The sequence below is a fragment of the Pseudoalteromonas sp. Of7M-16 genome, assembly GCF_022347805.1.
GTDB lineage: Bacteria > Pseudomonadota > Gammaproteobacteria > Enterobacterales > Alteromonadaceae > Pseudoalteromonas > Pseudoalteromonas luteoviolacea_F.
In genome coordinates, this window is record NZ_JAKRFY010000001.1 from 115,344 (window position 1) to 173,014 (window position 57,671).

General features: G+C 43.4%; 52 protein-coding genes (2 of these 52 cut by a window edge). 27 read left to right on the forward strand and 25 right to left on the reverse strand.

The features are described 5' to 3' along the window. Both MHN81_RS00520 and MHN81_RS00525 read right to left on the reverse strand, forming a co-directional pair. Positions 1-2,518 carry the 5' portion of a TonB-dependent receptor gene (locus MHN81_RS00520; RefSeq protein ID WP_023399835.1) on the reverse strand. Its footprint begins 320 nt before the window's first position, so 2,518 of the gene's 2,838 nt are visible here — the first part of the coding sequence; its start codon is at positions 2,516-2,518; its stop codon lies beyond the left edge, outside the window. A 323-nt stretch (positions 2,519-2,841) separates the two neighbouring features. Then, complete coding sequence (locus MHN81_RS00525; protein WP_239424774.1) at positions 2,842-3,396, reverse strand: TetR/AcrR family transcriptional regulator; 555 nt, start codon at positions 3,394-3,396, stop codon at positions 2,842-2,844. Between the two features lie 154 nt (positions 3,397-3,550). Here MHN81_RS00525 and MHN81_RS00530 point away from each other — a divergent pair, with 154 nt between their 5' ends. The 6 genes from MHN81_RS00530 (at position 3,551) to MHN81_RS00555 (ending at position 9,577) form a co-directional block, all read left to right on the forward strand. After that, positions 3,551-3,967: a 4-oxalocrotonate tautomerase gene (locus MHN81_RS00530; protein ID WP_239424775.1), complete on the forward strand. Its 417-nt coding sequence runs from the start codon at positions 3,551-3,553 to the stop codon at positions 3,965-3,967. 420 nt (positions 3,968-4,387) lie between these two features. Continuing rightward, positions 4,388-4,558, forward strand: a complete 171-nt coding sequence (locus MHN81_RS00535; protein ID WP_023399832.1) for a hypothetical protein — start codon at positions 4,388-4,390, stop codon at positions 4,556-4,558. A gap of 18 nt (positions 4,559-4,576) precedes the next feature. After that, the gene (locus tag MHN81_RS00540; RefSeq protein WP_023399831.1) at positions 4,577-4,732 is read left to right on the forward strand and encodes a hypothetical protein; all 156 of its coding nucleotides are present in this window, start codon (positions 4,577-4,579) and stop codon (positions 4,730-4,732) included. Positions 4,733-5,079: 347 nt separating this feature from the next. Further along, on the forward strand, positions 5,080-6,222 hold the full coding sequence (locus MHN81_RS00545) for a fibrinogen-like YCDxxxxGGGW domain-containing protein (protein ID WP_239424776.1): 1,143 nt from the start codon (positions 5,080-5,082) through the stop codon (positions 6,220-6,222). Between the two features lie 488 nt (positions 6,223-6,710). Next, a complete protein-coding gene (locus MHN81_RS00550; protein WP_239424777.1) occupies positions 6,711-7,541 on the forward strand; it encodes a GNAT family N-acetyltransferase in 831 nt (276 codons plus the stop codon). A gap of 83 nt (positions 7,542-7,624) precedes the next feature. Further along, on the forward strand, positions 7,625-9,577 hold the full coding sequence (locus MHN81_RS00555) for a BCCT family transporter (protein ID WP_023399828.1): 1,953 nt from the start codon (positions 7,625-7,627) through the stop codon (positions 9,575-9,577). Positions 9,578-9,586: 9 nt separating this feature from the next. Here the strand turns inward: MHN81_RS00555 and MHN81_RS00560 are convergent, their stop codons facing one another. Then, positions 9,587-10,072, reverse strand: coding sequence for a MarR family transcriptional regulator (locus tag MHN81_RS00560; RefSeq protein WP_023399827.1), 486 nt, complete (start codon positions 10,070-10,072; stop codon positions 9,587-9,589). An 89-nt stretch (positions 10,073-10,161) separates the two neighbouring features. Beyond that, positions 10,162-10,878, reverse strand: a complete 717-nt coding sequence (locus tag MHN81_RS00565; protein WP_239424778.1) for a glutamine amidotransferase — start codon at positions 10,876-10,878, stop codon at positions 10,162-10,164. A 100-nt stretch (positions 10,879-10,978) separates the two neighbouring features. Between MHN81_RS00565 and MHN81_RS00570 the strand changes: the two genes are divergently transcribed. Continuing rightward, positions 10,979-11,758, forward strand: coding sequence for a helix-turn-helix transcriptional regulator (locus tag MHN81_RS00570; protein ID WP_239424779.1), 780 nt, complete (start codon positions 10,979-10,981; stop codon positions 11,756-11,758). 10 nt (positions 11,759-11,768) lie between these two features. On the opposite strand, the gene MHN81_RS00575 is transcribed toward MHN81_RS00570, so the two are convergent. After that, positions 11,769-12,410 carry an NAD(P)H-binding protein gene (locus tag MHN81_RS00575; RefSeq protein ID WP_239424780.1) on the reverse strand — a complete coding sequence of 214 codons (642 nt, stop codon included), beginning with the start codon at positions 12,408-12,410 and terminating at the stop codon, positions 11,769-11,771. 199 nt (positions 12,411-12,609) lie between these two features. Here MHN81_RS00575 and MHN81_RS00580 point away from each other — a divergent pair, with 199 nt between their 5' ends. The 4 genes from MHN81_RS00580 to purU all read left to right on the forward strand — a co-directional run bounded on the left by MHN81_RS00580 (position 12,610) and on the right by purU (position 15,924). Then, the gene (locus tag MHN81_RS00580) at positions 12,610-13,428 is read left to right on the forward strand and encodes an arylamine N-acetyltransferase (RefSeq protein ID WP_239424781.1); all 819 of its coding nucleotides are present in this window, start codon (positions 12,610-12,612) and stop codon (positions 13,426-13,428) included. 23 nt (positions 13,429-13,451) lie between these two features. Beyond that, the gene (locus MHN81_RS00585; RefSeq protein WP_239424782.1) at positions 13,452-14,318 is read left to right on the forward strand and encodes a DMT family transporter; all 867 of its coding nucleotides are present in this window, start codon (positions 13,452-13,454) and stop codon (positions 14,316-14,318) included. 37 nt (positions 14,319-14,355) lie between these two features. Beyond that, positions 14,356-14,949: a Crp/Fnr family transcriptional regulator gene (locus tag MHN81_RS00590; RefSeq protein ID WP_239424783.1), complete on the forward strand. Its 594-nt coding sequence runs from the start codon at positions 14,356-14,358 to the stop codon at positions 14,947-14,949. A gap of 144 nt (positions 14,950-15,093) precedes the next feature. Further along, positions 15,094-15,924 carry a formyltetrahydrofolate deformylase gene (purU, locus tag MHN81_RS00595; protein WP_239424784.1) on the forward strand — a complete coding sequence of 277 codons (831 nt, stop codon included), beginning with the start codon at positions 15,094-15,096 and terminating at the stop codon, positions 15,922-15,924. Between the two features lie 38 nt (positions 15,925-15,962). Here the strand turns inward: purU and MHN81_RS00600 are convergent, their stop codons facing one another. After that, complete coding sequence (locus MHN81_RS00600) at positions 15,963-16,616, reverse strand: response regulator transcription factor (protein WP_023399819.1); 654 nt, start codon at positions 16,614-16,616, stop codon at positions 15,963-15,965. A 92-nt stretch (positions 16,617-16,708) separates the two neighbouring features. After that, positions 16,709-18,649 carry an acetate--CoA ligase gene (gene acs, locus MHN81_RS00605; RefSeq protein ID WP_023399818.1) on the reverse strand — a complete coding sequence of 647 codons (1,941 nt, stop codon included), beginning with the start codon at positions 18,647-18,649 and terminating at the stop codon, positions 16,709-16,711. A gap of 368 nt (positions 18,650-19,017) precedes the next feature. On the opposite strand from acs, the gene MHN81_RS00610 reads away from it, so the two are divergent. Continuing rightward, positions 19,018-20,181, forward strand: a complete 1,164-nt coding sequence (locus MHN81_RS00610) for a DcaP family trimeric outer membrane transporter (RefSeq protein WP_023399817.1) — start codon at positions 19,018-19,020, stop codon at positions 20,179-20,181. A gap of 53 nt (positions 20,182-20,234) precedes the next feature. Here the strand turns inward: MHN81_RS00610 and gpsA are convergent, their stop codons facing one another. From gpsA to MHN81_RS00630, 4 genes are all read right to left on the reverse strand, one after another. Continuing rightward, positions 20,235-21,242: an NAD(P)H-dependent glycerol-3-phosphate dehydrogenase gene (gene gpsA / locus MHN81_RS00615; protein ID WP_239424785.1), complete on the reverse strand. Its 1,008-nt coding sequence runs from the start codon at positions 21,240-21,242 to the stop codon at positions 20,235-20,237. A gap of 3 nt (positions 21,243-21,245) precedes the next feature. Beyond that, positions 21,246-21,728, reverse strand: coding sequence for a protein-export chaperone SecB (gene secB / locus MHN81_RS00620; RefSeq protein WP_023399815.1), 483 nt, complete (start codon positions 21,726-21,728; stop codon positions 21,246-21,248). 76 nt (positions 21,729-21,804) lie between these two features. Then, positions 21,805-22,062, reverse strand: coding sequence for a glutaredoxin 3 (gene grxC, locus MHN81_RS00625; protein WP_023399814.1), 258 nt, complete (start codon positions 22,060-22,062; stop codon positions 21,805-21,807). Positions 22,063-22,074: 12 nt separating this feature from the next. Beyond that, positions 22,075-22,506 carry a rhodanese-like domain-containing protein gene (locus MHN81_RS00630; protein ID WP_023399813.1) on the reverse strand — a complete coding sequence of 144 codons (432 nt, stop codon included), beginning with the start codon at positions 22,504-22,506 and terminating at the stop codon, positions 22,075-22,077. Between the two features lie 272 nt (positions 22,507-22,778). On the opposite strand from MHN81_RS00630, the gene gpmM reads away from it, so the two are divergent. From gpmM to MHN81_RS00655, 5 genes are all read left to right on the forward strand, one after another. After that, entirely contained in the window at positions 22,779-24,323 is a 1,545-nt protein-coding gene (gpmM, locus tag MHN81_RS00635; protein ID WP_023399812.1) for a 2,3-bisphosphoglycerate-independent phosphoglycerate mutase, read from the forward strand. Between the two features lie 2 nt (positions 24,324-24,325). Further along, entirely contained in the window at positions 24,326-25,471 is a 1,146-nt protein-coding gene (locus tag MHN81_RS00640) for a peptidoglycan DD-metalloendopeptidase family protein (RefSeq protein ID WP_023399811.1), read from the forward strand. A gap of 38 nt (positions 25,472-25,509) precedes the next feature. After that, positions 25,510-26,733 (forward strand): S41 family peptidase, encoded by a 1,224-nt coding sequence (locus MHN81_RS00645; protein ID WP_023399810.1) that lies wholly within the window; start codon positions 25,510-25,512, stop codon positions 26,731-26,733. A gap of 115 nt (positions 26,734-26,848) precedes the next feature. Continuing rightward, the gene (locus MHN81_RS00650) at positions 26,849-27,610 is read left to right on the forward strand and encodes a divergent polysaccharide deacetylase family protein (protein WP_023399809.1); all 762 of its coding nucleotides are present in this window, start codon (positions 26,849-26,851) and stop codon (positions 27,608-27,610) included. 98 nt (positions 27,611-27,708) lie between these two features. Further along, on the forward strand, positions 27,709-28,128 hold the full coding sequence (locus MHN81_RS00655) for a CBS domain-containing protein (protein ID WP_023399808.1): 420 nt from the start codon (positions 27,709-27,711) through the stop codon (positions 28,126-28,128). Positions 28,129-28,180: 52 nt separating this feature from the next. Here MHN81_RS00655 and pepB read toward each other — a convergent pair whose 3' ends face one another. Further along, a complete protein-coding gene (gene pepB, locus MHN81_RS00660) occupies positions 28,181-29,476 on the reverse strand; it encodes an aminopeptidase PepB (RefSeq protein WP_023399807.1) in 1,296 nt (431 codons plus the stop codon). Positions 29,477-29,558: 82 nt separating this feature from the next. Here pepB and sfsA point away from each other — a divergent pair, with 82 nt between their 5' ends. From sfsA to MHN81_RS00700, 8 genes are all read left to right on the forward strand, one after another. Beyond that, positions 29,559-30,266, forward strand: a complete 708-nt coding sequence (sfsA, locus tag MHN81_RS00665; RefSeq protein ID WP_023399806.1) for a DNA/RNA nuclease SfsA — start codon at positions 29,559-29,561, stop codon at positions 30,264-30,266. Between the two features lie 163 nt (positions 30,267-30,429). Beyond that, positions 30,430-30,873, forward strand: coding sequence for an RNA polymerase-binding protein DksA (dksA, locus tag MHN81_RS00670; protein ID WP_023399805.1), 444 nt, complete (start codon positions 30,430-30,432; stop codon positions 30,871-30,873). A 45-nt stretch (positions 30,874-30,918) separates the two neighbouring features. Continuing rightward, positions 30,919-31,884 (forward strand): tRNA glutamyl-Q(34) synthetase GluQRS, encoded by a 966-nt coding sequence (gluQRS, locus tag MHN81_RS00675; RefSeq protein ID WP_023399804.1) that lies wholly within the window; start codon positions 30,919-30,921, stop codon positions 31,882-31,884. A gap of 277 nt (positions 31,885-32,161) precedes the next feature. Continuing rightward, a complete protein-coding gene (pcnB, locus tag MHN81_RS00680; RefSeq protein ID WP_239424916.1) occupies positions 32,162-33,583 on the forward strand; it encodes a polynucleotide adenylyltransferase PcnB in 1,422 nt (473 codons plus the stop codon). Then, positions 33,580-34,086 (forward strand): 2-amino-4-hydroxy-6-hydroxymethyldihydropteridine diphosphokinase, encoded by a 507-nt coding sequence (gene folK, locus MHN81_RS00685; protein ID WP_239424786.1) that lies wholly within the window; start codon positions 33,580-33,582, stop codon positions 34,084-34,086. Before pcnB ends, folK begins: the two co-directional genes overlap by 4 nt. Continuing rightward, entirely contained in the window at positions 34,086-34,880 is a 795-nt protein-coding gene (gene panB / locus MHN81_RS00690) for a 3-methyl-2-oxobutanoate hydroxymethyltransferase (protein ID WP_023399801.1), read from the forward strand. The genes folK and panB overlap by 1 nt, the downstream gene beginning before the upstream one ends. Continuing rightward, positions 34,880-35,728 (forward strand): pantoate--beta-alanine ligase, encoded by an 849-nt coding sequence (gene panC / locus MHN81_RS00695; RefSeq protein WP_239424787.1) that lies wholly within the window; start codon positions 34,880-34,882, stop codon positions 35,726-35,728. The genes panB and panC overlap by 1 nt, the downstream gene beginning before the upstream one ends. A gap of 199 nt (positions 35,729-35,927) precedes the next feature. Next, complete coding sequence (locus MHN81_RS00700; protein ID WP_343224722.1) at positions 35,928-36,164, forward strand: hypothetical protein; 237 nt, start codon at positions 35,928-35,930, stop codon at positions 36,162-36,164. 89 nt (positions 36,165-36,253) lie between these two features. Here MHN81_RS00700 and MHN81_RS00705 read toward each other — a convergent pair whose 3' ends face one another. The 10 genes from MHN81_RS00705 to MHN81_RS00750 all read right to left on the reverse strand — a co-directional run bounded on the left by MHN81_RS00705 (position 36,254) and on the right by MHN81_RS00750 (position 48,150). Continuing rightward, the gene (locus tag MHN81_RS00705; protein ID WP_036976419.1) at positions 36,254-37,222 is read right to left on the reverse strand and encodes a phosphate ABC transporter substrate-binding protein PstS family protein; all 969 of its coding nucleotides are present in this window, start codon (positions 37,220-37,222) and stop codon (positions 36,254-36,256) included. A 77-nt stretch (positions 37,223-37,299) separates the two neighbouring features. Then, entirely contained in the window at positions 37,300-38,628 is a 1,329-nt protein-coding gene (phoR, locus tag MHN81_RS00710) for a phosphate regulon sensor histidine kinase PhoR (protein WP_023399797.1), read from the reverse strand. Between the two features lie 61 nt (positions 38,629-38,689). Next, positions 38,690-39,379 (reverse strand): phosphate regulon transcriptional regulator PhoB, encoded by a 690-nt coding sequence (phoB, locus tag MHN81_RS00715; protein ID WP_023399796.1) that lies wholly within the window; start codon positions 39,377-39,379, stop codon positions 38,690-38,692. Between the two features lie 636 nt (positions 39,380-40,015). After that, on the reverse strand, positions 40,016-41,080 hold the full coding sequence (gene fba / locus MHN81_RS00720) for a class II fructose-bisphosphate aldolase (protein WP_239424789.1): 1,065 nt from the start codon (positions 41,078-41,080) through the stop codon (positions 40,016-40,018). Positions 41,081-41,228: 148 nt separating this feature from the next. Further along, positions 41,229-42,407, reverse strand: coding sequence for a phosphoglycerate kinase (locus MHN81_RS00725; RefSeq protein ID WP_023399794.1), 1,179 nt, complete (start codon positions 42,405-42,407; stop codon positions 41,229-41,231). A 30-nt stretch (positions 42,408-42,437) separates the two neighbouring features. Further along, positions 42,438-43,451, reverse strand: a complete 1,014-nt coding sequence (gene epd / locus MHN81_RS00730) for an erythrose-4-phosphate dehydrogenase (protein ID WP_023399793.1) — start codon at positions 43,449-43,451, stop codon at positions 42,438-42,440. A gap of 159 nt (positions 43,452-43,610) precedes the next feature. After that, entirely contained in the window at positions 43,611-44,231 is a 621-nt protein-coding gene (locus MHN81_RS00735) for a 3'-5' exonuclease (protein WP_036976477.1), read from the reverse strand. A 4-nt stretch (positions 44,232-44,235) separates the two neighbouring features. Further along, the gene (locus MHN81_RS00740; protein ID WP_239424790.1) at positions 44,236-46,089 is read right to left on the reverse strand and encodes a DUF294 nucleotidyltransferase-like domain-containing protein; all 1,854 of its coding nucleotides are present in this window, start codon (positions 46,087-46,089) and stop codon (positions 44,236-44,238) included. Between the two features lie 61 nt (positions 46,090-46,150). Then, the gene (locus MHN81_RS00745) at positions 46,151-47,875 is read right to left on the reverse strand and encodes a sodium:solute symporter family protein (protein ID WP_023399790.1); all 1,725 of its coding nucleotides are present in this window, start codon (positions 47,873-47,875) and stop codon (positions 46,151-46,153) included. Positions 47,876-47,886: 11 nt separating this feature from the next. Further along, complete coding sequence (locus MHN81_RS00750; RefSeq protein WP_023399789.1) at positions 47,887-48,150, reverse strand: DUF4212 domain-containing protein; 264 nt, start codon at positions 48,148-48,150, stop codon at positions 47,887-47,889. 401 nt (positions 48,151-48,551) lie between these two features. Here MHN81_RS00750 and MHN81_RS00755 point away from each other — a divergent pair, with 401 nt between their 5' ends. Further along, positions 48,552-51,971: a PAS-domain containing protein gene (locus tag MHN81_RS00755; protein ID WP_023399788.1), complete on the forward strand. Its 3,420-nt coding sequence runs from the start codon at positions 48,552-48,554 to the stop codon at positions 51,969-51,971. Positions 51,972-51,976: 5 nt separating this feature from the next. Here MHN81_RS00755 and MHN81_RS00760 read toward each other — a convergent pair whose 3' ends face one another. Both MHN81_RS00760 and panP read right to left on the reverse strand, forming a co-directional pair. Then, entirely contained in the window at positions 51,977-53,062 is a 1,086-nt protein-coding gene (locus MHN81_RS00760) for a sensor domain-containing diguanylate cyclase (RefSeq protein ID WP_231105466.1), read from the reverse strand. Positions 53,063-53,391: 329 nt separating this feature from the next. Further along, on the reverse strand, positions 53,392-55,020 hold the full coding sequence (gene panP / locus MHN81_RS00765) for a pyridoxal-dependent aspartate 1-decarboxylase PanP (RefSeq protein WP_023399786.1): 1,629 nt from the start codon (positions 55,018-55,020) through the stop codon (positions 53,392-53,394). A 295-nt stretch (positions 55,021-55,315) separates the two neighbouring features. On the opposite strand from panP, the gene MHN81_RS00770 reads away from it, so the two are divergent. Further along, positions 55,316-57,205, forward strand: coding sequence for an EAL domain-containing protein (locus MHN81_RS00770; protein WP_023399785.1), 1,890 nt, complete (start codon positions 55,316-55,318; stop codon positions 57,203-57,205). Positions 57,206-57,220: 15 nt separating this feature from the next. Here the strand turns inward: MHN81_RS00770 and MHN81_RS00775 are convergent, their stop codons facing one another. Then, on the reverse strand, positions 57,221-57,671 hold the 3' portion of the coding sequence (locus tag MHN81_RS00775) for a tRNA (guanine-N(7)-)-methyltransferase (protein ID WP_239424791.1). It continues 224 nt past the right edge of the window; the window shows 451 of its 675 coding nt (coding positions 225-675); the start codon falls outside the window, past its right edge; its stop codon occupies positions 57,221-57,223.

Sequence of the window (57,671 nt, forward strand, 5' to 3'; positions counted from 1 at the left end):
AGATCTTCACTTTGTCGCTGCGATTTGGGATCTCCATCTCAGAGTCCATCAAAGTAAAGTTAAAGCTCATACCAAAGTCATCGAGTGACTCATTGATAAATGCCAAGCTTGAGTTGGCGGTAAACTCAACACCATGTAGCCAAGCATCATCACCATTTAACGGGCTTTTTACCGTTACCGAGTTACCGCGGTAACTGCCTTGATAACTCTGAGAAAAAACCGGGTCAATGATCTGTTTGTAGAAGTAACCAACAGCAATTACCCCGGCATCATCAAAGTAGTGCTCGTACATCAAGTCGACATTATTTGAATAGGTTGGGTCTAACTCAGGATTACCTGCGCGTAACTGGTTTTCCATTTCCAAGTAGGTTGCGCCGGGTGATAATTGACCAAAGTCAGGGCGTGCAAAGGTACGCGTTAATGCGAATCGCACATTAGTCATATCATCTTGATGGTAGGTAACGTGAACCGATGGCAACACAGACCAATAATCTTTGCCACCTTGTTCAGGTTCCACGCTAGTACCTTGATCATTCTCCACCGCGACATAACCATATACATCGGTTTTGGTTTGTGTCGCGCGCACACCGCCTACAACAGTCCAGTATTCAGACGGCTTATAAGTCGACATACCATATAAGGATAAATGGCTTTCTTCTAAGTCAAAGTTCCGACTCAAACCGCCACCATTTGCCACGACCTCAGAGTCACCATCTAAGAAATTCAACTTGTGTTTATTATCACCCCACCAGCGCTTTAAATCGTTTACTGGGATCACTTGTGAAAAGTGCTTTTGATAATCATGGGAAAAGTTATCGAGAAATTCACCGCGACCTGGCTGGTCAACCAAGCTCACACCTAAGTCTTTGGCCACTTGAGAGAGTGTCGGAGTGGGACCAAACTGCTCTTCATTCCAGCCATAAAACTTGTCGTAAAAATTGGCGTTACGCTCTTTATCACGGTATTTAAAACCGGTTTTTAGCTCAAGTTGATCTGAATATGTGTGAATAAGATCTAGTTGAGCAACGATCTTATCCCTTTCTTGAATATCAATACCGTACAGTTCAACATCCGCTAACACGGCTTTGTCAGGATCCATCACCCAGTCACTCGGCAAGTGCATGCCAATACCACGGGCGGGATCAGTACCGCCATCAATGGTGTTGTATACTAAATTGCTTCCTACATCTTGGCCATTTCGCACACCAACTTGATTATCAAATTCAACACCTTGCTTAAACTTTACGACGTAGTAAGCATTGTCTTCACCATTTGGAATATCGCCATATTCAAACTGATTGTCATAGGTGCTTAACTTCCACTCTACTCGGGTGTTGAAATCAATATCGTATTCACCACCAAGCTCAAATCCTTTCATTTCGGTGATCAATTCATCGTATATATGCTGAAGCTCTACGCGGTTTTTGTTATAGCGAACACGGTGTTTGTAGTGAGTTTCTTCATCTGACAAGGTGCCATACATGGCCGACGCATACACTAAGCCATTGTCCAGTAGATACTCACCCGACATATTTAAACCGTAGGTTTTACGTGTTCCAGTGTAGTCGCGCAGCTCTAGACGATGCACACCTGCAATGCCGTCATCATCGATTGCTCTGCGAGGTTCATAATTATCGGTTGCCCAATCACGCTCCCACGCCGTGGCGTTGATCAAAAAGCCAAATTTATCGTCCTCAGAGCGGTCGCCATATAGCATGTTAAATGAATAACTGCCCCCTTCTGCTTTTTCAGCACCACCAACTCCCACGTTCACCGATAACATGCGCTCATCTGGTGCACGGCGCGTAACGAAGTTGATGTTACCGCCAATTGCGTCCCCTTCCATATCGGGCGTGATCGCTTTTGAGACCTCAACCAACTCAATCATATCAGTAGGGAAAAAATCAAAAGCCACAGCACGACTTGTGGTTTCTTCTTCTGCGGTAGGCAGGCGGTCGCCGTTCATTGAGGTCGAATTCCACTGAGAAGGTAGGCCGCGTATCGCAACAAAACGCCCTTCGCCTTGGTCGCGCTCAATCGACACACCCGGCATACGCTGAACAGCTTCGGCGGCATTACGGTCTGGCAGTTTTCCGATGCCATCAGCAGACATCACATTTTTAATGTTGTCCGACTCTTTTTGCATGTTAGTTGCCATCATGGCACCGCGACGCATGTGACCAACTGCCACCACTTCCTCCATGGTGGCTTCATTGATATTTAAACTTAAACTACCTAAATCCAACATTTCGCCATCAACGACTGTAATATCAAAATCAGATGACGGATAACCTAAATACTCAACACGCAATGTGTGCTTACCAGCAGGCAAACGAGATAAGTTAAATTGCCCTTGATGATCTGTCGACGTTTTTGATTTTGTGCCGACAACTGAAATTTTTGCTCCTGATAAAATGCCTGACGCATCAGTCACTAAACCTGTTATCGAACCATCAGCTAGCGCAGAAAAACTGCTCATCGCCAATACACCCGCCGCAATAGATGTTAGTTTGTTCATGTTTACCCCGAGAAAGTGAGTTTAATATTTATTGGTCTAGACCAGATTTTTAGGAACAGTGTATGGGGCATGTGTGACATTAATATGTCGCATTTTTTAAACTGTGATTAATCGGGACATATTACCCAAGCTAATTTGGGTATGTTTATTTGCAGGAGAGGATTAAAAATATCATCGGAGTCTGTACTGAATTGACATGTTATCTATTGTCCATATGGGATTAAACAGCGGCCTACGGCGACTTTGTAAAGAGCTATTCACTCATTGAGACTAATATTTTGAGTGCGTGATCGACGCACTCAACTAACAAGCAGCGAGTTTAATTATACTTTTTTAACTGCTTGTTGAACTGCATCGGCGATTTCATCTGCAAGCGCTGGGTCCTTTACGGCTCTAGCCAAAGTCACGCCACCTATCAACATGGCAAGTGTTGCCCAAGCATTCGTGTCATTATCACCATCCAGCATATCTTTACCTTGATTAAAGGTCTCCACAACTTTTGTTAATTCATTTTGAAACACTTCCCGTGTTTCTTCACCAGAACGTACCACCTCAGGGGTCAGGCTTTGCAGTGCGCAGCTGTCACTCAGCTCACTGCATCTTTTTTCCCCTAAATAAAATGCTACAAACTCATCAAGCCACTGCTGTGCGTGTATATCTTGAAAGTGTTGAATTGCCAGCTCTGTTTGACGAACCCCACCAGTGACCACTTCGCGAAATGCTTTGGGCTTAGAACCAAAGTGTGCATAAAAAGCACCAGACGTGACACCTGCACCGCTTGCAAGCCCGTTGACACCCGCACCATCGTAGCCATATTGGCGAAAAGTTTTATGCATTGACTCCAAAATACGCTGGTGCGTTTGCTCTTTTTTACTCATCACGTAATTCCCCTCTACTTAGCGTAATCATCATTATATCAATTGAAATATAACGGTCACTATAAAATCGTTTGACAATATAGCGATCGCTATATTATGGTTTATATAGTGATCACTATATTTTAAACTAACCCTAATCAATTGGAGAAAATATATGCCACTTACACTGACACTCACAGAAGGCGCTTTGCCTGAAGGAACACTCAAACTGGCTGTTGCCAAAATTACAGATTCAATGCTGAAATGGCATGAACTCACGGATAACAAAGTGATGAAGCCCAATATCACGGCCATTGTGCAAACACTGCCGAAAAACTCAACGTTTTCAGGTGCAGAAGAGTTTTTAGGCGTATGGGTCGAGTGGAAAGTGCCCTCATTTGCATTCACCGAACGGGCAGTTCAAATCGGCTTTGGCAAAGAAGTAACCGAGATCATTCATCAACTTTCTGGGTATAGGCAGCCCAAAGAAAACATCTACATCAATGTCGTACATGCCGTGGATGGTTCATGGAACTTCAATGGCACCGCGATGACCAACGAGCAAATAGGACAAGCATTAGCCCTAGGTTGATTGGCCTAATACTGTGTCTATCAGTTTGATGTAAATAGATAGATTAGCGCCTTAACAGCCAAATTATATGCACTCGAATGGATGCTAGGTTTAAAGAAGTCCACCACAATTCGCAATGTTCATAATGTTGCAGGTTCGCGCTATTTGAAGTTGTGCAGATGAGCGAAATAAATGAACTTAAAAGCGGGCTCTGACAATAGCTTTGCGATATTTAACTTTGAGTCAGAGCCCCAGATAAACCTTGAATGTCATACCTATATTGGCAATTAACCACCTTGACATAATGTCACTGGTATTTTTCCTCCAAGTTGACATTTGACTAATTTAAAATCATCGGGTACAAATTTCATACAGAGCCATAACAAAACCGCACATGGTTCAATTTTTCACAGTGAAACATAAAATAAGGAAAGTTCTACAATGAAACTCACAATTAAGAAAAACAAACTCAAAGATCTGACGAAAAACGATGTGGTTATTTCTGACAAAGTAACACCGCAGATCGGTGGTGCTCTGCCGCCAGCAAGCCACTTTTGTGATACTAAAGGTCAATGCAACACCCATACTTGGGTGACTTTTTACTGCCATTAATGAAACAAGGAAATGAAAATGAAAATTCAATTAATCAAAAAAGATCTAAAACGCCTTACTAATGATGCCCAGTTTTTACCTGCAGAATTTACCCCAGAAGTAGCAGGCGGAAAACCAAGAGATTCGGCCTACACACACTTTTGTACTGTGTTAAGTGTGTGCCGCACACGCTAAAAACATGGTCGATAACCAAGCTGAAATAGGTTATCGACCTATCGACAATTCTTGTCTCGTATTAAGCATGTCAAAGCCTCACTTTTGATTTAAAGCTATCACTGTTTATTTCAGTAAAGACACATACAGATTTTGGCCTAAACCCCGCAAGCACTTCATAACAAACGTTGCTCGCAATCGCGTTATTATGGCCTTTATAAGCAAACCTAACTATTTAATGTTATTATCTTTTTCATAAAATCCGTTGCTATCTCGAATATCCAACCATCTACTGATACTGTATTACGAAGTATTTCTGTATCCTCCATAAAAAATTACATAATCCCATAAATCTCAAAGGACACACTATGAATGTAAAATCGCTTGTTGCCGCGCTCACCTGCACTTTCGTTTCCTACAGCAGTTACGCTGCCACCAATATTGCACAATTCATCGACAATCAAGGTAATACCAATATCAACACGCCATCTGCGACCCCTTATGTGTTTAACCATACAGATATTGGCTCCGTCAAAATTACCCAGCAAGGGAGTAAGTTTTTTGTAGAAGACGCCGGGATTTATCGTGTCAATTATTCGCTCAGTTGGCGCACGTCAGGTGTGGGCGCATCTGCAAGACGCCAAGTTAAAACTTACATACTGACCAATGGTACAGATATCTCCGCCACCTCTTACGAGTACGCACGAATTGAAAACTACGCTGAAAACGCCACCAACCAAGGTAATTTTTTACTTGAGTTAAATGCCGGCGATTACATTGAGCTTATCCACACTGCGTCATCAGACAACCTCAATGAAGCACTCTCAAATCCGGGCGAAAGCTGGATTGCTTTAGAGTTTGTCAGTACCAGAGAAGAAAACGGCCAGTATCCAAAATCGTGTTTAGAGATAAAACAAAATAAACCGTCAAGCAAAAGTGGCACCTATACCATAGATCCAGATGGCACTGACGGTGAAGCACACTTTGATGTGTACTGTGATATGGCCACAGAAGGTGGCGGTTGGACCTTGATCTCAAAGTATTCAGGTATTGGCGGTCAATGTAGCTATCCAGATTTTAACGCCTGTAATCTTGAAGGCATGTCACATGCAGGACTAACCCAAAGTGCCAAGTTAAACCACAATGCCATTATTGCGCTCGTAGATGGACGAAGCGACGTCCTGTTTAGAGCGAAAAGCACCTTTGACGATACAGTGATCAAAAGAGTGGATGGCGGTGACCCATTTGCCACAGTAAAAGTTGGCGACAAATTTGCCTGTCGAGATATCGCGCAATCAAATTGGCATAATTATTCAATTGACGGTCTAGTTCAATACCCGACACGTTTGACAACTTGGACCACGAACCTCACTTATGTTGGCAAAAGTGATCAAGTAACCCAGTGTGGCAACGGGATCACATTTGAAAGTGAGCGCTTTCCTGCACTGCATGCCATTGATGCGGGCTCTACCAGCGCGCCGACTGTACAGGGTGCCTTTTATATAAAATAAAACGGGCGCTCGCTTTGCTTTATGGTCAGCCTTAATTCTAGGCTGACCTGCTTATACCTCTGTTTTATCTCAATAAAACTACAGCTGCAATCAAGAAATAACGGGCTTTTATTTCCTTAGAGCAAATCTAGGGAAGTAAAAGTAGCCCGAACATCAGAATGATTTTTCCACAATTAAACACACTAATGCGCCGCCGTTTTCAAGCCTACTCCCCTTATCAGGTATACTTTTTATTGGCCCCATATTAATTACAACTAAAAATAAAAAGTAAGTTTTATAAAGGTAAATAAATTAACGAACGAGATATTAAGCGCAATTATCAATTACTTTGAAAAAGTAAAAATACAGAAAAATAGGGCCCTTCAAGCCTGTCACACGTAATGAAGTTTAATACATCTTTAATTGTGAACACTAAAAAGTTACAATACAAATTATTAGAACTCTAATTAAAAGAGTTTCTACCTACTAAAACAGGCAATGAGGGTCACATGAACACTTGCAAAGCAATGCCACTATTGCCGAATGACAATCAACATAAATTGTTGGCATTAGAGGTACTCGCCCAACATATTTGTGACAAAACACTTAGCCACATAGATCACACGGCCAGTGAACACGGCGCAACTAAGATTCTACTGAAAGTTCAAGAATCCAACTCTCTGCCTTTATTGTCTAATGGTTATCAAATAGAAGCGACAATCCCCAAGTTCTATAACAAAGAAGATGCCATATACGTCGCAAAATTCTTAGAAAACCAGCGTCAAATTGAACCTCAAGGGGAAGTATATGATGACGTATTGGATCACGTGATTGCTAGCACTGAAAGCTGGGGTAACGAGGAGCAAAATATCTCCTTGGCACGCCAAGCTCATAGCGCGGATGCTCGAAACATCGCAAAGTTATTCGCCAACAATAGAGCTGCATATTCGAATAAACAACATGATGAAGCCGCTGTGGTGGCAAATATCAGAGCAAAACATATCTACTTTGTGATCGAGTATTTAAACAATATAGTTGCAGTCGTGCACATCAAGCTCGATAAATCGACACACAGTGCCTTCATTCAAGAACTGGTTGTAGCAAACTTTGTAAAAAACCAAAGAATGGCCACAACACTCGTGGACTTTGCGCTCATGCAATTGCGCCACACAAACACTACAAAAATACACTGTCACTGCCTTTCAGGAGATTACGCCATGAATAAAGTGATGGCTCGCCACGACTTTAATTTTGGTGGGCGCTTAGCAAATCAACTTGTTATCAAAGACCAATTTCAATCTGTGAATATTTGGTCAAAACATCTAAATGCAGCCAATTGAACGCATTTAGTCCACTGCTTACATAGTTATTTTCACCTTTAAACTAGCAAAATAATTTGTAGTCTAATTAATAGAGTTTCACTATGAAAAAAGACAACTCCTTGCTCAATCTCCCCGTTTTTTACACCTCCTCAGCAGTTGTACTAGCGCTGGTGATTTTTGCCGTTTTAAGCCCATCTGCGGCTTCCTCATTATTTTCCATCACTCAGTCAGCTATTACCCAAAATGGCAGTTGGTTTTACGTTTTAACTGTCGCCATCATTTTAGGCTTGGTCGCGTATTTAAGTATGTCTCGATTTGGTGAGATTAAGCTCGGGCCAGACCATTCAGATCCTGACTACAGCTTCTCAACTTGGCTGGCTATGTTATTTGCCGCCGGTATGGGGATAGGGCTGATGTTTTTTGGTGTCGCTGAACCTGTTATGCACTTTGTTTCGCCACCAACGCAAGAGAGTGGTTCGCTAGAAGCCATTAAAGAGGCCATGAAAATAACCTTTTTCCATTGGGGTTTTCACGCTTGGGCCATCTATGCCATTGTTGCGATGATTTTGGCTTACTTTAGCTACCGTCACAAATTGCCACTGACGCTGCGTTCAGCGTTGTACCCTATCATTGGAGATAGGATCCATGGCGGAATTGGTCACGCAGTAGATATTTTTGCTGTGGTCGGTACCGTGTTTGGTGTTGCTACTTCACTGGGTCTAGGGGCGGCACAAGTCAATGCTGGACTCGCCTACTTATTCTCATTTGATGTCTCTGTACAAAATCAAGTCATCATCATGATCACCATCACTGCACTGGCGTCCGTATCTGTTGCAACAGGGTTAGATAAAGGAATAAAAATTTTATCGCAAACCAATATGATATTGGCCGTGGTATTGCTGGCACTTATTTTCTTTATCGGCCCAAGTGTATTTCTACTCCAAGCTTACGTGCAAAATGTAGGAGAGTATTTATCCGATATTGTGTCTACCACCTTTAACCTGTATGCCTATGAAAAGAAAGATTGGATAGGCGGTTGGACTATTTTCTACTGGGGTTGGTGGCTAGCGTGGGCACCTTTTGTCGGGTTGTTTATCGCTCGTATCTCCAAAGGCCGAACCATTCGTGAGTTTGTCATTGGCGTAACCTGTATTCCAACCGCTTTTACCCTGTTGTGGATGACCATTTTTGGCAATTCAGCATTGGCGATGATTTATGAGCAGAGTAAAACGAGCATATCAGACATGGTGAGTAACAACTCCGCTGTGGCGCTGTTTGTATTTTTAGAAAACTTCCCAATGTCGGAGTTTTTGATCGGTCTATCTATCATTATGATTGTGGTATTTTTTGTTACTTCATGTGATTCTGGGGCTATGGTTATTGATATGCTGTGTTCAAACGGTAATAACAATACACCGCTGTGGCAACGCCTGTTCTGGTCCATCGGTGTTGGTGTTGTTGCAGCTTCGCTAAGCCTTGCAGGCGGTTTAGATGCGCTACAAACGTTGACGATTGTCAGTGCCCTCCCCTTTTCATTGGTATTACTGGTCGCTTGTTATGGGCTGATCCGTGCACTGCGTATTGATGACGCCAAACGCAGTACACATACTATGCCCATGACTTTTGATAACCAGGTAAACGATGAACAAACTTGGCAAGAAAGCTTAGCGCTACTCATCGCGACACCAGCTAAAGGCAAGGTCGACAAGTTTATTCTAAAAGACGTGAAACCTGCACTAAAAAAAGTCCGTGATGAATTTGATAATAACCAAGTGGATGCTGAGGTTAAGGTGAACAATGCCGCGGTGATCTTGACCGTGCATCATGGCGATGAACATGACTTTGTCTATGGCGTATACAAAAGTGAGGCTCTGCAACCGGACTTTACCCAAAATGATATCACTGATAGCGACTCATACTATCGGGCTGAAGTGTATTTAAGTGAAGGCGGCCAAAACTATGACATTATGGGCTGGTCAGAAAGTGCAATTATCAATGATGTGCTAGCACAGTACCAAAAGCACCTCCACTTTTTGAATGTGCTACGAGAGTAGCACTTCTATTTATTTTCCCGATTCGGTTTGGCTCATCGGTGCGATTTCAAGCACCGGTGCAGCATCAAGCTCATTGGCATCCATCATGGTTGCGATACGCTGCATGGAAGACAACAACAAAGATTGCTCCCACTCTTCTAGTTCACAAAAATTCTGAATAAAGTGCTCTTGCAATGGTTGCGGTGCATCAATTAGTAAACTTTTTCCCTGCTGGGATAAAAATAAACTCACACGACGCTTATCCAAAGAACTACGCACTCGCTCCACGATATTTCGACTCTCTAGGCGGTCAAGTATATTCGTCACGGTCGCGGCACTGAGGTTAACATTTTTGGCAATTTGGCTTGCCGTCACACCTTTAACTCGCGCTATTTCTTGCATAATAAGTAGTTGAGGACCCGTTAACCCCGATGACTTATTGAGCTGTTTAGAGTGCAAGTCAATGGCACGGATCACTTTTCTTATTGAGACTAATAGTTCTTCGTACTTTTCCATTTAATAACGCTACCGATAAATACCAACAACCGCAGTATAATCCGATTAAACCCGTTGAACCACAATAATTAAGCACTACAAACTCGGGATCATGAAGTGCTTAAATAACGCGCCACTAGCTTGTCTAAGAACAATGCTAGCATCTTGTTCATATGCGTGTAGTCATGAGCGATGATGTGCTCAGGTGGCTCGACAAAACGGTCACTACCTGCATCACTGAAATCCTCATTCTCTATCAACATACCAACCACTTCAGTGGTTAACTCCAAGTGACACTGAAATCCATATACCAACGGTTGATACTCAACAATTTGCCTTGGGCACCCACTACTGCTTGCTAGCACCTTTGCGGATGCCGTTAAGCCAGGCATATCATTGTGCCAATGCCCCACCTCCATACTTGGCGAAAAATGATTGAACAAGGGATGGCCGCAGCCTTCATCGCTCAGGACTATGGGAAATTTACCAATCTCTCGCTCTGGGCTAGGTTCAAATTTTGCGCCTAGCGCTTCACCAATCAATTGCGCGCCTAAGCAAACACCGATGACCATTTTGTTTTCTTTGATAGCGCGTGCAATGACCGCCTGCTCTGCTTGGGCATTAAAATGAGGGCAATCCAAAGCGCTGGTTGCTGGGCTTTGCGGCCCTCCCATAACCACCAACATGTCTATATCATCATTACACTGTGGCAGCGCTTGCCCCTCATAGAGACGAGAGTAACTGATCTTCGCGCCTATTGAATTACCCCAATCTTCAAATGCGCCGGGCGCTTCAAAATGTTCGTGTACAATAAAGTGGATCCGCATCACTTTGCTCCTGTCATTGCTTGATGCGATTATCCTATAACAATTTGCCCTGGCTTAATTTAAACTAAAAGACATAAAACATCGAAAAACCGCCAACAGTATGGATGCCAATCAGCTCATAGCACAACACCCTGACCAAGCAGCTTTCTCAAAGCACCTTATCATGCCAGCGGGTTTCGTCGATAAATGGCATCAGCATCCATGGCATCAGGTGATATTTCCGCGCTCGGGGTTAATACAATCACAAAGCGATGGCAACCAGGTGGTACTGCCCCATAACGCGTTACTTTTTGTGCCTGCCAACACTTGGCACGCCTCTGAGGCTATTTGTGATACCCAATTCTTAGCTGTGTATATCAATCCTAGTATAGAAGTCGGGTTTCCTGCACATGCTCAAACTTGTTTAGTAACCCCTTTTTTAAAAGCCCTTATTTTGGAAATAATTGGTCAGATTGAAAATGCAAAAGCGCAGATAATACATCATCTTTTGCAAGTACTGGGCGACCAGCTAGCCACAGCACAAGCGTATACTATCCCCCTGCTTACGCCAAAGGATAGACGTTTGAATGCACTCTTCACGACGCTAATCGATGCACCAGATACACCTTATACCCTCGCACAGTGGGCTCAACAAGTCGGCGCATCAGAGCGAACATTAAGCAGGTTAATTGCAAAGGAATTTAAGCAATCATTTAGCGCTTGGCGTCAACATATCCGCCTCGTTTTGTCACTGCGCCTGCTGCAAAGTGAGCGCAGTGTACATGACATCGCACTGACATTAGGCTATACATCTGACTCAGCCTATATATGCGCATTCAAAAAACTATTTAGACAAACACCGAATCAATATCGAAAGCTAACCCTTACCTCAAACCAATGAATCCTTATTCCTAGTACCCAGCTGTAAACACTTTACCAACATATTGAGCAGTCTCAGCCTCATCGATTAATGCACACGCAAAGTCTTGCCAAGAAATATGTGATTTACCTGTTTTGTCCACCACCAGCTCACCTTCACTCACTCTATACTGCCCCGTGCGCTCACCAACTCCTATCAAAGCTGAAGGGCTGGCGTAGCTCCAATTTTGATTGTGGTGGGCGACACAAAGCTGATATTGCTCAAAACAGGCTTGTGCTATGTCTTTCCAACCTGCGGGGACTAAGGATTCATCATTCAGTACCAGCTTGCCATCAGAATTAGGAACCGTTAAACAGGCCGCCCCTCCGACCAATAATAGTCGTGTATGTGTTTCTCTTAGCCCGGTTAACAAGGCTTCAGCAATATTGATAAGCTGTTTCTCTTGCCCTGCTGTTGGGCGCGTTGCACTGATCACTAAATCTTGCCCCTCACTGAGGCGGATCACATCGCCAATATTGTTCACATCACCTACTTGCGCAAACGCCTGCGCAGGTAGCTCTGCGACTTTACGTGGATCCCTTGTTACCGCGGTTACTTGGTGACCACGAAGGATAGCCTCGGCCACGACCGCTTGACCCACATTACCTGTTGCACCGAATACTGTGATACGCATTTGCTTCTCCTTTGAGTTATTTTGCGTTAACAACACACTCAATTTAACCTCTGGTGAGCGTTAAGAAATTAACCTAGGTTTAGTGCAAACAGAATTGAGTAAAAAAATAAAAATAATCTCAAAATAAACCTAGGTTCATTACAGCATGCTCCACCGCGATTAAGCTGGGTACTCTTCTGAATGACAAGGAATAAAAGCGATGACTGATCTGCAAATTGTGAACGAATATCTAACCGATTTGGCGCTTTCTAACCACCCGCTTGACGAAACTTTTTTAGCACAGCTGCAAAGTAGACATGTTGCCAAGCACACCTTCAACAGCGTATCTGCGGTGTTAAAACAGCCTTTACCTTTAGATATTGCACATCTATTTACTAAGATCACCAAAAAGCAATTTGGTGGATACTGCTTTGAACACAACAAGCTGGCCTTCCACGTCTTAGAACATCTAGGTTTTGACGTAAAGCTGCTGCTTGCTAAAGTTGTTTACAACAGAGATGTAGAGGTGCCAAGGACACACAGAGCCACGTTAGTCACCTATCAAGGTGAACAGTATTTATTTGATGTTGGATTTGGCCCCCAAGGAGCTATATACCCACTCAAGTTGAAGTTAGATGTGCCACAACCACAAGGTCATATGACTTACCGGATCACTCAGAATCAGGCGCAAGATTACTGTTTTCAGGTATTGAAGAATGGCGAATTTTTTACGCTGTATACATTTGATCTCAACTATTACAGCGAAGCTGACTGCGAACTGAGCCACTTCTATTCACATAAGCACCCCAATGCTGCGTTTGTGAATAACCTAGTTGTCAGCCGAAAGACGCTAGATGAAACCCACTCTTTGAGAAATGGCGAATACCACCATATTACGTCCTCACATACAGAAATCACAAAAATAGAGAGTGCTGCGCAGTTACACCAATTACTCCAAGTGCAGTTTTCGTTAAATTTGGACGAAGCCGTCTGTGCTTATTTATTTAGTAAGTTTTCGCAGCAAGCACAGGCAAGCTAACCAATTACCTAGGTGAGAAAATCATGAATCATTCTGTCGCGCAGCCCGTACTGATGCTAGTATGGGTCGGTTTGTTATCTTCTTCTTTTGTCGTCTCAGGCAAGTTATTACCTTACGCAAGCCCCATTACGGCCACGTGCCTGCGATTTATTCTGACAAGTATTTGCCTCGCGCCACTGATCTGGCGCTCAGGGTTCGCCCGTTTAACCATAAAACAAGTTGTACAATATGCGCTGATAAGCTGCTTTTTAGTGGCGTTCTTTGTCGGTTTATTTGAATCATTAAAAACCACCACAGCGGAAAAAACCGCGGTCATTTATACCTTATTGCCACTAATGAGTGTGCTATTGAGCTTTGTTTTTATTGGTATAAAAACCCGTATAAGTCAACTGTTCGGCTTTGTAATTGGCACGGCGAGTGCTATTTGGATGCTGGTAAACGGCCCAAAAGACCTAACGATTTTAAGCGCTTGGCAATATGGTGACAGCATATTTTTAGTTGCTTGTTTTTGCCTTGCGATGCATGTGTTACTGATAAAAAAGTGGGCGACAGCACTGCCTGCACTCACCAGCACATTTTACATTGTAACGCTTGGCAGTGTATTACTAGTGCCAGTAATGCTGCTCTATGGTGACCTGACAAACTTGGTGTGGCAAAGCTATACATTTTGGACGTGGCTTATCTATTTAACCTTGTTTACAACTCTTGGGACTTTCTTTTTACAACAAAAGCTATTAAAACAAGTCAGCCCAAATACCTTTTTAGCCATGACTTATTTGGTGCCCGCATTTGTGTTATTTTTTCAAGGCGGATTATCTCAGCTTTTACTCAGTATACCCGCATTATTAGTTGCATCTTTTGCACTTTACTTGATATCACGATCGCCATAACATGTTCCTATAAAGTCGAATTATCAAGGAATGCCGTTTGAACATACAACACAAACTCGCTGATTTCGTCTCTTTTTTCAGTACCGAGGACAAACCGCTTTGCGCAGATGATTTTCAAAAATTTGGATTACAGGGCAAACTCAAACACTATCCTAAAAATGCTTTACTGATGAGCCAAGGCAGCCCCGCCCCCAACTTATTTTTTATCACGCAAGGAGACGTACGCTATTTTAACGTCTCTGCTGAGGGGAAAGAGTTTACCCAAGCTTTCGCCTGTGCGCCTTGTATTGCGGGCTCTACACGTGCCATGACACAAAATACACCAGCACTGTTTAGCATTGAAGCCCTTGATGATGTACTTTGTCTCGAATTTGAATGGCACAACTTTTTCAATACCATGAAGCTGCATCCCGGCTTTTTAGAAGCCTATACTCGCCTACTTGAAAACCTATTTATCAAAAAAGAAGAACGCGAGTACGCATTTGTTCACCACAGTGCAGAGCAAAGGTACTTAAACTTTATTGATAGAAACCCTGAACTCAGTGAACGCGTTCCATTAAAAATGGTGGCATCACACATAGGTATTACGCCAATTGCGCTAAGCCGTATCCGTCGGAAGCTGGCAATGTAACAGGTAAAATAAATATAGCCGAGGATAGCATAATTTTTTGCGCGTGAAATTTACTCATTTTTGAATAAACAATTCATTTAGAAGATTACAATTTTTTTTCACTACGGTAATCTGAACAACCGCTTAGTAAATGGAATGAGGACCATGAGTTATATACTAACAACACAATGTAGTGATGAAATTGGATTAATAGCAAAAATCACCAGTTTATGTCATGAGCATAATTTAAATATTGTTCGCAACAATGAGTTTGTAGACACAGACAACAAGCGCTTTTTTATGCGCACGGAGTTAACGGGCTCGCCAACAAACCTATTTCTTTCTCAGCTACAAATGAATTTGCCTGATGATGCACAAATCAAATTGCACAGTCCAACCAAAGTAAAAGTCGTTTTACTCGCGACGAAAGAAGCACACTGCCTAGGTGGTGCATTGCTCAAACAATATGAAAATGCGCTCAATATTGAAATACAAGCTGTCATTGCCAATTACCCTGATTTAAAACCACTCGCTGAGGCATTCAATGTCCCATTCCACTGCATATCTCATGAAGGGGTAAGCCGTACAGAACATGATCAGCAAGTCGGTGACTTAATCGCTAACTATCAGCCTGATTTGATCGGGCTTGCCAAATATATGCGAATTTTGAGCCCTGAATTTGTTGCTCGGTTCGAGAACAAAATCATCAATATCCACCATTCATTTTTACCCGCTTTTATCGGTGCTAAACCTTACCACCAAGCGTTTGCACGCGGCGTCAAAATAATTGGTGCGACTGCGCACTTCGTTAACAATGAGCTTGATGAAGGTCCAATTATTGTTCAGGATGTAACTCAAATAACCCATGCCGACAATGCAGAGGCCATGGCCAAAATAGGTCGAGATATTGAAAAAGCGGTATTTTGTAACGCGCTTCAATTAGCATCAGAGCGCAAGCTCTTTATCAATGGAACAAAAACGGTGGTATTTAAATAAGCGCTCAGTTTTTAGCAAGGTGCAAAAGTAGCGATGTGCTACTTTGCCGCCTCGATGGGTTCTAATTGTAGTTTTGAAGCGATTAAGACTGCTTGTGTACGGTTATAAACACCCAGTTTACGAAAGATTGCCGTAATATGTGCTTTGACCGTTGCCTCTGAGATATTTAACTCATAAGCGATTTGTTTGTTTAACAAGCCTTCGTGCAGGTACTGCAATACTTTATACTGCTGCGGTGTCAATGAAGCAATTTGCTGCGCAAGCTCTCGGTCTTCGCCGTCAAGATCATTTATTTTTTCTTTGATATCCGCCGGTAGCCAGTTTTCACCATCTAGCACCTGCTGTAGCGCACTGACAATATCCTGAGATGAAGATGCTTTCGGAATAAATCCCATCGCACCATAACCCATTACTTTAGAAATAACATTGAGATCTTCACTGCCAGACACCACAACAATAGGCAGTGATGGATGGTCCTCGCGGATCCGGATCAGGCCGTATAAGTCGCCATTGCCCGGCATATGCAAATCCAAAAGTAACAAGTCTAAGTCATCATACTGCGACAACCGCTCTAATGTTTGCTCAAAGTTTTCTGATTCAATTACTTCAAGGCCTTCAAACTGATTTTGCAAAGCCCCCTTTAATGCTTCTCTAAATAGGGGGTGATCATCCGCAATTAAAAACTGATTCATGCATAGCTCCTAAAAAATCGGCTGTCTTTGGTATTAAGACAGCCGATATAGTACGTTTAGAATTCGCTAAATTTCAAGTTTTTAACGCTCAATTAACGGTTTAAACGATTTTCAATTAATTCATCGACTACACTTGGGTCTGCAAGCGTCGATGTATCACCCAGCTGCTGGTACTCGTTGGCAGCGATTTTACGCAAGATACGACGCATAATCTTACCCGAACGTGTTTTAGGCAAGCCTGGTGACCACTGGATCATATCTGGTGATGCAATTGGGCTCAGCTCTTTACGGACCCAACTTCTGACTTCTTTAGTCAAGTCGTCTGTAACCACAACACCTTCGTTTGGTGTCACGTATACATAAATCCCTTGACCTTTGATATCATGCGGGTAACCAACAACCGCGGCTTCTGCAACCGCTTCGTGGGCAACCAGCGCACTTTCAATTTCAGCCGTGCCCAGTCTATGGCCAGATACATTCAATACGTCATCAACACGGCCAGTAATCCAGTAATAGTCATCTTCGTCGCGACGACAACCATCACCGGTGAAGTACACACCAGGGTAAGCAGAGAAGTAAGTTTGCTCGAAACGCTCATGATCGCCATAAACTGTACGAGCTTGTGATGGCCAACTATCAAGAATCACCAAGTTACCTTCGGTTGCACCCTCGAGTGTATTACCTTCTGCATCAAACAATGCTGGCGCAATGCCAAAGAATGGACGAGTCGCCGAGCCTGGTTTCATATCTATGGCGCCTGGTAAAGGCGTGATCATGATGCCACCAGTTTCGGTTTGCCACCAAGTATCGACAATTGGACATTCACTATTACCAATTTGCTCGTAGTACCACGCCCACGCTTCAGGGTTAATTGGCTCACCTACAGAACCCATAATGCGCAGACTTGTACGCTTAGAACTGGCTGTTGGCTCATCGCCTTTTGCCATTAGCGCACGAATCGCAGTCGGTGCCGTATACAGGATGGTTACTTGGTGCTTATCAACCACTTCACCAATACGGCCAGAATTAGGGTATGTAGGTACACCTTCAAAAATAACTTGCGTACAGCCATTTACCAATGGGCCGTATGCCATGTAGCTGTGTCCTGTGATCCAACCTACATCCGCTGTACACCAAAAAACATCATCTTCTTTAAGGTCAAATACATACTCATGTGTCATTGACGCATATACCAGATATCCACCTGTAGTATGTACCACCCCTTTTGGTTGACCTGTCGAACCTGAGGTATACAAGATGAATAGCGGATCTTCCGCATTCATAGGCTCTGGTTCGCATTGCGCAGGTACATCGGCCACTAGCTCATGCCACCATACATCATGGGCATTCCATTCAACTTCACCACCAGTAAGCTGGTGTACGACGACATGCTCAATGGTCGTTACTGAATCTTGTGCAACCGCTTCGTCAACATTGGCCTTGAGCGGTACAGAGTTGCCACCACGACGACCTTCATCTGACGTGATCACTACTTTAGCGCCAGAGTCCTTGATACGATCTGCAATCGCTGAAGGTGAGAATCCACCAAAAACCACCGAGTGAATTGCACCAATGCGCGCACAAGCCTGCATCGCATATATTGCTTGAGGCGTCATAGGCATATAAATAGCAACTCGGTCGCCCTTTTCAACGCCTAACTTTTTCAAGCCATTTGCTAGCTTCGCAACTTCATCGTGTAATGTTTGAAACGTGATATTTTCGCTTTGCTCTGGGTTATCACCTTCCCATATCATGGCAACTTTGTTGGCATTTTTTGCGAGGTGACGATCGATACAGTTGTAAGAGGCATTCAATACACCATCTTCAAACCACTTGATACTGATATGGCCTTTATCGAACGAAGTATTTTTTACTTTATTAAAAGGTGTGAACCAGTCGAGGCGTTTACCATGTTCAGCCCAAAACCCCGCGGGGTCGTCAATAGACTGCTGATACAGTGCTTGATATTGTTCATTATCTACAAGTGCAGCCTGCTTGATCGCTTCAGGTACCGGATAAATGCTCTGTGACATACTCATCTCCATATTAATTACTTGCCTTTTACGGCTTCACTCAAGGATCACTTACAACCACGCGATTAAGTATTAGACCTTAGTTGTAATTGTTGCTTTAAGTTTATCCAAATTGGGATTAATTAACTATACATTAACGAGCATCAGCATACTGGCTCTCTCAATCTAAAACCAGAGAGCACCTGACAACAACATAAGTATAAGTGTAATTAATTATTGCCAAAGGCAATTTCAGAGCCGACCTCCGTTATTCAACCTTAGTCTCATAGACCAATGGGTAATTGAGTTAAGACCACCCATCATCAACAGTGAATGACGAAATAATTCTCTGCATTGCAACTAAGCGGCAGTATTATAGGAACTCCATTATGACAACTAAAATTAATATAAATAAGAAACTAACTGCAGTTGCAGTGTCTAGCTTACTTTCCAGCCAAGCTCTCGCTGCTAACCTCGGCAATACAGAAGTAAGTTACGGTGGATATATCAAACTCGATGCTATCTGGAGTGATTTTTCGGATGGCACACTGGGATCACAACATATTGGACGAGATTTTTATGTTCCAGGTACCACTCCGGTAGTGCCTAGCACAGGAGAAGATGCAGTTTTTGATATGCACGCGCGCCAATCTCGGTTTAATTTTGGCACCGCATCAAAGCTGGATGATGGCAGCACCATAAAAACAAAAATTGAATTAGACTTTATCGCTTCAATAGGTGGAAATGAGCGCGTGAGTAATTCCTATTCGCCTCGGATTAGACAAGCCTTTGTCACTTATAAAGGGTGGCTATTTGGACAGGCATGGTCCAACTTCCAAAATGTGAGCGCACTGCCAGAAACCTTAGATTTTGTTGGCCCAGCTGAAGGCACAGTATTCGTGCGCCAAGCGATGGCAAAATATACCATTGGCAACTGGTCGTTCTCTGCGGAAAACCCTGAGAGTACAGTAACAACTGAGGGCGGAGAGAGAAAAGTCACCGATGATGCGCAAATGCCCGATTTTACAGCGCGATACAACTACAAAGCCGACTGGGGACACTTTACGGTTGCAGCACTCGCTAGACAACTGACTTATAAACTCGGTGCAGCAGACGAAACGGAAAGTTCGTATGGCATAAGCGCTTCCGGCCGAGTGAATTTTGGCAAAAACAATATTAAATTTATGCTCACACATGGACAGGGGTTAGGACGTTACGTAGGGTTAAATGTAGCGCATGGTGCAGTGTATGACGGGCAAGATCTCCATGCAATTGACTCTACATCCGGGTTTATAGCCTATCAACACTATTGGAATTCACAGTGGCGTTCAACTTTCCTCTATTCGTATTTCAGCGCCGACAATGATACGAGCTTGCTAAATATCACCAAAGATCCTACTGATATGACCACCAGTTACAGCGCAAATATTCTTTATTCTCCTGTCAAAAAACTCACCTTTGGGGCTGAATATAAAGTCGCAAACAGAGAAGTACAAAGTGGTGCAGAAGGTGATTTGGATAGACTACAACTTTCAGTGAAATACGCCTTCTAATTTCTCCCAGAAGGCCAAATAAAAAAACCACCTTATGGTGGTTTTTTTACATCTTATTCTGACTTTTGCTCTCGGCCTAATAATGCCATCGCAGCCTCTTTAACATCCTTTTTCTCATACAGAACTTGATAAATTTGTTCTGTGATTGGCATTTCAATGCCACTGCGCTTTGCCAGTAAAAAAACCTCTTTGGTATTGCGATAACCTTCAACAACTTGACCAATGCTACTCATTGCATCGTCAACACTTTTCCCCTGCCCCAGCGCCAATCCAAAACGTCTGTTTCTAGATTGGTTATCCGTACAAGTTAAGATCAAGTCGCCCAGTCCTGCCATACCCATAAAAGTTTCCGTTTTAGCGCCCAGTGCACAGCCTAAACGACACAATTCAGCAAGACCTCTTGTGATCAGCATTGTGCGCGTATTGGCACCAAAGCCAAAACCATCAGACATACCCGCGCCGATGGCGATCACATTTTTCACCGCTCCACCGAGTTGAATACCGATAAAGTCATCATTACTGTATACTCGAAACGAGCGACTACAGTGCAACAAACTGGCTAGCTCAGTGCGCAGCGCTTCATCTCTCGCTGAGACAGAAATTGCAGTGGGTAAACCAGCAGCCATTTCTTTAGCAAAAGTGGGCCCTGACAACACGGCCAATGCAATCGACTCACCCAGTACTTCTTTAGCAACCTCTTCTAGCAAGCGCCCAGTATCAGGCTCAAGCCCTTTAGTCGCCCACGCCACTTGTGCACCATCTTGTAAATGGGGCTGAATTTGCTTAAGTGTTTGTGCAAATGCATGGCTGGGAACCACCACCAATATAATCTGACTCGCCTCAACAGCACGAGCAAGATCAACTTCCAGCGTCAATGAATCTGGAAACTTAATATCAGGAAGGTAACGTTGGTTTTGACGCTCATCAGCAAGCTGTTCAATATCAGCTTGATTGCGCCCCCATAAAGTAACTCGGTGACCGTTGCGAGCAAAACAAATAGCAAGGGCGGTGCCATACGACCCCGCCCCTAATACGGTCACAGCAGACTGTGATGTATTCATAAATTATGCGTCAGCTGTTTGCTCTTGACCTGCACGTTGTTGCATGTACTGTGCAAATAGTGCGTCAAAGTTTACAGGTGCCAGGTTAAGCTGTGGGAAAGTACCACGGTTTACTAGGCTTGCTACTGCTTCACGAGCATATGGGAAAAGAATGTTCGGGCAGAATGCACCAAGCATATGAGCAAGTTGTAGTTCTTCCAACTCGCCTACAGAGAAAATACCAGCTTGTTGAATTTCACATAGGAAAGCTGTCTCTTCGCCAATTGTCGCAGTCACAGTTAATGCTAAAACAACTTCAAATACGCCTTCATCCAATTTAGCTGAACGTGTATCCATATCTAGTTTAACTTCAGGCGTCCACTCTTTTTGGAAAATTGTTGGTGAGTTTGGCGTCTCAAAAGATACATCTTTAGTATAGATACGCTGGATGTTGAATTGTGGGCCTTCTTGCTGCTCCGCTGCAACATTTTGATTTTGTTCAGTCATTATTATTCCTATAAATTTTTATATAAACAGCATTTGTCTTATCAATACAATGCTAGAAATGTTTAATTTCGCTCGACTAAGCCAATAATTGAGTTAGTTTGCCTTGAGCCTCAAGCGCCATCATATCATCGCAGCCACCGATGTGCTGACCGTTGATAAAAATTTGTGGCACGGTATATCCGCCATTTGCTTTTTCGATCATCTCTTCACGAAGTTCAGGCTGTACAGCAATATCATATTCTGTATATGTGACGCCTTTACTATCCAATAGCGCCTTCGCACGATGACAAAAAGGACAATAATCTTTAGTGTAAATAATTACATCGTTACTCATTTATTACTCCAATTACTTTCCAGTTGTCGTTGGTAGTCCAGCACTTTGCCACGAACTCATGCCACCTGAAAGCACATAAAGCTTTTCGTAGCCCTGTTGGTGCATTCTTTCAGCAATATTATTGGCCGTCATACCTGTATTACACACAAGTATAATGGGCTTTGTTTTGTACTTTTCAAGTCCGCCAAAGTCATTTTGTTTGGCTTTGTCGACATTCATCATCTCAGCACCGGCAATACGACCCGCGGTAAACTCTTTTTTGCCACGCATATCGAGTACTTGTGCATCTTCACGATTGATCAACAGAGTCAGTTGTTGCGGGTTAATTGGGCGGACTGACGAAAAACGGCTTTTATACCAGCTGTGTACTAACATGATTGCTAGGACGACCCAGATAACGCTTAATACAGGGTGATTGGTGAAAAAAGTAATATATTGTTCCATGGACCTTGCCACTTAGTTAGCAGATAAAACTTACAGTGCAGCGAGTATACTTTTTTACGGGTCTTGGTACAAACCTATTGTTATCAGTGCACATCACCGCAAGCCCAATACCCAAATCAGAGCGAGCGCACGCGCGCTGATGAAGCCTTTATATGAAAGGAGTTGCCATTAGATTAATCAATCTTGAACATAAATCACCAGCACAGGGCTGAATTTTCGCGCTAAACAAGGTATTCTATGCGCCATCTATCGTGCATTTTTCAGGAGCCCAAATGACTACGAAGAAAAAACCACTGGTACTTATGATTTTAGATGGCTGGGGATATAGAGAAGAAACACAAAGCAACGCTATCCTCGCAGCTAATACACCTGTACTTGATGAGCTGTGGCAATCACAACCAAAGACGCTTATTTCAGGGTCTGGATTAGATGTCGGTTTGCCTGATGGCCAAATGGGGAACTCTGAAGTAGGTCATGTTAATTTGGGTGCTGGTCGTATCGTCTATCAAGACTTTACTCGTATCACCAAAGCCATCGACGATGGTGAATTTGCACATAACCCCACACTGGTAAAAAGCATTGACGATGCTGTCGCGCACAATAAAGCTGTGCACTTAATGGGCCTATTAAGTCCAGGTGGTGTGCACAGTCATGAAGACCACATTGTCGCAAGTATCGAACTTGCCGCGCAGCGCGGTGCCAAAGAGATTTATTTCCACGCATTCTTAGACGGTCGTGATACACCGCCACGCAGTGCTCAAGCATCGATTGAACGCATTCAAGACTTGTTTAAAACTCTCGGTACAGGCCGTTTAGCCTCTATTGTTGGCCGCTACTACGCAATGGACAGAGATAACCGTTGGGAGCGTGTCGAGCAAGCATACAACCTAATGGTCTGTGGTGAAGCAGAATTTACCTTTACCGATGGAGTTGAAGCGCTTGAAGCCGCTTATCAGCGAGATGAAAATGACGAGTTTGTTAAAGCGACGACAATTGTGCCGGCGGGCCAGCAAGCGGCACAAATCAACGACGGCGATGCGATTTTGTTCTTAAACTTCAGAGCTGACCGTGCAAGACAAATGACTCGCGCGTTTGTTGACGCCGAATTTAACGGCTTTGAGAAAAAGAAGACTCCTGTACTTAGCAGCTTTGTGATGATGACTGAGTACGCAGCGGACATTGATGCACCAATTGCGTTTGCACCTGAGAAACTAAATAACGTGTTAGGTGAGTGGCTTGCCAAGCACAATAAAACTCAACTACGTATCTCTGAAACAGAAAAATACGCACACGTTACCTTCTTCTTCAGCGGTGGACGCGAAGACTTATTTGAAGGTGAAAAGCGAGAGCTTATCCCTTCACCTCAAGTTGCCACATATGATCTACAGCCTGAAATGAACTCTGAGATGCTTACTGATAAGCTAATTGAAGCTATTCAAAGCGGTGAATTTGACGCCATTATTTGTAATTATCCAAACGGCGATATGGTTGGTCACTCAGGTGTTTTTGAAGCGGCGGTTAAAGCGTGTGAAGCAGTTGATAATTGTATTGGTCGCGTCGTTTCTGCATTGAAAGAACATGGTGGTGAAGCACTTATAACAGCTGACCACGGTAATGCGGAGCAAATGCAAGACCCCAAATCAGGCCAAGCGCACACCGCGCATACCAGTGAGCCAGTTCCATTTATTTATGTTGGTCGTGACGCTGAGCCACAGGCAAACAAAACACTTAGTGACGTAGCACCTACAATGCTACACCTAATGGGTTTAGAGCAGCCAGCAGAAATGACCGGTTCGCCAATTATGCGCCTTAAGTAAATATGGTACGAGGCGCACTTACCGGCTTTGCATTTTTGATTTCACTGGCTTCGACAAATGTCGCGGCCAATGAGTCACAAACCAAAGCAGATTTGGCTGCCGTTCAGGCTGAACTTAAAAAAAGTCAGGCGGCCTATCAAGAACAAAAAGCGTCCTTCAGTGCGCTTAAACAACGTTTGCAATCTTTTGAGCTTGAAATAGCGCGCAGCGCAAAGGCCCTGACATTAACACAACAGGGGATCAGCGAGAACAAACAGCAGCAATATGCACTTGAACGCGAAAGCTCACAGCTCAATCGCCGCAAACATAAATTGCAAAAGCTGCTTGCAGCCCAGCTCAAAAGTGCCTACGTTACAGGTAGCCATGATTACTCCAAGATGTTGCTCAACCAGCAAAAAACATCAGCATTGGAGCGTACAATTAGCTACTACGACTATTTCAACAAAGCGCGAATAAACCAATTAGAAGACCTGAAGAATGTTTTTGTTGAACTAGAAAAAAACCAACAGGCATTAACCAAGTCACAACAACAGTTGGTTGCACTTCTTGAGCAGCAACAGATCAGACAAAATGATTTGCAACTTGCTCAACAGCAACGTCAAACCCACTTAGGCAAGCTCAACGACAAATTGTCAAAAACTCAGTCTGCGATTGCCTACCTAGAAGAAAATGAGTCGACACTAAAAACTACGCTGGAAGCATTAGCTGAAGTACAAGCGCCGTCAGAAGAAGTTTTTATTGCCCAGCTAGATGGCTTGCAGCGCCTAAAAGGCAAGCTAGCATGGCCATTGTCGGGCAAACTAAAGAAGCGATTTGGCCAGCGAAAACATGTCGGAATGAATTGGAAAGGCGTTGTAATTGCAGGTCAAACCGGTACAGAAGTAAACAGCGTTGCGCCTGGGCATGTGGTCTATGCTGACTGGCTCAATGGCTTCGGCTGGGTCATTGTACTTGATCATGGCAAAGGATTTATGAGCCTATATGGGCACGCTCAAACCCTGCTAAGGGATGTCGGTGATCACGTTAACCCGGGCGATCCAATCGCATTAGTCGGACAAAGCGGCGGACAGCAAAATCCTGGACTATACTTCGAGATACGGCATAAAGGAAGCGCTGTGAATCCAGTTAAGTGGTGCAGATCAAGTTAAATGAATAACCTATGCTGCCCCGTCACTAGGAGCAGCATATGAAATACTTCGTCTCTATTTCCCCGCCCGATATTCAAAAACGAGCGCTTATAATTCTATGCGCGATACTACTTTCCTTCTTATTATCCAATGTGCAGGCCAAGCAAATTAGCCATGCCCATATGGAAGAAATTCTATACCATATTCAAACTTACTACGTTGAAGAAGTCCCCACTTCGCATATTAAACAACACAACTTCAACGAGCTGTTCGAACAGCTAGACCCTTACTCTAAATATTTAAATGAGCACGAGCTAGAAACCCTTTTTAGTGCGACCAATGGCCGCTATACCGGGATCGGCATTGAAGTAGAAGAGATTGAAAATCGCATTGTTATTGTCGATACATTACCCGGCTCACCTGCGGAGCAAGCTGGCATTGAAGGTGGGGATAAATTAGTTGCCGTCAACACACATGATGTCACCAATAAGAGTATTTCAGAAGTCTCAAAGTTACTCAGAGAAGCAAAATTATCTATCATTCATATCACAGTCGAGCGCGCTGAAGCGCATGTTACTTTAGCGCTGCGGCGTCAAGAGATAACCTTAGAGAGTGTCACCAGTAAACTGCTCAACGGAGACATTGGCTATATTTCTATCTCTTCATTTAACAATCACAGTTACCATGATGTTGCCAGACATATCAACATGCTGTTTGCGCACAATGGCCTTTCTTTAAAAGGTCTTATCATTGATCTACGAGACAATCCAGGTGGCACGCTCAACAGCGCGGTCGCAATATCTGATTTGTTTTTGCAAAGTGGAATAATCGTCACAACCAAGGGGCGTTTTTTCGATGCGAATCAGAAATTTTATGCTGTGCAAGGCGATATTTTAAACGGTGCACCCATCTTGGTATTAATTAACAAACAGTCCGCCTCAGCTGCAGAGATTTTGGCCGGCGCTTTACAAGACAATAAACGCGCTTTGATATTGGGACAAGGATCATTTGGCAAGGGTTCAGTGCAGTCTTTGATCCCCATAGGTAATGGCACCAGCGCCCTAAAACTAACCACAGCTCGCTACTACACGCCATCGGGACAATCGATTGAAGGCACTGGGATAAAACCGGATATCGAGTACAGTAAAAACACCCTATCGAGCCTCAATAAAACGGCTATAATGAGCAATGATAAAGCCAACAGAGATCTCTACTCTCGGCTTGAGCAACACTGGCATGCTGCTCGTCAATTAGTGACAAAACAGCAACCTACAGTAAATTAATGAAAAATTAGACGCTTTTATCGGTATAAAAAACGTGCTAGGTTAGATGATAAAAGCGTCGAACATAATGTATCGACCAACATAAAACATAACAATAGAACTGTGATTTAACTTTGTGCGCTTAATACAATTAGTTACTACATTCATTTGTCTAGTAGCATTTGTTTGTGATGCCAAACAAATTGCGATTGTGATAGACGATATTGGCAACCATCAACGGGATCTGGAATTTCTAAATTTACCGGGTGAGTTGACTTATGCGCTTTTACCCCATACGCCATTCTCACAACATTTTGCTTACCAAGCAGCGTTAAAAAACAAAGAGCTGATCTTACACATTCCCATGCAATCTTTAGACAATAAAACATTGGGGCCTGGTGGGCTGACCTTGGACATGCAAAAGTGGCAATTGCAAAAAACACTTGGACATGCACTTTCCAGTTTACCTCATGTGAAAGGCGTAAATAATCATATGGGCTCAGCACTGACACAACATGACGAGCCCATGAAATGGACAATGGAAATTCTCAAAAAACGGTCGCTGTACTTTTTGGACAGCCGCACCACCCCTTATAGTCAGGCGCAAACCGTAGCCAATATCTATGGTGTCAACAATATAGCCAGACATGTTTTTTTGGACAACGAGCTAGAAAGCAAACAGTTAGAATTACAGCTCAATCAACTAAAAACGATTGCCACACAACAGGGATATGCGATAGGTATTGCTCACCCCTATCCAAAAACTCAACGGTTTTTACGTGATGCCCTGCGCGATTTGCAAGACCAAGGCTTCGAGCTTGTGCCGCTCTCTACCTTAGTAGAGAACAAATATATTCGTCTGGCTGCACTACAAAACACGCCAACTTTGAGCCCGTAAAAATCGAACTCTGTTGCAAATTTTGTTGATCTAGCCACAGGCAAATCGAGTCATTTTCAGTTATACCTACTAGTAAGGTTCACTTACAGGAAAATATTATGCTGCATACTGTTGAACAGCTGATGACCCCAGATCCACTCGCCGTTAAGTCGTCACATACCCTGCACGATGCACACAACTTAATGCGCGAAAAAAATATTCGTCATATTCCCGTGATCGATGAAGAAGGTCATTTGGTGGGCATGTTGACACAAAAAATCATGATAGCCAAAGTGATGAGTATTCTATCTACTTACGGTAATTTGGCATTAGAGAGAAAAGAAAAGCAGGAAAAAGTCAGTGATGCCATGGCGCAGGACTTTGCCAGCGTGACACCACAGCAGAGCTTACATGAAGTCGTTACTTACTTTGTCGAAAACCGCCATGGCTGCATGCCTGTGGTTGACGAAAACAATAAATTACTGGGGATACTAACCTCATCTGATTTTGTTCGCCTCGCGGCGGCTTTGCTGTCTTAAAACCCCAATCAATTAAGATAAAAGCCTCTCGAAAGAGGCTTTTCTTTATGGCTTACACTTTTGCAATTAGTGTACGAGCAACAGTTCGCATACCCATTGTCGTCGCACCTGACGCCCACTGAGCACCCGCATTATTTTGGAAACAACCAGCTAAGTCTATATGCACCCAACCTTGCCCTTCATTTGGCACAAAGCGCGATAAGAAACCAGCGGCGTTAGACGCACCGCCAAAACCACCACCCTTTTGAGCTCGGCTATTTGCAGTGTCTGCATATGCAGAAGGACAGTTATTTTGGTGCCATTTTTCCAGTGGCAATGGCCAAGCAGCTTCAAACTCTTCGCTTGCGAACTGCTGAACCTCACTAACTAGCTCTTTATCAAGACCAAATAAAGCATTGTACTCTTGGCCTACAGCCATTAAAGCTGCACCAGTTAGTGTTGCTGCATCAATGATCAGAGGTGCACCAGTTTCACCAGCCGCCATCAAACCATCTGCCAGTACCAGACGACCTTCTGCATCCGTGTTCACGATCTCAACAGTCGTGCCATTTTTGTACGTTAAAATATCGCCCAGTTTATATGCATGACCTGAAATAAGGTTTTCCGCACAACATAAGAACAATTTAATGCGCTTTTCAATACCACGTTGAATTGCCAATGCAAGACCAGCAGTTACTGTTGCAGCACCGCCCATATCGCATTTCATGGTCAACATCCCTTCGCTCGGTTTGATTGAATAACCACCCGAATCAAAAGTAATGCCTTTACCGACAAGCGCCGCGCTAACTGGCGCATCTTCGTCACCTGTTGGGTTAAAGTCTAACTCAAGTAGTACTGGCGCTCTTTCGCTACCACGGCCTACTTCATGGATCCCTATCCATTGGTGTTCTAGTAACGCATCGCCTTTGATAATTTGATAGCTGACGTGCTCTGGAGCTAAAGACTGAATAAATTCAGCTGCTTTACCCGCTAAGCTTTCTGGATAAATATCTTCAGCTGTGCCATTGATCATTTGGCGCATCCAAGTTGCGGATTGCTTCAACGCCTGTAACTCATTTAAATCTGATTGTGCGTTTTCAACAAAAGTAACTGGATCAAGTTGTTTAGGGCTAACAAAGCCCTGATAAAAGGCCCATTGAGATTCTGTACACCAAGCTTCGCCACTTAACGCTACCGCAGGGATCCCCTGTTGTGCTAGGCTACGAGCCGCTTTTTGAATATGCTTTAGGGTTTCTTGCTCAGCTAAATGAATGGTTGCACCTTGCTCATCAAAAGACAGCGATGCATTATTGCCCCAGTGTGCAGCTGGCGCTTGTTCACTTAAGCGAACAATAAATTTATCAGACATATAGGTTTTCACTCTTACGCTTGTAGTTGCTAGTCAGTGTACACTAGCAATCACAGAGCCCCAAAACGAATGCGACTAAACTATGAAATTTTCATCCCAACTTCAAAGCGCTACTTTGCTCAAGCGCTATAAACGATTTTTAGTCGACTTGCACAAAGAAGATGGTGAAACGTTTACCGTGCACTGTGCAAATACTGGCAAGATGACAGGGTGTGCCGACAGTGGTTTTAAAGCCTACTACTCGACCAGCAACAATAAGAAGCGCAAGTATGCACATTCACTTGAATTAACCGAAGATGGCCAAGGCCACCTCATTTGTGTCAATACTGGAGTGGCAAACAAAGTTGCCTATGAGGCTATTCAAGCCGGGGTCATTTCACAATTGAATGACTATGAAAATATCGCCAGCGAAGTAAAGTATGGCAATGAAAATAGCCGTATTGATATATTACTCTCATCACCCCAACAACCAGATTGTTATGTTGAGGTCAAGTCGGTCACACTGTTAGAAGGTGACCAAGGCTATTTCCCTGACACAGAAACAACCAGAGGGCAAAAGCACCTCAGAGAGTTGATACATATAAAAAATAATCACCAACGCGCCGTGCTATTATTTATTGTTATGCACAACGGCATTGAATCGGTCAAAGCAGCTGAGCATATTGATAAAAAATATGCCCAATTATTGGCTGAGGCAAAAAGCGAAGGGGTTGAAATATATGCATATAAAGCACAAGTTACCCCTAACGAGGTCAAGGTTATTAAACAAGTATCTGTACTAGATACTTGAAAAAAAAAACTTCACCCTCATATATCTGCCGTTAAAACTTCAGTCCAACGGCTTGTTTTAGAACAGGGACGAAGCAAAAAGTGTTTGCTAAGGGTTGAAGATTTTGCTATTTATAGCCGCCGGCGTTAGCTGGGGTTGTTTATTAAGGATTTAGGAGAATGCTATGCCAGACCAGAAAAAACTAGGGTTATTGGCTCAGGCCGGTTTAGAACCTTACCAAGAAAAGCCGGGCGAAGAATACATGGGCGAGGCGCAGCTAGCTCATTTCAAAAAAATATTAGAAGCGTGGCGTAACGATCTTCGCAATGAAGTTGATCGCACCATGAACCACATGCAAGATGAAGCGGCAAATTTCCCTGATCCTGTCGACCGTGCAGCGCAAGAAGAAGAGTTCTCTCTTGAACTGCGTACACGTGACCGAGAGCGTAAGCTGATCAAGAAAATTGAAAAGACGCTACAGCTGATTGAAGAAGATGACTTCGGTTTCTGTAATTCATGTGGCATCGAGATTGGTATTCGTCGCTTAGAAGCACGTCCTACCGCAGATTTGTGCGTGGATTGTAAAACACTTGCTGAAATCAAAGAAAAACAGCAGGGTCGAGGTTAAACCCGAGTAAAAACCTGTATAAACCATAGGTTAAGCTCATCAGTTATGCAGACCCCACAAAAAAAAGGCCCAGAGCAGAATAATTTACATGCTCTGGGTGCGTCTTCAGTTTATCGCGGACGCTTTGCGCCCTCCCCGTCAGGACCACTGCATTTTGGTTCGTTAATTGCGGCACTTACCAGCTACCTTGATGCCAAAGCCAACCAAGGGCAATGGCTAGTTCGAATGGAAGACATTGACACACCACGTGTTGTAAGTGGTGCGGCAGATGCCATTTTAACCACCCTTGAAGCTTATGGCTTACACTGGGATGGTGACATAATTTACCAAAGCCAAAGGCATGAGTTATATCAAGAAGTGCTCCACTCACTGGCTTCAACCGGTGAAGTCTATGCGTGCGTCTGCACTCGTAAGCAAATCAAACAGCGTGGAGGCTTTTATGACAACCATTGCCGCACGACCAACCATGTTTTTGAAAACAATGCGTTACGCCTAAAGCAAAATTTCCCAATTCACCAGTTTGAAGATGCTCTACAGGGTCATATAGTCATACCCGATCAAGTCGCGCAAGAAGACTATATCGTAAAGCGCCGAGATGGTTTGTACGCCTATCAACTTGTCGTGGTTGTGGATGACATAGAACAGCAAATCAGCCATGTTGTGCGCGGTGCAGACCTACTTGAACCGACCGCAAGACAGCTTAGTCTGTTTCAACAACTTGCAAAAAAGCCACCACACTATATGCATGTTCCGCTCGCCGTCGCACAGCCAGGGTTCAAGTTATCCAAGCAAAACTATGCCCCAGCCATTGACAACAACGCTCCCCTACCCGCACTTAAAGCCGCACTGGCATTTTTGGGCTTCAATAAAATTGAACTACATCACATTGATGATGTAACTGAATTACTCACATGGGCGACAGCGGCATACCATGATGTACAGTTACCAAAAAACAAAGAAATTCAGGTCACTCAACTCAGCTCAACGGACTACCAATTCACACCGTTATAACCCCGAGCATTACGTTCCAAATACTGCTAAATAAAACCCAGAATGAAGTACCCAGTATCGTGAAGATATATTGAGATTGGTTATTGATGTTATGAAAATAACTCGATGTAACAAAGTTACAATTCGTAGAGCGTTAATTGGTTGAAAATTTAATCGCTAATTCACGTCTGAAACTTCAATTTCAGTACATTTGAGTATATGATAGCGAGCCTTATGATCTCGCCTACACTTTAGAAAAAATAAAGCGCAGTGCGAGCAAAAAATATCTGTACAAATGATGCTGCGGGTGGGGACTCAAAGTAGTAGGAGAGTGGTTATTATTTCTAAAATATTCAAGTTGTGTAGGCAAATTGTTGGCGCCAAGCAAACTAAGGGGATAGTTGAGGCAAAATTAACACCTCAAATTATTCCGCGTAGTGAGCACAATATCTCACGAAAACAATTTAGCCCCAATGCAATCAAAGTGTTATATCGATTAAAAGATGGCGGCTATGACGCTTACCTTGTCGGTGGTTGTATTCGGGATATTTTGTTAGGGATTGAGCCAAAAGACTTTGACGTTGTCACAAACGCAACACCTGAAGAAGTTAAACGCCTATTTAGAAATTGTCGACTTATTGGTCGTCGCTTCAGACTTGCCCACATCGTATTTGGGCGTGAAGTTATTGAAGTTGCGACAATGCGCGGCCACCACCTATCGAATGGTGAAGATGATCCGACAAGTAAGGCAAGCGAACAGGGGCAGTTACTGCGCGATAACGTCTACGGCACCATCGAAGAAGATGCTCAGCGCAGAGACTTCTCAATCAACGCGTTATATTACTCCGTCAATGATTTTGGTGTACGCGATTTTGCTGGCGGCATTGAAGCCATCAAGGCAAGGCGTATTGAGCTAATCGGTGATCCAGAAACCCGTTATCGTGAAGATCCAGTGCGTATGCTACGTGCGGTTCGCTTTGCTACCAAGTTAGATATGGAGATTGCGCCTGCAACGCTCACACCTATCACTGAGTTATCACCGCTGCTTGGGAATATCCCACCGGCAAGATTGTTTGAAGAAACCCTCAAGCTGTTTTTAGGTGGTAAAGCAGAAGCTAACTTTTTAATGCTCAGAGAGTTAGGCCTATTCAAACAGCTGTTTCCAACTCTTGAAGAAATTTTGGCGCAAGAGGACAGTGAGTTTGAAAGACGTTTTATCCAGCAAATGTTTGCTAACACAGATGCTCGCATAAATAACAATAAAAAAGTGACGCCTGCGTTTATTTACGCCGCCTTACTTTGGTTCCCATTGCGCAAACGCGCCGCATTGTTAGAACAGCAGGGCATTTCAGAATACGATGCGTTTATGCAAGCCATCAGTCAGGTATTAAGCGAAAATGCACAACGTGTTGCTGTTCCAAAACGGTTTACACTGGGTGCCCGCGATATTTGGCATATTCAGCAACGTTTAGATAGACGCAGTGGCCAGCGAGCTTACCGTTTGAGTCTTCAACCCAAGTTTAAAGCCTCGTATGACTTTTTACTATTACGTGTTGAAAGTGGTGAATCCGACCAACAGCCGCTCGCTGATTGGTGGACAGAATACCTTAAACAAGATGTCGGCGGGCAAAAAGAAATGGTCAAAAACCTTGGACAAAAAGATCGTCCAAAACGCCGTTACCGTAATAAGCCTCGTAGAAAGCCAAAGCAAGATTCATGAATATAGTGTATATCGGGCTTGGGGCGAATTTGGTCGATCCCCAAGCACAGTTAATTCAGGCTGTAAATGCCTTAAACACGCACCCAGACTTTAACGATCTGGTTGTATCGAGTTTTTATAGTTCAAAACCTATGGGCCCACAGGACCAGCCAGATTATGTTAACGCAGTGGCTAGGTTTTCAACATCGCTTAAACCCGAAGCACTGTTAGACCAGCTTCAAGAGATTGAATTGCGCCAAGGCAGAGTACGTAAAGACGAACGTTGGGGCCCCAGAACACTGGACTTAGATATCCTTTTGTTTAACGAAGAAACCATTGCCACTGAACGTTTAACAGTACCTCATTACGGCCTATGTGACAGAGAATTTGTGGTATTCCCATTAATGGAAATAGCATCTCAACTTCAATTACCCGATGGAACAACACTTAAAAGTGTGGCTGATAAATTGCCAAAAAATGGCTTAACAGCGCTGCCTAACACAGATACAAAGGAGACACATTAATGGCAAAAGTTTCGGTTTCAACCTTGGCAAAGAAGAAACAACAAGGTGAAAAAATCACAGCATTAACGGCGTACGATGCCAGCTTTGCGAAGCTTTTTTATGACAATGGCGTTGATGTGGTTTTAGTTGGTGACTCATTGGGCATGGTATTGCAAGGTGCCGATGACACACTCGGCGTAACTACTGAAGAGATTGCCTACCACACTCGCAGTGTAAGAGCTGGCAGTAGAGAACTGTTTGTCGTCGCTGATATGCCATTTATGAGTTACTCAAACCCGGCACAAGCCTGCGAAAATGCTGCAAAACTTATGCGCAGCGGTGCTAATATGGTCAAACTGGAAGGTGGTACTTGGCTAGCAGAGTCAATTAAACTGCTTACACAGCAAGGGATCCCTGTGTGTGGTCACTTAGGTCTCACACCTCAGTCAGTTCACGTCTTTGGCGGCTTCAAGATACAAGGTCGCGAGGAGCAGCAAGCATTGCAAATGATTGCCGATGCACAGGCCCTTGAATCTGCTGGTGCACAGATGTTGGTTATTGAGTGTATCCCTTCCGATCTGGCTAAACGTATAACTGAAGCGGTCAATATTCCTGTTATTGGCATTGGCGCAGGTAAAGAAGTGGATGGTCAAATCCTAGTTATGCACGATCTAGTTGGTATTTCTGCTGGCTACATTCCGAAATTTTCTAAAAACTTTTTAGCAGAAACCGGCAATATGCAAGACGCTGTTAAAAAGTTCTGTGACGATGTTAAATCAGGCGCATTTCCAAGTTCAGAACACGAGTTTAACTAATGCAATCAATCACCGAAATAAAGTCATTACGCAGTCAAGTTAAAGCTTGGCGTCAACAAGGACACAGTATTGCCTTTGTGCCTACGATGGGCAATCTGCACCAAGGTCATTTTTCTTTAGTTGAAAAGGCCAAGACGCTGGCAGATAAAGTCGTAGTCAGCATTTTTGTTAACCCAATGCAATTTGGTAAAAATGAAGATTTAGATAGCTACCCGCGTACGCTTGTTCAAGACAAACAAGGGCTTGCAGAGCTTGGGACTGATATTGTGTTCACACCCAGTGTTGAAACAATTTACCCAAATGGACTAGCGACGCAAAGCTTTGTCGATGTACCCGGTGTATCTGAAGGTTATTGCGGCGGTGCGCGTGAAGGACATTTCAGGGGGGTTGCCACTGTGGTAACTAAGCTGTTTAACTTAGTCCAACCTGACTTTGCTTGTTTTGGTGAAAAAGACTACCAGCAGTTACAAGTTATCAAAACCATGGTGCACGACTTGTCTATGCCAATTGAAATTATTGGCGTACCAACACAAAGGGAAGTGACAGGTCTGGCTATGAGTTCGCGTAACGGCTACTTGTCAGAACAAGAAAAAGACGTCGCTAAAGTACTTTACAAAGTATTATCACAAACGGCTGCCGCACTGAAATCGGGCGTCCGTCAATTTGATAATTTGGAAAGTGAAGCTAAATCTGAGCTAGAGCAAGCAGGCCTCAAACCAGACTACTTTTCGATTGCACATAGAGATACACTCAAGCCCGCGCAGCAAAGCGATGAGCACTTTGTCGTATTAGCAGCTGCATTTTTAGGCAGTGTAAGGTTAATAGATAATATACAAGTTGTTAATTAACCTAAGAGATAAAAAAGCGCCTGTTAAGGGCGTTTTTTTGTGCCCGTGAGGTATTTGTTATCAATGTAATACCAAGAAAAGCCGTAATAATACCGCCCTTTCCCCACTGTTCATTGTAAATATATGCTAAGTTTAACATTGTACTAGAACATTAAAATCGTACATTTTACTCTCTATCTGCAAAATAATAGGAATGACTATGAGATTTGCGCTGCCACTGTTTTTGGTTACTTTAGTCGCTTGTAGTAACCAACAAAATTCACCTGAGCTCACCCAGTGTGCTCAACAAAACTTTCAGTGTGAACAAAACTGCTCACTTAGCTCTACCGAACAGACCATGACAAGACAGATATGCAGCGGTGAATGCATTGAGCGTTATAATACCTGCAAAGCGCAAGTTGAAGAGCTAACGAAAATACGCACCGCACAATACTGATAAATTAAATCTAACTCAGCCCTGAGTTGTTAATATGTATAAATAAAAAAGCCGCTCATACGAGCGGCTTTTTCTTTATGTTTAATGAGTTATAGAAGACCTAGCTTCTTAAGCTCACGGCTTGCCATTCTGTTCGTCAGTGGCACATAACCGTCTTTTTCTACAATTTTCTGACCTTCTTTAGATAGTACCATCTTCAAGAATTCTGCTTCGATTGGAGAAAGAGGCTTATTTGGGTGCTTATTCACGTAAACGTATAGGAAACGAGATAGCGGATATCTACCAGCAGCTACGTTTTCTAACGTTGCATCGACAAAGTTTTCGCCTTTCTTAGTCAGTGGTACAGTACGTACACCTGATGTCTTATAACCGATACCTGAGTAACCGATTGCATTCACAGATGAAGAGATAGACTGTACAACAGATGCAGAACCTGGCTGCTCGTTTACGTTGTTTCTGAAGTCACCTTTACACAGTGCTTTTTTCTTGAAGTAACCGTATGTACCTGACACTGAGTTACGACCATAAAGCTGAATGTCTTTTGCTGCCCAATCACCATTTAGGCCAACATCACTCCAACGATTAACTTGCTTGTCACCACCACACTTACGTGTAGAAGAGAAAATTGAGTCAACTTGGTCAATGCGAAGACCTTTAATTGGGTTGTCTTTATGTACGAATACAGCCAAAGCATCGATCGCAACGCGTACTTCAGTTGGCTTGTAACCATAGCGCTTTTCAAACGCTTCGATTTCTTTCGACTTCATCTTACGGCTCATTGGGCCAAAGTTTGCTGTCGCTTCAGTTAAAGCTGGAGGCGCAGTTGAAGAACCAGCTGCTTGGATCTGAATATTTACGTTAGGGTAAATACGCTTGTACTCTTCAGCCCAAAACGTCATCATGTTTGCAAGTGTATCTGAACCCACAGATGAAAAGTTACCTGAGATACCGCTGGTTTTGTTGTACTCTGGTAGTTGTTTGTCAAGTGCAGCCACTTGCGTTGATACCAATGTTGTTACAGCCACACCCATTGCGGCAACTAAGCTTTTAAATTTCATTTGGGTCACTCCAATTGTTCTTCCCATTTGATTACTGAGACTCATTGTGCGCTCAGCAAATTACAATAAAATTACCATTAAATGACACTTTTATGACTATCAGAGACTGTCATAAAAATGCGTTTTTCCTTTGGAAAAGAGAAAGAAAAGCACGACCCTTCACCCAATTTACTCGAGATCTCCAAATTCGAGTCATGTCGACTCAATACATGTTTAGTGATCGCCAGCCCAAGACCTGAACCGCCTGTTTTGCGACTGCGCGCCTTATCAACACGATAAAAACGCTCGGTCAAGCGATTAATATGCTCTGACGCGATACCGTCACCGTTGTCGGTAACAGAAAATGCTGGACGCTCACCGTCTAAGCTCCATGTGACCACAATTTTGCCATTGGGCTTGGTGTAGTGAATGGCATTAAAGACCAAATTAGAAAATGCACTACGCAGCTCATCAATACACCCCTTAATATCCAATGTTTCATCAACATTAAATTCAATCTCGTGGTGTTTATCTTGATTTAGCGAACGTGCTTCTGTGTGGATCAATTGCAGCATTCCTGGCACATTAACCGCTTTATCGTTAGCTTGGTCTCTATCTCCTTCAATTCTCGATAAAGATAACAGTTGATTGACCAAGCTGTCCATACGCTTACACTGCTCGATCATTGTCAACTGTGCTTTTTGCCAGATCGCCGGAGGTGGCACCTGATCCCCTTCCATCATTTCGAGGTAACCAGTTACCACAGTGAGTGGTGTACGCAATTCATGAGATACATTGGCAACAAAATCTTTGCGCATTTGCTCCAATTTCTTTAATCGTGATATATCTCGCACCACCATCATCAATTGCTCTGCATACGGCATAACACGAAACTCTAATACGCGCTCTGCGTTATGACCACTTTCAAGTTCTAATGGATCGGTGAAGTCATGATCTTGCATGTATTTAACGAATTTAGGATCGCGGATCAAGTTATCTAAACGTTGACCATGATCTGTCGGCCATTGCAAACCTAAGATCTTAAGTGCCAACTGGTTACACCAAATAATACTGAGATCCTGCTGCATCACGATAACGGCATCGGGAACCGCTTCTGCACCTTCACGAAAACGGCGGATCAATGCTGCGAGTTCATTACGCTTTTTGCGATTGCGATGCTGAAGATGATAGATCCCTTCAAAAATTTGCTCCCACGCGCCGGATCCTTCTGGCGGATTAAAGCTACGCTGGTTGATCAACCAGTCGCTCAGCTTATACAGTTGTTTAAAATGCCAAAAAAGTAGAACTGAGGCGCCCAAAAATAACAATACAAATGGTGCACCAAGTAAAATACCGATGAGGGTAAGAGGCAGAAAATACAAAAACAGGCGTTTTAGCAACGCCTGTTTATCAATCACTCTATACATATAAAATGATCCTAAAGATTAAGCGCTAGGATAACGCTACCACAGCGCACTTATTAATGCTTTATACTTTACTAGAAAAACGATAGCCTGCGCCACGCACAGTTTGCACTAGCCTGTCATGTCCAAGAGGTGCAATCGCTTTTCTTAGGCGTCGAATATGTACGTCTACCGTACGGTCCTCAACATACACGTTCGTGCCCCATACGTGGTCAAGCAGTTGTTCACGGCTATATACACGCTCTGGGTGAGTCATAAAGAAATGTAGCAACCTAAACTCGGTTGGCCCCATTTCAAGTTCATTCCCCGCAGACGTAACACGATGCGAAATAGGATCAAGCCTTAAGCCGTGAACTTCTATCGCTTCTTCTAAAGAAGTTGGCGACACTCGACGCATCACTGCTTTTATTCTTGCCATGAGCTCTTTTGGTGAAAAAGGCTTAGTCACGTAGTCATCTGCACCTACTTCTAATCCTTTAACCTTGTCTTCCTCTTCACCACGCGCTGTTAGCATGATGATAGGGATCTGACGAGTATACTCACTTTGCTTAAACTTTTTCGCAATTTGGATACCGCTACCACCAGGTAACATCCAATCCAGGAGCACCATATCTGGGTATGGCTCTACCATGGCTGCAATCGCTGAATCATAGTCTTCAGCTTCAATTGCTTGAAAGCCATTCTGTTCTAACACAAACACCAACATTTCTCTTATTGGTGCTTCGTCATCAACTACTAGTACTCTACGTGACATTCCCATTTATCTCTTACGTTACCGAAGTCGGTTTCATTATTATGACTAAGTATGACAGTTTTATGAAAGGTTACCCGATAATATAACCTTAATTCATTTCTCTAGAACACAGTTTCAATGAGTTAGAACTCATTTGTTCCTAATTTATCAGCAAATAGCGTGATTTAGCATCGAATAAACAGGTTTATTTGCGATCTTGGTTTCAATTAAAAAATTATTAAGATCATGTAATCCAGCACGGATCATTATTTTTCTAAGTGACAGCACACGAGATCACTATCTTACTTAGAGGATCATTTTGGGATCACTATTATACCTACTATGATCGCACGTTCCCCTATAAACTACATGTAAGTCATTGATCTTTTGGTCCACATATCTCACATTCTGATCAAAGCACCCACTAAATTACGATCACAACACGAACTTGCTAGTAAAAATCTGATCCCTAAACACTGATGTTGGTAAACTTGTGATCCGACATTGCGCAACTTGGTAGAAAACTGATCCCAACAAGAGATCTATCAATTATCACTGACCGTCTAGCACCAAAGTACACTCAGTATGACCACCGGCGTAAAACAAACACCCATAAAAAAAGCCCCTATTGGGGCTTAGTTATTTAAAATTAGTATCTTATTTTACTTTTGGAGCAAGCTCACCAGATAGGTATTTCACATGCATGTCATCTAGTGAAATTGGCTTGATCTTAGATGCTTGACCAGCTGTACCAAACGCTTCGTAACGTGCAATACAGATCTCTGTCATCGCTTTAGTCGCTTCCGCTAGGTATTTACGAGGATCAAAGTTAGCAGGATTGTGTGCTAAGTGGCGACGAATAGCACCAGTTGCAGCCAAACGTAGATCCGTGTCGATATTTACTTTACGAACACCGTGTTTGATCCCTTCAACGATCTGCTCTACTGGCACACCGTAAGTTTCTGGGATTTCACCGCCAAACTCATTGATCACAGCAAGCCACTCTTGAGGTACAGATGAAGAGCCGTGCATTACTAAGTGTGTATCCGGAATACGTGCGTGGATCTCTTTGATTCGGTTGATTGCAAGGATATCGCCCGTAGGTGGACGAGTAAATTTGTATGCACCGTGTGACGTGCCACAAGCGATAGCTAATGCGTCAACACCCGTTTTCTTGACGAAATCAGCCGCTTCTTCTGGGTCTGTAAGAAGCTGATCTTGCGTCAATTTACCAACAGCACCGATACCATCTTCTTCACCCGCTTCGCCAGTTTCAAGCGAGCCTAAAACACCTAGCTCACCTTCAACAGATACACCACAGGCATGGGCCATTTCAACTGTGCGGCGTGTTACATCAACATTGTACTCATACGTTGACGGTGTTTTACCATCATCAAGTAATGAACCATCCATCATCACTGATGAAAAACCTAATTGAATCGAGCGTTGACAAACCGCCGGAGATGTACCGTGATCTTGGTGCATAACAACAGGGATATGTGGCCACTCATCAACAGCAGCTAAAATCATATGGCGAATAAATGGTGCACCAGCATAGGCTCTTGCACCCGCAGAACCTTGTACAATTACTGGGCTGTTTGTTTTGTCAGCCGCTTCCATAATTGCGCGCATTTGCTCTTGGTTATTCACATTAAAGGCAGGAACGCCGTATCCATTCTCAGCCGCATGATCGAGAAGTTGACGCATACTGATTAAAGCCATATTGCTTTTCTCCAATTTTTGATAGCTCTTGGCTATCTATTTGAACGGGGTAGATTTAGTTTGGTTGGATCACAACCTCTATTAACCTAAACAAAGAGTGAGAGAGTGTTTAAATTAATAGCTGGAGGCCAAAGGCCCCCACAAATTTTTATGCTTTTGCTCTTTGCTCTAGCATATCAACCGCTGGTAATTTTTTGCCTTCTAAAAACTCTAAGAAAGCACCACCGCCAGTTGAGATATACGATATTTCATCGCCAACACCATATTTATCAATAGCTGCTAACGTGTCACCGCCACCAGCAATTGAAAATGCTTTTGACTTAGCAATCGCATGTGCAATGGCTTCTGTACCATTACCAAATTGATCAAATTCAAAGACACCAACTGGGCCATTCCAAACCACAGTGCCAGCTTGCTCAATAATTTTCGCCAGCTCAATTGCTGTATTTGGACCAATGTCGAAAATCATGTCATCGCTTTCAACTTCAGACGCATCTTTGATCACTGCAACGGCTGTTTCAGAGAATTCCTTACCAACAACAACATCGGTTGGCACTGGAATTGCGCCATCGTTCGCTTCAGCTGCAGCACTTAGCTTTTGCGCTTCAGGAATTAACTCTTCTTCATACAAAGATTTGCCTACAGGGCTACCTGACGCCGCGATAAATGTATTTGCAATACCACCACCAGTAACAAGTTGATCGACAACCGTTGAAAGTGAATCTAATACAGTTAGTTTAGTTGACACTTTTGAGCCACCTACAATTGCCACTAATGGGCGAGCAGGGTTATCAAGCGCTTTACCAAGAGCATCAAGCTCCGCAGCCAGTAATGGTCCTGCACATGCTACATCGGCGAATAAGCCAACGCCATGCGTTGACGCTTGCGCACGGTGAGCTGTACCAAACGCATCCATTACATAAATATCACACAGTGCAGCTAACTGCTTAGAAAGTGCTTCGTCGTTTTTCTTTTCACCTTTATTAAAGCGTACATTTTCAAAAACAACCACTTCGTTATCAGCAACTTCAACACCATCTAGGTAATCTGTGACTAATCTGACGTTTTGTTCAAGTACTTCATTTAGATAATCAACAACTGGCTGAAGCGAATACTGAGCATCGTATTCCCCTTCCGTTGGGCGACCTAGATGAGACATAACCATTACTTTGGCGCCTTTTTCCAGTGCCAATTTAATGGTTGGCAACGATGCTCTGATACGTGCGTCAGACGTTACTTTTCCGTCTTTCACTGGCACGTTCAAATCTTCACGAATAAGCACGCGTTTGCCGTTTAAATCTAAATCCGCCATCTTGATGACTGACATGGACATCTCCTTAAAAGAACGATACTAAAATTAAGAGGCTTTGATCATTGCCATTGCGGTGTCGAGCATGCGGTTTGCGAAACCCCACTCGTTATCACACCAAACTAACACCTTCACCAAGCGTTTATGGCTCACTCGGGTCTGGGTGCCATCAATAATACTGGAGTGTGGATCATGATTAAAATCAACCGAAACCAAAGGCTCTTCGGTGTAATCTAGGATTCCATGTAGCCTGCCAGAGGCAGCTTGTTCCAATACTTGATTAACTTGTTCCAATGTGACATCGCTTTGCAACGACACACTTAAGTCCATTGCAGTCACATTAATTGTAGGTACTCTGACAGCGATTGCTTCAAAGCGACCATGAAATTTAGGTAATATTCGCTCAATACCACGCGCAAGCTTGGTATCAACAGGTATAATAGACTGGCTTGCTGCGCGCGTTCTTCGCAAATCTTTATGATATGCGTCAATCACTTGCTGGTCATGCATCGACGCATGAATAGTGGTAATCGCACCAGACTCAATACCAAAAGCATCATCTAATACTTTAATGACAGGAACAATACAGTTCGTTGTACATGAACCATTTGACACAATTGTGTGCGCAGCGCGTAAATTATCTTCGTTAATACCGTAGACAATTGTCTCATCTACATCGGCATCTGCTGGGTGCGAAAATAGTACTTTTTTTGCCCCTGCGGCCAAGTGTGCTTCTGCATGTTGCCTCGAGTGATACACGCCAGTGCACTCCAACACAACGTCAATATCTAATGCATGCCAGGGTAAATGACTCGGGTCTTGCTCGTTAAAAATTTGAATTTGTTGTTCGGCAACTTCTAGATAGGGCTTATTAAGAGTTACGGGAAAAGAAAAACGACCATGTGATGTGTCATATTTCATTAAATGTGCGATCCCTTCCGGATCTGCCAACTCATTAATAGCGACGATTTGAAATTCGTTGTGGCGCCCAGACTCAAAGAGGGCTCGGACAATATTGCGACCTATGCGACCAAAACCATTGATTGCCAGTTTGATTGTCATTAACTAGAAGACCCATTTTTTAAATGCAAAAAGAAGTGACCAAGACTCCTTTGTAAAGATGGCGCTATTGTAATCGACCTTGAACAAATGTGTAAGTGATAAGCAAAAATTTTTCTTTATATGAGGTAAATTGCCAAAAAACCGATGTGGGCTACTTACTCAACATACCAAATTGCGCAGTTTTATTACCCCTTGCCTATCTAAATGACTCACTTGTGCCAACAACAGTTCAGCTGTCGCGAGCGCGTCACTGAGTGCATTGTGGTTTTGATAAGTCGGTAGACCATAGCGACGTCTGCATGCTGCTAAAGTCAGCTGATCTTGAGCCAAATATGTTTGACTACGCAACAGCTTATTTTTTTCAATTTTCAGTGTATCAATGATATGTACCGGCGTTACATTCACACCATATTGATTCATATATTTCTGTAAAAATCCCCAATCAAGGGATGCGTTGTGACACACCAGTGACTTGGACGCCAACTCCGCCCCCAAAGCTCTGATAATCTGTTCAAGACGCTCGCCGCTTTGTGCTAACTGATGCTCACCTATACCATGATACACAGGGCTTTGGGCAAGCTGCTTTACATCACTGTTTAATTTATGTTGCACCTGCTGAAGTTCGATCCGGCCATTTTTGATCAACACCCAAGCAATCGATACGATTTCATGTGAGTTGGGGTCAAGCCCGGTTAACTCTAAGTCCACAACTAAAAGTTCACTATTTAGCCACAACGCACTTTCAGTGCGCTGAAAAAGCTGAGGTAGTCGCCATTTCATTGCGCTATAAACTTCCACGAGCAAACTTAAATACACACGCCTGCTGAGCTTGCTTTATCAAATGAAATGCTTCTTTTAGTTGATGGCGTTCAAGTGAACTTAAGTGTTCAGGGTTAATGCAATTTGGAGGTAAATCAGGGGCCTCTATTTGAATTTTAAAACGCAACTGAGTTAAAAATCGCCAGCAGTCTTGTAAATTGTATATGTCCTCTTTACTGAGCACGCCAAAATCTTTTAGTGCAGCCAAGCGCATTTGAGTGTTGGCTTTGTTAATGCCACACTTGAGCGCGTAGAGACGCACTAGATCGTTCACAATTGCTACGCCCCTTATTTTTAAATCCAAATATCGGTGCTTGTGTTTATCTTGCTCCAATTTAAACTGCATAAACAAGCCGATAGGCACACTATTGGTGCTGATATCCGTTGCCATAGCGGCAAAAAATAGCTCTTGTTGTTGCAATGCCCTCAGCCCCGTATTAAGACTTTGATACAACGCTTGTTCACCATAAATAAAACGCCTATCAAAAAATATTTTACTGTTTAACATGGCTTGAGGCGTTGGTGTATGTACCCACTGCTCATAGCGCAATACCCACTCGTCAACCGTTCCTCGACACTGAGCATTGCTCGCCATAATGCCACCTGGGCAGGCTTTGATACCACAACTGATAAGATGCCCAGACACGTATGCCCCCAAACGCGCAAAGTAGTCTCGTTGATGGTCCAAAATGGCATTGGAAAAAACCAATCCATTGTCCTGATCTGAGTGTAATGTCTGCTCTTCTCGCGCTTGTGAGCCAAAGCAGATCCAGCAAAAACTACATGGCGGTTCACCTGCTTGTTGAATGAATAACTCTGTCAAACGACTCATCAACGCATCCGTTAAACCGCTGAGCAAAGTCCCAATAAATGAGATATCTTCAACGGTATTGGAAAAGCCGCGTAACAATGCTGGGATTTCCATCGCTAAACGGATCACTTCCTGATGACTGTGGGCTTTGTAAATTTGCCCAATCAATTGCACAGGATCATGTTTTTGTTGTCGCAGCAGATCTGTGCTGGTCACCATACCCAACGGCACGCGTTCTTCATTGAGTACAGGGAGGTGATGAATATTGTGCTTGAGCATCAAATGTAGCGCAGAGAACGCGCGATTATTCTCAAAAATAAACTTGGGGTTTGGAGTCATGATTTGCGCAACACTGGCGCTCGGAGCAAGTTCGGCTGCCAAAACTCGATTGCGTAAATCGCGATCGGTTATAATTCCAGACAACTCGCCTTTTTCAGTGACTATCACCGATGACACACCTGCTTTTTGCATTAATTTAGCTGCATCGACTATGCGCGCATGGGGCTCAATGGTCACAGCTGATTTCCCCATCAAAGCAGATACCTTATGCTCAGGCCAAGCCCGTCCACGCTCTTGATAGTGGCTTGATAATATGCGCTTTTTGTGCGCTCGAACAAAATGTTGTTCAAACTTTTGGTATTCTCTTCGCAAAAAGTCAAAGTCTTGTTGTGGTAACAAAAAGACCAACCCACTGGTTTGCACCTCCAAGTGGTTTTTTATCTCTTCTCCAGTTAACAGTGATGGATAGCCAAAGTAGTCCCCTTCCCCCAACCGAGTTACCACCTCTCCTACGGTATTGACCAAATCAAACACACCAGAGCGAATTAGGTATAAATATTTGTCTGTGGATGCCAGTAGCTCTGACTGATTCAGTGACGTGATATAAACCACCTTGGCGTGATTTACATAAAAATGTGCACATGAAGGGGGCAGTTCACTGAAGGGCAATTGCTTTGTCACAAAGTCCAAAACATCAACTACAGGCGAAACACTCTGAGAATGTGTCATTTTTGCTCCCTAAAAAGACACTAGCCCAGCAAACTGCTGGGCTAGTTTTTCCTCATTACTTTTAGTGTGCGTGCGCCGCACTTGAACCTTTAGGATTACGGATCCCATCGACCATGCGTTTTACTTCTTCTGGCGTCTCTGCTGTAAGCTTCATAACAACAGCCGCAACACCAAAGTTAACCAGCATACCTATGATACCTATCCCCTCCGGTGAAATACCAAATAACCAATTTGCCGGCGCGTTCAGCTCTGGGCTAACAAACTTAAAGTAAATAATGTACGCCGCCGTGAAGCCTATACCTGAAATCATACCGGCAATTGCACCTTCCTTATTCATGCGTTTCGAGAAGATCCCCATGATAATTGCAGGGAAGAAACTCGCCGCAGCTAAGCCAAAGGCAAACGCGACCACCGAGGCGACAAACCCAGGCGGATTTATGCCAAAGTAAGCTGAGATCCCAATTGCCACCATTGCAGCGAGCCGTGCGGCCATTAATTCTTGTTTATCGCTGATATCCGGTTTAAGTGTGCGTTTGAGCAAATCATGAGACACAGACGTCGAAATAACCAATAATAATCCCGCCGTTGTTGACAGTGCCGCAGCGATACCACCAGCGGCAACGAGTGCAATAACCCAAGCTGGCAAATCGGCAATTTCAGGGTTGGCAAGTACCATAATATCGCGGTCAATTTTTACTTCATTGGCACTGGCTGGATCATCGATTTTGCCAGCTGAATAGAACATCTTGCCGTCGCCATTTTTATCATTGAATGTGATAAGGCCTGTTCTTTCCCAATTTTTAACCCACTGTGGCGCTTCAGCATACGCTGTACCACTGCCATCTTTACCATTAATGGTGTCGATCATGTTCACTCGAGCAAACGATGCAACCGCTGGTGCTGTGGTATAAACAATCGCTATAAACACCAAAGTCCATGCAGCTGAAATACGCGTGTCTTTTACTTTAGGTACAGTAAAAAAGCGCACAATTACGTGCGGTAAACCAGCAGTACCGACCATCAGGGCTGCGGTGATTGCAAACACATCAATCATGCTCTTCGAGCCCTCGGTATACTGCGCGAAGCCGAGCTCGGTACTGAGTCCGTCGAGTTTATCGAGTAAGTAAGTATTTGAGCCGTCAGCTAATGTCGCACCAAACCCTGTTTGGGGTAGCAAATGCCCTGTCATCATCATAGAGATAAAAATTGCAGGCACTAGATAGGCAAAAACTAACACACAATATTGCGCAACCTGTGTATAGGTGATCCCTTTCATACCACCTAAAACGGCATAGAAGAAAACAATCACCATGCCAATATACACACCCGTTTCAATATCGACTTCTAAAAAGCGCGAGAATACGACACCTACGCCACGCATTTGCCCAGCAATATAGGTAAAGCAGATAAAGATGGCACATAAAATAGCGACCACACGCGCAACCTGCGAATAATATCTATCGCCAATAAAATCAGGCACAGTGAATTTGCCGAACTTGCGTAAATAAGGTGCCAGACACAATGCGAGTAGTACGTAGCCTCCAGTCCACCCCATCAGGTATACACCACCATCATACCCTGCAAAGGAAATGATACCCGCCATTGAAATAAACGATGCCGCACTCATCCAATCGGCAGCCGTCGCCATGCCATTGGCTAACGGTGGTACGCCGCCGCCAGCGACGTAGAACTCATTGGTTGATCCTGCTCGAGCCCAAATAGCGATACCGATATAAAGGGCAAAACTCAGCCCAACAATTAAAAATGTAAACGTTTGAACATCCATTATGTTGCTCCTTACTCATCTACGCCGTATTTTTTATCAAGCGCACCCATTTTCGATACGTAGACAAAAATCAAAGCAACAAATGTATAAATTGCGCCTTGTTGTGAAAACCAAAAGCCCAACTTAAACCCAAAAAAACGTACTTCATTTAATACGTCTACAAACAAGATGCCACACCCAAATGACACCACAAACCAAACTGCTAATAGCTTAAACATCAAGGCTAGATTTTCTGACCAATATGCTTTTGCTTGTTCTTCACTTTTAAAGGCCATGATTAACTCCCCGTTTAACGCAAACTGTATGAATGCGTTGGTATGAATTGACCCTTTGACTTTAGCAACGGCTTGTCACGATTGAATTGAGACCTTAGTCGTAAACACATTTTGACGTTTACGTAAACTGCGAATTAAAGCAACTTGAACAAATTTAATAGTCTTAATAATCAGATGGTTAGATAAATTTGTATTTCTGAGCATTCAGAATAATTAACAATTCGTACGGTATAAGACATTAGTCTAATTAGCACAATAAAGTATGCGCTTTAAGACTGAAGCGACGTATTATATTTCCAGCAAGGGCACTCTGGCTTATTCCAGCTAAGCCAGATAAGATTACCCCTCAAACCGTTCATCGAATTTAATAATATTATCAATAACATCAACTAGGACTTACGATGACAGCTGCGCTTATTCTGGTCGCTTTAAGTTATATTGGCCTGCTCTTTTGGCTCGCCAATTGGGGAGACAAACATACGCCGTTGGCACAAAAGATAAGCCATCACCCTTTTGTTTATGCGCTAGCTTTAGGGATCTACTGCACCTCTTGGACCTACTATGGTTCAGTTGGCACTGCCGCAGCCAGTAGTTGGCACTTCTTCCCAATTTTACTTGGACCCATGCTGCTGTTTATATTCGGCCATGGCTTTTTACGTAAAATGATATTGGTAAGTAAGAAACAAAATATAACGACAATCTCAGATTTTATCAGTGCGCGCTATGGCAAGCGGCAAATGACCGCAGTTATGGTCACGCTTATCGCACTGCTAGCAACTATTCCCTATATTGCTTTGCAGTTAAAAGCGCTTGCAAATAGCTTTGAACTTCTGCGTCAAAATGACGATGTATCTGGTGCAACTTTAGCACTCATCGGCACCTTAATGATGGCACTATTCGCCATATTTTTCGGTGCTAGAAAGGTCGATGTCACGGAATATCGCTCTGGGTTGATGTTAGCCATCGCATTTGAATCTTTGGTTAAACTCTTGGCCCTCGTTGCAGTGGCGTACATTTCATTGCAAGCATTACTTATGCAAACCCAGACCCAATCAATTTGGCATCATTGGCAAACCTTTAATTTTGCGGATTTCAATTTTATCGGTCAAACACTCATGGCTGGCGCAGCAATTATTTGCCTGCCCAGACAATTTCACGTCACAGTGGTCGACAACCAAAATAGTAACCATCTCAATACCGCGAGGTGGGCTTTCCCTTTATATTTACTGCTGATAGCCCTGATGATCATTCCCATTGCCAGCGCGGCGATTCATCCACAGATAGGGCAGAATATTGCGGCTGATAGCTTTGTCTTAGGTCTGCCACTGAGCTTTGACTACCCTGTTATGTCGACATTTGTCTTCATAGGCGGGCTTTCCGCAGCCACCGCCATGATAATTGTTGCGACTTTGACACTCAGTACTATGCTATCTAACGATATTGTCTTACCCTTACTCCTAAAAAGACGCTTTAAAAAGAGTTTATTAACCAATAACTACAAATCCCAGATCTTATTGGTCAGACGCTTTATTATTGGCGCTATCTTATTGCTCGCTTATCTTTATCAGCAATGGATCGGTCATGGTGCGGCGCTGGCGAGTATGGGCTTGGTTGCTTTCTCTCTGGTTACTCAATTACTTCCTGCCATTGTCGGCGGTTTATACTGGCGCAAGGGTCATGCTTATGGCGTCTACGCAGGCTTGCTTGCCGGACTTATCTGTTGGGCGTTGTTTATGTTATTGCCCATCGTATCGTCACCTGAGTTACTCGATTATCAAACTCAACAGACGATTGTCACCAGAGGTACCTTACTCGCTTTGCTGGCAAACATCAGCTGCTACATTAGCTTTTCTCTAGGAGCCCATGAACGACTGATTGATAAACTACAAGCGACCGCATTTGTCAGACCTAAAGAACAAGCGGCACTGGCCAAAAAGCTAAACAAAGAAGTCAAAGCAACGGTCTATGACTTTAAAGTGTTACTACAGACATTTTTGGGGATTCAAAGGAGCCAACAACTGCTTGGGCACTATGCACTCAATGAAGACATAGATGAAAACAATGCATCGCCAACCCCTGATTTTATAAGTTTTTGTGAACGCGCTTTGACAGGGGTACTTGGTGCATCTTCAGCTCAGGCCCTGATCCATGCAGTTTCTTCCGGAAAACAAATGGCATTCGAAGAAGTTGTCACCTTTTTCGACGAAACCACACAAGCTTTGCAGTTTAATCAAAATTTACTGTTTACCTCTTTGGAGAATCTCAGCCATGGTATATCCGTTGTCGATCGGGACCTCAAATTGGTTGCTTGGAACAAGCGCTACAATGAAATGTTTGAATACCCACAGGGTTACCTCCAAGTTGGTCAAGACATTGAAGAAATCATTCGCTATAACGCCCAGCGAGGTGAATGTGGTCCTGGCGCACTTGAAAAGCTGGTTGAAAAACGCGTTCAACACTTGAGAAATGGGACTCCTCACCACTATATTCGCCACAGGGAAAATGGGCAGGTTTTTGAAATGACAGGTAACCCCTTACCGGGAGGCGGGTTTGTTACCAGCTTTTCGGACATTACCATGCACATGGCAACACAAAATGCGCTTGAAGAAATTAACATGGACTTGGAAAATCGCATCGAGGCTAGAATGCTGGAGATACGCGCCATAAACCAAGACTTGAAAGCACAGATAGCCACACGAGAAAAAATAGAACAAGACTTAGTTGCCGCCAAAAAAGAAGCTGAACGCGCCAATGATAGTAAAACGCGCTTTTTAGCCCTTGCAAGTCACGATATCTTGCAACCACTCAATGCCGCACGACTATACCTTGGAGCCATCAACGAACAACAGCTTCCCGAAACAGAGCAAAGCAATTTGAGCAAGCTTGGAGACAGCTTAGACTCTACTGTACATCTCATGTCATCGCTCCTTGATATTGCCAAACTCGAACAAGGTGCGATGCAACCAACACCCAAACACTTTAATTTGAGTGACATCCTTAATCCACTTGCAAACGAATATGCCCTGATCTGCCAAGACAAAGGACTGACACTCAAAGTGCGTAATATCAACCACGTTGTACACGGTGATATCACCTACTTACGTCGTGTCATTCAAAACTTAGTTTCTAATGCAGTGAAGTATACTGACTTAGGCGCGGTATTGATCGCTTGTAGAAAACGCGGCCATAGCTTGCGTATTGAAGTTTGGGATACCGGCCCGGGTATTTCCCCCTACGAACAAGAAAAGATATTTAATGACTTTTACCGTATTGAGGCAGGTGACAATCGCGGTGTTGGTTTGGGTCTTGGGGTCGTAAAACGCTTGTGTGATTTAATGAGCATTCCTCTCACAATGCATTCTAAGCTGACTAAAGGCAGTCGCTTCTTCATTGAAGTACCCCTTGGTGAGCAACAACAAGTACAAACCGTTGATGCAGTTGGACACAGTGACAATAAACGAAAGCTAACGGTGATGGCCGTAGATGATGATCCAAATAACCTAGCAGCCATGTCCAGCCTGCTGGTTAAATGGCAACTGCAACACACATTATTTTCTCAGGTTGACGAAGCACTGGACTACGCGAAAAATAATAAAGCGCCAGACATACTGTTAATTGACTACCAGCTCGGATCGCACTGTGACGGTGTCACTTTAATAAAAACACTCAGAGAGGTTTGGCAACATGATATTCCTGCCGTGCTCATCACTGCTGTGCGAGATCAAGCGCTTAAAACTCAAGTAAAAGCACAGCAAATCCATTATCTAACAAAGCCATTGAAACCAGCTAAACTCAAGGCCCTGCTTAATCATTCCCAATGATTAAGCTATAGCGCCAGTTTTATTTGATCCCGGCCGGCAGCCTTGGCTTGATAAACAGCTTGATCTGCCGCTTTTAGTGATTGGCTAAATGGCATGTGTAAATTGACATCAGCAACGCCTATGCTCACTGTAAAGCGGATCTCCTTGCCTTCATATTGCACCTTCAATCCCGCGGCTTCTTCTCGCAAACGTTGCGCAACATTCATTGCCTTGGCGACTTCAGTTTCGGGCAATAAAATAATGAACTCTTCACCACCCAGTCTACACACGCAATCTTCAGTGCGAACCAGTGCATTGCAACAATTAGCAAATTGTTTAAGTACTTCATCTCCACCATCATGACCATATTCATCATTAATCAATTTAAACCTGTCTAAATCAATCATCAAAAGGCTTAATGGTCTATCTGAGCGCTGATGGCGGCTCATTTCACTTCTCGCATAATCCATCAGATAGCGTCGGTTTTTTAGTCCGGTAAGGACATCCTGAAATGCCATTTCCGTTAAGCGCTGCTGCATTTGCCACAGCTCGTGAACTAACAGTCGTCGACTACAACAATCCGCGATCAACTCCGCTGCCACAACTTCCCATTGCAACCAATCTCGAGGCTCAAAGCGCCCTTCACAACACACCACACCGATGGCCAAGCCATTTTGAAAAATGGCCGTGTCCAGCAGTGCACAAATTTGTTGCGGAATTAAATAACCCTCCGTGAACTCTTTTGTTCTAGGATCTGTTATTGCATCGCATGCAGAAATGGTCTCGCCATTCACAATCGCGCGAAAATAATTGGGGTAATCTAATACTGTCAGTTCAGGCAAAGGTCCCGTGATCACACCTTCCCAATCCGTATTGGCAAAGTTGATCAACTTTTTCGGATTAGACACATCATCAAATAGCCACACCGATACACGGCTTACGTTCAGCAATGCCTTTGCTTCTAAAATTATGTCTGATAAAAATTGCTGATGGCCGACAGATACGTCAACCTCTTTCGACAAAACTCTTCTGAGTCTCTGTGTGACATGTGTTAGTTCATTGTGCCGATTATTCGACACACTTCCATCATTCTCTTTCACATCTACAGCCAATGCTTTCACCCAAATACATCTAGTTAATACACAGTGTGACCTCAGTTGCTGATCACTTGTTCTAGCTTGTAGCCTTCATTTTCTACACTATTCTAGGTCTACAGCTCAACTAGGTATAACGCGTTAAGGCAAAACCATCGGCTACTTGTTACATTAATAATACGCCTATAAGATAAAAAAGCACTCAATTTATCCCATAAAAGGAACTTGTCGAGAGATAAATTATTTTAGTTGCACCCACTATAGGTAAAAACTCTAATTAAAGCCCTTAAGAGGCCGCAACGTATCTAATTTACGCCAAAATAAAAGGAGCTTGTTAGCTCCTTTTATTATGCGATGTATTTACTTAGATATTTCTTAAAGATGGGATCGTCCTTCGCCATCTCCCTTTGTTCTTCTAATATATCAGCAAGCATTTGATAAGACGTCAGAGGGTTAGCCAGTACAACACGGAACACAACTGTTGGCTGATTACCATATTGTGGTGGTGTCAAACGTGTTCTTGATACAAAGGAACGGCCGGTCTCCCGCTGGCGTTTTTGCATACTGGCGGTTAGGCGGTTTAAGGCTGCATAAATGTCGAGTTTTTCTTGTTCATCAGCACCTTGCAGTGCTTGTTTAATCTCTTTAGGTACGTAGCGATAAGTTAGCAAGCACAACTCAGGCTGAGAGATCAGCTCAAAGTCATCTTGCTCTGAAATTAGATTGGCAAAATAATGTGCCTTTTCAATGCTGTGATCAATCAGCATTTCATAACCTTTGCGACCAATCACTTGAAGACACGCATGTACCAGCATCGCCATACCCGGGCGACTACCTTCAAGAGTATGGCTACCCAAATCTTTGGAGCCTTTTCGCAAAATGTATTCGGCATGATGTTCGATTACGTCAGTTGCCGTTGGATCTTTAAATAAAACAATGCCTGCGCCCATTGGTACGTACATTTGTTTGTGTGCATCAATGGTCACTGAGTCTGCTTTTTCAATGCCAGACAAAAGGTGGCGATATGTATTTGACAGCAGTGTTGCACCACCCCATGCAGCATCCACATGAAAATGACAATTTAGCTCTTCACAGAGCGCAGCCATCTCATTTAACGGATCAATGCTGCCCGTTTCAGTTGTACCCGCAACCCCAACTATCGCCATGACTTTGATCCCTTGCGCTTCAAGCTCTCGGGCTTTTTCACGCATTGCGACCATATCCACTTTGTTGTCGTAATTGGTGCGTACAGCAATGAAGTTTTCTCGACCAATACCCAATACGTCGGCGGCTTTACCCAATGAATAATGCCCGCGCTCTGACACAAGTACAGCTAAGCCTTTGTAACCATAATGCATCATTGCCGCAAACATGCCTTGCGAGGAGATCCCTTTAAAATCGCCATCAGGTTTCAACAAGCGGTTACGTGCGATCCATAAGGCCGTAATATTGGCTATCGTCCCACCTGAGCAAAACGCCCCAAGCGCATTTTTCGCGCTGTGCATCCACTGTTGATAAAACCCTTCATCTTGGCCGTACGTCAGGTGGTGCATCATGCCTAAAACTTGACGCTCTAATGGTGTAAATGCTTTTGAGGTCTCAATTTTTACCAAATTTTGGTTAAGACCTACCATCAACTTAGAAAGTGGTAGCAAAAAGTGAGGCAAGGCAGAGGTCATATGACCAATAAAGCTAGGCGACGCTGTATGAACCGAATGTGCAACCAACTGCTCCATGATATCTTGAGCATAATCTGACACAAAAGTCGGTTCTTCTGGGATAGCCGCAGACTGAAAGTCTTTCTCTATCTCATGCAGAGGCTTTTCAACCGCAGCAATATTTTCGTTCAAAAAACCCGCTAGATTATGAGAGATCTCTTGTTCAATTTTACTGAGTGTAGAGCCAGGGGCTTCCGGTACGGTAAAGATTCGCATCAAGCTTTCTTCAGAAGCGACTGCACAACGCTTTGGACCCATTGTTATTCCCAATCACAAATAAAGAGTAGATTAGTTCAAGCGCTAACATAGCGACTGACAGACACATCCACCTTACTAATTTATTACGAAATGACTAACTCTACTTTAAAGTTGTAGGAAAGTCTGCAAATGCAGAGCAAAAAAATAAACTCGGTTGCTATTTTCTTCATAAACAGAGGAAATAAAAGTTTTTAGGGACAAAAAACATACTCAATTTACTAAAAATTTTGTAAACTCAGCACCAAAGATATAAAATTTGTAATATTTTCTAATCACCTCGCAAACCGGAATTGCAATGAATAAATGGAACTTTGCTCACCGTACACTTTCTTTAACCTGGGTACTCGTTGGTTTTTTAACTTTTGTGATCTCGCTCGCTGGTTACGTTTATTACACTTATCAAAGTAGTAAAACAACCATCATGAGTGATATTGATGAAAAACTGCGTATCGCGGCGCACAGCGCAAACCTATTTGTCGGGGCAGATTACCATGACCGCCTAGATGAGTTATCAACTCAAGAATTTAAAGCTCAGAGTGAGCGTCTTACTAAGCTCGCGCAGGCTGTCGGGGTACAATATGTCTATACCATGATTTACGACTCTCCCCATGTTCGCTTTACAGCTTCGAGCTATACGATTGAAGATGTCAGTCAAGGTAATATTACTCAATATAGAGATATCTACGAAGAAGCCACAACCATTAACAAAGGGGCTTTTCGTTCAACCACTGAGGTGTTTGAAACATCAATAGATAAATGGGGCCATTTTAAGACCATATTTGTGCCTCACATTACACCTGGAGGTCAAATATACCTAACGGGTGCTGACATCCCAATTGCACATATAGAATCTCAATTGCAGGAAAATGTAACGCAGGCAGCGCTGTCTGCAAGCTTTTTTTTCTGCATCGCACTGTTAGTAGCAGGCACCTATATGTTGGTGTATCGACGTACCCTAACCACTGACGCAAGAACAGGATTTGCGAATCGCTTGGCACTAGAGCAAGACTTAGCGAGGGCAAAACGACCACACCTCAGTCTTGCTATCATTTCAATTTGTGAACTTGAAGAGATCATCAGCTTTTATGGTGCTGGCGTAGGCGACAAAGTCATTCAAAATGTCATGCGCTACTTCCAAAACTTAACCTCGCCATTTAAGGTATATCGGTTGGCGACCTCAAAGTTGGTCTTGCTGTGTGACACACCAAACGGTGAGCACTATTTAAACAATTTAATTTCAGAGTTTCCCTTCTCTCGACCAATTCTCAATGAGCCTATGCTATACATTCAGCTCAAAGCGGGGATCGCCCGAGGGAATAAAGGGCTACTACTTGAAAATGCTTTTATCGCTTGTCGGCAAGCGCAGCAGCTATATCAAACGACTTATATTTACGGTCAGCAGACACAAAAAACAAAGTTGTTACAAGAGTCCAACTTAGCCATCGCCAAAACAGTGCAAAGTGCCTTTGATCAACATCGCATCATTCCGTATTTTACCCCGCGGGCCAGCATCGACGATCATCAAATAGTGCAATATCACTGTGCGCCTCGGGTACTCACCGAGCAGGGCGTGATCTTAAAGTCTCAAGCCTTTGGTGAAGTTATTAAGCACTCACGTTTGAACTCACAGTTAACCAAACAGATGCTTGAACTATGCGTGACCCAGTTTAGAAAAACCAATATTGCTTGGAGTTTAGCGTTAACACCTCAAGATCTGCGTGACCCGCAAATGATGGAATGCATCACACAATCCATTAACCGCTATCCGCAGCCCAATTTGATCACCTTTGAATTAGATGAACAAGCCCTGATCAGCCAGTTCAATGATATGACTGCCATTATCAGTATATTGCGCAGCAAAGGGGTTAATATTTTAGTGAATTCACGTAATAGTGGCTTGCTTACTATCAGCCGAGTGTTAAAAATGTCTATTAATGCGGTTAAACTTGAAGAAACCCTTATCGAGCAACTGGCTGACAACCCACAAGTAAAAGGGCTCGTTCAACATATTGGAGAGCAGTGTAAAAATAGTCAGATTGCTTTGATAGTTTCAGGCATTAAGAGTAAAGCGCAATTGCAGCAACTAGCTAATACCCATATTACCTTGTTTGAAGGGGAGTATATCGGCGCCGCAGCGCCGCATATTAAAGATAACTTGGCCCCACCAATATTGGATGTATCATAAGGGCATTGCTTCAAACTACTGAGGCGTTAAACTCACGACCAAGCGTGTACTGGACTGTCCACTGGCCCAGTACTTGCGCTCAAATGGTGTAATAGCTTGTGCACTTTCATATGCTTCAGCAGCGGCTTCAACTCCGGCTAATTGCAAAGCTCTAGCAAACTCTTCTATATATATTGACCAGTTACTTCGTACCTCTAACACGCCACCAAGCTTAACTATGAAAGGAAATACTGCCGCGCCGTGCCAGCGTCTTTGAATGTGTTTAGACTTTGGCCATGGGTTTGGGTACAACAAGTAATGATGGCTCGGTTGCCATTTAGCCTCAACGGCTAAACGCCAAAAATCATTTAAATCGGCTTGAACTAAAATGTATTGTCCACGCTCACTTTGCTTGTATTCTATATCGTGCTTATCAAGTCGGTGAGAAGACTTATCAACTCCAATCACTAAGGCATCGGGATGACGT

Coding starts and splice junctions, on each gene's coding strand:
- MHN81_RS00750 (WP_023399789.1), bottom strand. CDS start 48,150: ATGGCCTTTAAAAGTGAAGAACAAGCAAAAGCATATTGGTCAGAAAAT.
- dksA (WP_023399805.1), top strand. CDS start 30,430: ATGCCAGACCAGAAAAAACTAGGGTTATTGGCTCAGGCCGGTTTAGAA.
- MHN81_RS00540 (WP_023399831.1), top strand. CDS start 4,577: ATGAAAATTCAATTAATCAAAAAAGATCTAAAACGCCTTACTAATGAT.
- MHN81_RS00580 (WP_239424781.1), top strand. CDS start 12,610: ATGACTGATCTGCAAATTGTGAACGAATATCTAACCGATTTGGCGCTT.
- MHN81_RS00700 (WP_343224722.1), top strand. CDS start 35,928: ATGAGATTTGCGCTGCCACTGTTTTTGGTTACTTTAGTCGCTTGTAGT.
- MHN81_RS00655 (WP_023399808.1), top strand. CDS start 27,709: ATGCTGCATACTGTTGAACAGCTGATGACCCCAGATCCACTCGCCGTT.
- panB (WP_023399801.1), top strand. CDS start 34,086: ATGGCAAAAGTTTCGGTTTCAACCTTGGCAAAGAAGAAACAACAAGGT.
- sfsA (WP_023399806.1), top strand. CDS start 29,559: ATGAAATTTTCATCCCAACTTCAAAGCGCTACTTTGCTCAAGCGCTAT.
- secB (WP_023399815.1), bottom strand. CDS start 21,728: ATGACTGAACAAAATCAAAATGTTGCAGCGGAGCAGCAAGAAGGCCCA.
- panP (WP_023399786.1), bottom strand. CDS start 55,020: ATGGGTCCAAAGCGTTGTGCAGTCGCTTCTGAAGAAAGCTTGATGCGA.
- gluQRS (WP_023399804.1), top strand. CDS start 30,919: ATGCAGACCCCACAAAAAAAAGGCCCAGAGCAGAATAATTTACATGCT.
- MHN81_RS00545 (WP_239424776.1), top strand. CDS start 5,080: ATGAATGTAAAATCGCTTGTTGCCGCGCTCACCTGCACTTTCGTTTCC.
- phoB (WP_023399796.1), bottom strand. CDS start 39,379: ATGTCACGTAGAGTACTAGTAGTTGATGACGAAGCACCAATAAGAGAA.
- MHN81_RS00560 (WP_023399827.1), bottom strand. CDS start 10,072: ATGGAAAAGTACGAAGAACTATTAGTCTCAATAAGAAAAGTGATCCGT.
- MHN81_RS00640 (WP_023399811.1), top strand. CDS start 24,326: ATGGTACGAGGCGCACTTACCGGCTTTGCATTTTTGATTTCACTGGCT.
- MHN81_RS00755 (WP_023399788.1), top strand. CDS start 48,552: ATGACAGCTGCGCTTATTCTGGTCGCTTTAAGTTATATTGGCCTGCTC.
- MHN81_RS00630 (WP_023399813.1), bottom strand. CDS start 22,506: ATGGAACAATATATTACTTTTTTCACCAATCACCCTGTATTAAGCGTT.
- grxC (WP_023399814.1), bottom strand. CDS start 22,062: ATGAGTAACGATGTAATTATTTACACTAAAGATTATTGTCCTTTTTGT.
- MHN81_RS00585 (WP_239424782.1), top strand. CDS start 13,452: ATGAATCATTCTGTCGCGCAGCCCGTACTGATGCTAGTATGGGTCGGT.
- purU (WP_239424784.1), top strand. CDS start 15,094: ATGAGTTATATACTAACAACACAATGTAGTGATGAAATTGGATTAATA.
- MHN81_RS00600 (WP_023399819.1), bottom strand. CDS start 16,616: ATGAATCAGTTTTTAATTGCGGATGATCACCCCCTATTTAGAGAAGCA.
- panC (WP_239424787.1), top strand. CDS start 34,880: ATGCAATCAATCACCGAAATAAAGTCATTACGCAGTCAAGTTAAAGCT.
- MHN81_RS00725 (WP_023399794.1), bottom strand. CDS start 42,407: ATGTCAGTCATCAAGATGGCGGATTTAGATTTAAACGGCAAACGCGTG.
- MHN81_RS00530 (WP_239424775.1), top strand. CDS start 3,551: ATGCCACTTACACTGACACTCACAGAAGGCGCTTTGCCTGAAGGAACA.
- MHN81_RS00565 (WP_239424778.1), bottom strand. CDS start 10,878: ATGCGGATCCACTTTATTGTACACGAACATTTTGAAGCGCCCGGCGCA.
- MHN81_RS00570 (WP_239424779.1), top strand. CDS start 10,979: ATGGATGCCAATCAGCTCATAGCACAACACCCTGACCAAGCAGCTTTC.
- MHN81_RS00550 (WP_239424777.1), top strand. CDS start 6,711: ATGAACACTTGCAAAGCAATGCCACTATTGCCGAATGACAATCAACAT.
- gpsA (WP_239424785.1), bottom strand. CDS start 21,242: ATGAATACATCACAGTCTGCTGTGACCGTATTAGGGGCGGGGTCGTAT.
- MHN81_RS00555 (WP_023399828.1), top strand. CDS start 7,625: ATGAAAAAAGACAACTCCTTGCTCAATCTCCCCGTTTTTTACACCTCC.
- MHN81_RS00645 (WP_023399810.1), top strand. CDS start 25,510: ATGAAATACTTCGTCTCTATTTCCCCGCCCGATATTCAAAAACGAGCG.
- pcnB (WP_239424916.1), top strand. CDS start 32,162: ATGCTGCGGGTGGGGACTCAAAGTAGTAGGAGAGTGGTTATTATTTCT.
- gpmM (WP_023399812.1), top strand. CDS start 22,779: ATGACTACGAAGAAAAAACCACTGGTACTTATGATTTTAGATGGCTGG.
- folK (WP_239424786.1), top strand. CDS start 33,580: ATGAATATAGTGTATATCGGGCTTGGGGCGAATTTGGTCGATCCCCAA.
- fba (WP_239424789.1), bottom strand. CDS start 41,080: ATGGCTTTAATCAGTATGCGTCAACTTCTCGATCATGCGGCTGAGAAT.
- MHN81_RS00610 (WP_023399817.1), top strand. CDS start 19,018: ATGACAACTAAAATTAATATAAATAAGAAACTAACTGCAGTTGCAGTG.
- pepB (WP_023399807.1), bottom strand. CDS start 29,476: ATGTCTGATAAATTTATTGTTCGCTTAAGTGAACAAGCGCCAGCTGCA.
- epd (WP_023399793.1), bottom strand. CDS start 43,451: ATGACAATCAAACTGGCAATCAATGGTTTTGGTCGCATAGGTCGCAAT.
- MHN81_RS00535 (WP_023399832.1), top strand. CDS start 4,388: ATGAAACTCACAATTAAGAAAAACAAACTCAAAGATCTGACGAAAAAC.
- MHN81_RS00735 (WP_036976477.1), bottom strand. CDS start 44,231: ATGAAATGGCGACTACCTCAGCTTTTTCAGCGCACTGAAAGTGCGTTG.
- MHN81_RS00705 (WP_036976419.1), bottom strand. CDS start 37,222: ATGAAATTTAAAAGCTTAGTTGCCGCAATGGGTGTGGCTGTAACAACA.
- acs (WP_023399818.1), bottom strand. CDS start 18,649: ATGTCACAGAGCATTTATCCGGTACCTGAAGCGATCAAGCAGGCTGCA.
- MHN81_RS00770 (WP_023399785.1), top strand. CDS start 55,316: ATGAATAAATGGAACTTTGCTCACCGTACACTTTCTTTAACCTGGGTA.
- MHN81_RS00525 (WP_239424774.1), bottom strand. CDS start 3,396: ATGAGTAAAAAAGAGCAAACGCACCAGCGTATTTTGGAGTCAATGCAT.
- MHN81_RS00740 (WP_239424790.1), bottom strand. CDS start 46,089: ATGACACATTCTCAGAGTGTTTCGCCTGTAGTTGATGTTTTGGACTTT.
- phoR (WP_023399797.1), bottom strand. CDS start 38,628: ATGTATAGAGTGATTGATAAACAGGCGTTGCTAAAACGCCTGTTTTTG.
- MHN81_RS00745 (WP_023399790.1), bottom strand. CDS start 47,875: ATGGATGTTCAAACGTTTACATTTTTAATTGTTGGGCTGAGTTTTGCC.
- MHN81_RS00575 (WP_239424780.1), bottom strand. CDS start 12,410: ATGCGTATCACAGTATTCGGTGCAACAGGTAATGTGGGTCAAGCGGTC.